Origin of the sequence: Bifidobacterium aquikefiri (assembly GCF_002259795.1) — a bacterium.
Classification (GTDB): domain Bacteria; phylum Actinomycetota; class Actinomycetes; order Actinomycetales; family Bifidobacteriaceae; genus Bombiscardovia; species Bombiscardovia aquikefiri.
Genome location: NZ_MWXA01000005.1, coordinates 173,015 through 230,685, shown reverse-complemented (window position 1 = coordinate 230,685; position 57,671 = coordinate 173,015). Strand labels below are relative to the sequence as shown.

The 57,671-nt window shown below is 51.1% G+C and carries 44 protein-coding genes, 2 tRNA genes and 3 pseudogenes (2 of these 49 running past the window's edge); 28 read left to right on the top strand and 21 right to left on the bottom strand.

The genetic code is table 11. The features are described from left to right. From BAQU_RS04870 to BAQU_RS04860, 3 genes are all read right to left on the bottom strand, one after another. Positions 1-245, bottom strand: partial view of an NADPH-dependent FMN reductase gene (locus BAQU_RS04870; RefSeq protein ID WP_094693256.1) — the start only. Its footprint begins 304 nt before the window's first position; the window shows 245 of its 549 coding nt (coding positions 1-245); the start codon lies at positions 243-245; its stop codon lies off the left edge, out of view. Between the two features lie 437 nt (positions 246-682). Further along, positions 683-871, bottom strand: coding sequence for a hypothetical protein (locus BAQU_RS10435; protein ID WP_158215645.1), 189 nt, complete (start codon positions 869-871; stop codon positions 683-685). Positions 872-1,182: 311 nt separating this feature from the next. Further along, a tRNA-Arg gene (locus BAQU_RS04860) sits at positions 1,183-1,256 on the bottom strand. 216 nt (positions 1,257-1,472) lie between these two features. On the opposite strand from BAQU_RS04860, the gene BAQU_RS04855 reads away from it, so the two are divergent. Next, positions 1,473-2,651, top strand: a complete 1,179-nt coding sequence (locus tag BAQU_RS04855; protein ID WP_094693252.1) for a MalY/PatB family protein — start codon at positions 1,473-1,475, stop codon at positions 2,649-2,651. A 173-nt stretch (positions 2,652-2,824) separates the two neighbouring features. After that, entirely contained in the window at positions 2,825-3,661 is an 837-nt protein-coding gene (locus BAQU_RS04850) for an LOG family protein (RefSeq protein ID WP_094693250.1), read from the top strand. Positions 3,662-3,706: 45 nt separating this feature from the next. On the opposite strand, the gene BAQU_RS04845 is transcribed toward BAQU_RS04850, so the two are convergent. Then, positions 3,707-4,384 carry an O-methyltransferase gene (locus BAQU_RS04845; RefSeq protein WP_094693248.1) on the bottom strand — a complete coding sequence of 226 codons (678 nt, stop codon included), beginning with the start codon at positions 4,382-4,384 and terminating at the stop codon, positions 3,707-3,709. A 104-nt stretch (positions 4,385-4,488) separates the two neighbouring features. On the opposite strand from BAQU_RS04845, the gene BAQU_RS04840 reads away from it, so the two are divergent. Further along, positions 4,489-4,839 carry an MGMT family protein gene (locus BAQU_RS04840; RefSeq protein WP_094693246.1) on the top strand — a complete coding sequence of 117 codons (351 nt, stop codon included), beginning with the start codon at positions 4,489-4,491 and terminating at the stop codon, positions 4,837-4,839. A gap of 51 nt (positions 4,840-4,890) precedes the next feature. Here the strand turns inward: BAQU_RS04840 and BAQU_RS04835 are convergent, their stop codons facing one another. The 4 genes from BAQU_RS04835 to BAQU_RS04820 form a co-directional block, all read right to left on the bottom strand. Continuing rightward, positions 4,891-6,489 (bottom strand): DNA-processing protein DprA, encoded by a 1,599-nt coding sequence (locus BAQU_RS04835; RefSeq protein WP_244568434.1) that lies wholly within the window; start codon positions 6,487-6,489, stop codon positions 4,891-4,893. 86 nt (positions 6,490-6,575) lie between these two features. Further along, on the bottom strand, positions 6,576-8,168 hold the full coding sequence (locus tag BAQU_RS04830; protein WP_094693244.1) for a YifB family Mg chelatase-like AAA ATPase: 1,593 nt from the start codon (positions 8,166-8,168) through the stop codon (positions 6,576-6,578). Continuing rightward, on the bottom strand, positions 8,165-8,599 hold the full coding sequence (locus BAQU_RS04825) for a YraN family protein (protein WP_094693952.1): 435 nt from the start codon (positions 8,597-8,599) through the stop codon (positions 8,165-8,167). Before BAQU_RS04825 ends, BAQU_RS04830 begins: the two co-directional genes overlap by 4 nt. 279 nt (positions 8,600-8,878) lie before the next feature. Then, entirely contained in the window at positions 8,879-9,757 is an 879-nt protein-coding gene (locus BAQU_RS04820) for a pyridoxamine kinase (RefSeq protein WP_094693242.1), read from the bottom strand. A gap of 298 nt (positions 9,758-10,055) precedes the next feature. On the opposite strand from BAQU_RS04820, the gene BAQU_RS04815 reads away from it, so the two are divergent. Further along, the gene (locus BAQU_RS04815) at positions 10,056-11,366 is read left to right on the top strand and encodes an O-acetylhomoserine aminocarboxypropyltransferase/cysteine synthase family protein (protein ID WP_094693240.1); all 1,311 of its coding nucleotides are present in this window, start codon (positions 10,056-10,058) and stop codon (positions 11,364-11,366) included. A gap of 279 nt (positions 11,367-11,645) precedes the next feature. Here BAQU_RS04815 and BAQU_RS04810 read toward each other — a convergent pair whose 3' ends face one another. Next, positions 11,646-12,590: an aminodeoxychorismate lyase gene (locus BAQU_RS04810; RefSeq protein ID WP_094693238.1), complete on the bottom strand. Its 945-nt coding sequence runs from the start codon at positions 12,588-12,590 to the stop codon at positions 11,646-11,648. A gap of 303 nt (positions 12,591-12,893) precedes the next feature. On the opposite strand from BAQU_RS04810, the gene BAQU_RS04805 reads away from it, so the two are divergent. Next, complete coding sequence (locus tag BAQU_RS04805) at positions 12,894-13,679, top strand: ABC transporter ATP-binding protein (RefSeq protein ID WP_094693950.1); 786 nt, start codon at positions 12,894-12,896, stop codon at positions 13,677-13,679. Between the two features lie 99 nt (positions 13,680-13,778). After that, entirely contained in the window at positions 13,779-16,376 is a 2,598-nt protein-coding gene (locus BAQU_RS04800; protein WP_158215644.1) for an ABC transporter permease, read from the top strand. A 155-nt stretch (positions 16,377-16,531) separates the two neighbouring features. On the opposite strand, the pseudogene BAQU_RS10770 reads toward BAQU_RS04800, so the two are convergent. From BAQU_RS10770 to BAQU_RS10675, 3 genes and pseudogenes are all read right to left on the bottom strand, one after another. Continuing rightward, positions 16,532-16,747, bottom strand: a pseudogene (locus tag BAQU_RS10770) (response regulator transcription factor); the annotation flags it as partial. 101 nt (positions 16,748-16,848) lie between these two features. After that, a pseudogene (locus BAQU_RS10765) lies at positions 16,849-17,299 on the bottom strand (response regulator); the annotation flags it as partial. Between the two features lie 3 nt (positions 17,300-17,302). Further along, on the bottom strand, positions 17,303-20,053 hold the full coding sequence (locus BAQU_RS10675) for a sensor histidine kinase (RefSeq protein WP_094693233.1): 2,751 nt from the start codon (positions 20,051-20,053) through the stop codon (positions 17,303-17,305). Positions 20,054-20,239: 186 nt separating this feature from the next. Here BAQU_RS10675 and proC point away from each other — a divergent pair, with 186 nt between their 5' ends. The 4 genes from proC to pdxT all read left to right on the top strand — a co-directional run bounded on the left by proC (position 20,240) and on the right by pdxT (position 23,944). Next, on the top strand, positions 20,240-21,040 hold the full coding sequence (gene proC, locus BAQU_RS04785; protein ID WP_094693231.1) for a pyrroline-5-carboxylate reductase: 801 nt from the start codon (positions 20,240-20,242) through the stop codon (positions 21,038-21,040). A 102-nt stretch (positions 21,041-21,142) separates the two neighbouring features. Next, positions 21,143-22,228, top strand: a complete 1,086-nt coding sequence (ychF, locus tag BAQU_RS04780; protein WP_094693229.1) for a redox-regulated ATPase YchF — start codon at positions 21,143-21,145, stop codon at positions 22,226-22,228. 136 nt (positions 22,229-22,364) lie between these two features. Continuing rightward, positions 22,365-23,240: a pyridoxal 5'-phosphate synthase lyase subunit PdxS gene (gene pdxS / locus BAQU_RS04775; protein WP_094693948.1), complete on the top strand. Its 876-nt coding sequence runs from the start codon at positions 22,365-22,367 to the stop codon at positions 23,238-23,240. A 113-nt stretch (positions 23,241-23,353) separates the two neighbouring features. Then, entirely contained in the window at positions 23,354-23,944 is a 591-nt protein-coding gene (gene pdxT, locus BAQU_RS04770; protein WP_275542236.1) for a pyridoxal 5'-phosphate synthase glutaminase subunit PdxT, read from the top strand. On the opposite strand, the gene BAQU_RS04765 is transcribed toward pdxT, so the two are convergent. Further along, a complete protein-coding gene (locus BAQU_RS04765; protein ID WP_158215643.1) occupies positions 23,915-25,006 on the bottom strand; it encodes a CPBP family intramembrane glutamic endopeptidase in 1,092 nt (363 codons plus the stop codon). The genes pdxT and BAQU_RS04765 overlap by 30 nt on opposite strands. A gap of 391 nt (positions 25,007-25,397) precedes the next feature. On the opposite strand from BAQU_RS04765, the gene BAQU_RS04760 reads away from it, so the two are divergent. The 3 genes from BAQU_RS04760 (at position 25,398) to BAQU_RS10430 (ending at position 27,598) form a co-directional block, all read left to right on the top strand. Beyond that, complete coding sequence (locus tag BAQU_RS04760) at positions 25,398-25,871, top strand: glutathione peroxidase (protein ID WP_094693225.1); 474 nt, start codon at positions 25,398-25,400, stop codon at positions 25,869-25,871. 105 nt (positions 25,872-25,976) lie between these two features. Continuing rightward, positions 25,977-27,011: a bile acid:sodium symporter family protein gene (locus BAQU_RS04755; protein ID WP_094693223.1), complete on the top strand. Its 1,035-nt coding sequence runs from the start codon at positions 25,977-25,979 to the stop codon at positions 27,009-27,011. Between the two features lie 416 nt (positions 27,012-27,427). Continuing rightward, positions 27,428-27,598 (top strand): hypothetical protein, encoded by a 171-nt coding sequence (locus tag BAQU_RS10430; protein WP_158215642.1) that lies wholly within the window; start codon positions 27,428-27,430, stop codon positions 27,596-27,598. A gap of 314 nt (positions 27,599-27,912) precedes the next feature. Here BAQU_RS10430 and BAQU_RS04750 read toward each other — a convergent pair whose 3' ends face one another. Beyond that, on the bottom strand, positions 27,913-28,995 hold the full coding sequence (locus BAQU_RS04750) for a YdcF family protein (protein ID WP_244568433.1): 1,083 nt from the start codon (positions 28,993-28,995) through the stop codon (positions 27,913-27,915). A gap of 128 nt (positions 28,996-29,123) precedes the next feature. Here BAQU_RS04750 and BAQU_RS04745 point away from each other — a divergent pair, with 128 nt between their 5' ends. Then, positions 29,124-30,284: a glycosyltransferase family 4 protein gene (locus BAQU_RS04745; protein WP_094693942.1), complete on the top strand. Its 1,161-nt coding sequence runs from the start codon at positions 29,124-29,126 to the stop codon at positions 30,282-30,284. A gap of 37 nt (positions 30,285-30,321) precedes the next feature. Here BAQU_RS04745 and BAQU_RS04740 read toward each other — a convergent pair whose 3' ends face one another. After that, positions 30,322-31,605 (bottom strand): glycoside hydrolase family 3 N-terminal domain-containing protein, encoded by a 1,284-nt coding sequence (locus tag BAQU_RS04740; protein WP_244568432.1) that lies wholly within the window; start codon positions 31,603-31,605, stop codon positions 30,322-30,324. A 42-nt stretch (positions 31,606-31,647) separates the two neighbouring features. Here BAQU_RS04740 and BAQU_RS04735 point away from each other — a divergent pair, with 42 nt between their 5' ends. The 6 genes from BAQU_RS04735 to BAQU_RS04710 all read left to right on the top strand — a co-directional run bounded on the left by BAQU_RS04735 (position 31,648) and on the right by BAQU_RS04710 (position 42,248). Further along, positions 31,648-34,812 carry a UPF0182 family membrane protein gene (locus BAQU_RS04735; protein WP_094693221.1) on the top strand — a complete coding sequence of 1,055 codons (3,165 nt, stop codon included), beginning with the start codon at positions 31,648-31,650 and terminating at the stop codon, positions 34,810-34,812. 190 nt (positions 34,813-35,002) lie between these two features. Then, positions 35,003-35,602 (top strand): aminoacyl-tRNA hydrolase, encoded by a 600-nt coding sequence (gene pth, locus BAQU_RS04730; protein WP_094693219.1) that lies wholly within the window; start codon positions 35,003-35,005, stop codon positions 35,600-35,602. Positions 35,603-35,672: 70 nt separating this feature from the next. After that, complete coding sequence (gene mfd, locus BAQU_RS04725; protein ID WP_415447702.1) at positions 35,673-39,191, top strand: transcription-repair coupling factor; 3,519 nt, start codon at positions 35,673-35,675, stop codon at positions 39,189-39,191. Positions 39,192-39,354: 163 nt separating this feature from the next. Next, positions 39,355-40,650 carry a phosphopyruvate hydratase gene (gene eno, locus BAQU_RS04720; RefSeq protein ID WP_094693215.1) on the top strand — a complete coding sequence of 432 codons (1,296 nt, stop codon included), beginning with the start codon at positions 39,355-39,357 and terminating at the stop codon, positions 40,648-40,650. A gap of 163 nt (positions 40,651-40,813) precedes the next feature. After that, positions 40,814-41,527, top strand: a complete 714-nt coding sequence (locus BAQU_RS04715; protein WP_094693213.1) for an FtsB family cell division protein — start codon at positions 40,814-40,816, stop codon at positions 41,525-41,527. Positions 41,528-41,675: 148 nt separating this feature from the next. Further along, positions 41,676-42,248, top strand: coding sequence for a DUF501 domain-containing protein (locus tag BAQU_RS04710; protein WP_094693938.1), 573 nt, complete (start codon positions 41,676-41,678; stop codon positions 42,246-42,248). 85 nt (positions 42,249-42,333) lie between these two features. On the opposite strand, the gene BAQU_RS04705 is transcribed toward BAQU_RS04710, so the two are convergent. Then, complete coding sequence (locus tag BAQU_RS04705) at positions 42,334-43,827, bottom strand: xylulokinase (RefSeq protein ID WP_094693211.1); 1,494 nt, start codon at positions 43,825-43,827, stop codon at positions 42,334-42,336. Positions 43,828-44,180: 353 nt separating this feature from the next. Between BAQU_RS04705 and BAQU_RS04700 the strand changes: the two genes are divergently transcribed. From BAQU_RS04700 to BAQU_RS04680, 5 genes are all read left to right on the top strand, one after another. Continuing rightward, entirely contained in the window at positions 44,181-45,191 is a 1,011-nt protein-coding gene (locus BAQU_RS04700; RefSeq protein WP_094693209.1) for a Ppx/GppA phosphatase family protein, read from the top strand. A gap of 82 nt (positions 45,192-45,273) precedes the next feature. Further along, positions 45,274-45,354, top strand: a tRNA-Leu gene (locus BAQU_RS04695). 74 nt (positions 45,355-45,428) lie between these two features. Then, entirely contained in the window at positions 45,429-46,007 is a 579-nt protein-coding gene (locus tag BAQU_RS04690; protein WP_094693207.1) for a hypothetical protein, read from the top strand. 128 nt (positions 46,008-46,135) lie between these two features. Further along, the gene (locus BAQU_RS04685; RefSeq protein WP_094693205.1) at positions 46,136-46,543 is read left to right on the top strand and encodes an FKBP-type peptidyl-prolyl cis-trans isomerase; all 408 of its coding nucleotides are present in this window, start codon (positions 46,136-46,138) and stop codon (positions 46,541-46,543) included. Between the two features lie 167 nt (positions 46,544-46,710). Beyond that, a complete protein-coding gene (locus tag BAQU_RS04680; protein ID WP_094693203.1) occupies positions 46,711-47,190 on the top strand; it encodes a GreA/GreB family elongation factor in 480 nt (159 codons plus the stop codon). 129 nt (positions 47,191-47,319) lie between these two features. Here BAQU_RS04680 and trhA read toward each other — a convergent pair. Continuing rightward, positions 47,320-48,012 (bottom strand): annotated as a pseudogene (trhA, locus tag BAQU_RS04675) (PAQR family membrane homeostasis protein TrhA); the annotation flags it as partial. Between the two features lie 144 nt (positions 48,013-48,156). Between trhA and BAQU_RS04670 the strand changes: the two are divergent. Continuing rightward, positions 48,157-49,659, top strand: coding sequence for a sensor histidine kinase (locus tag BAQU_RS04670; RefSeq protein WP_094693936.1), 1,503 nt, complete (start codon positions 48,157-48,159; stop codon positions 49,657-49,659). Positions 49,660-49,836: 177 nt separating this feature from the next. On the opposite strand, the gene BAQU_RS04665 is transcribed toward BAQU_RS04670, so the two are convergent. From BAQU_RS04665 to BAQU_RS04650, 4 genes are all read right to left on the bottom strand, one after another. Next, positions 49,837-50,115 carry a WhiB family transcriptional regulator gene (locus BAQU_RS04665; protein ID WP_094693199.1) on the bottom strand — a complete coding sequence of 93 codons (279 nt, stop codon included), beginning with the start codon at positions 50,113-50,115 and terminating at the stop codon, positions 49,837-49,839. A gap of 82 nt (positions 50,116-50,197) precedes the next feature. Next, positions 50,198-52,093 (bottom strand): FtsK/SpoIIIE domain-containing protein, encoded by a 1,896-nt coding sequence (locus BAQU_RS04660; protein ID WP_094693197.1) that lies wholly within the window; start codon positions 52,091-52,093, stop codon positions 50,198-50,200. A gap of 122 nt (positions 52,094-52,215) precedes the next feature. Next, a complete protein-coding gene (locus BAQU_RS04655; RefSeq protein WP_094693195.1) occupies positions 52,216-53,535 on the bottom strand; it encodes an LCP family protein in 1,320 nt (439 codons plus the stop codon). 63 nt (positions 53,536-53,598) lie between these two features. Further along, complete coding sequence (locus BAQU_RS04650; RefSeq protein WP_094693193.1) at positions 53,599-54,996, bottom strand: LCP family protein; 1,398 nt, start codon at positions 54,994-54,996, stop codon at positions 53,599-53,601. A gap of 324 nt (positions 54,997-55,320) precedes the next feature. Between BAQU_RS04650 and BAQU_RS04645 the strand changes: the two genes are divergently transcribed. Together BAQU_RS04645 and BAQU_RS04640 are read left to right on the top strand one after the other, a co-directional pair. Beyond that, on the top strand, positions 55,321-55,617 hold the full coding sequence (locus tag BAQU_RS04645) for a WhiB family transcriptional regulator (protein ID WP_094693191.1): 297 nt from the start codon (positions 55,321-55,323) through the stop codon (positions 55,615-55,617). Positions 55,618-55,687: 70 nt separating this feature from the next. Then, a protein-coding gene (locus BAQU_RS04640) for a glycosyltransferase family 2 protein (RefSeq protein ID WP_094693189.1) crosses the window boundary here: on the top strand, positions 55,688-57,671 show its 5' portion. Its footprint extends 1,169 nt past the window's final position; the window shows 1,984 of its 3,153 coding nt (coding positions 1-1,984); the start codon lies at positions 55,688-55,690; its stop codon lies beyond the right edge, outside the window.

The window sequence follows — 57,671 nt, the reverse complement described above, 5'->3', positions numbered from 1 at the left end:
TGGGCAGACAGGAGAATAAAACCGTCATATTGAGAAACGATTTCACTCCAGCGTTTCGTGCTTTCATTGCGGTAGAGGTGCAGTGACGGCTGTTCGGGTTCGTTGAGGAATGGTAAATCAACCTGTATCAAATCGATGATTTCGACATCGAGGCCATGACCTCTCAAAGCATCGGCGATCCATGTCCCCAGTGTTGGACTGATGCGGGTAGGTCTGGTGCTGCCCAAGATGATTGCGATTTTCATGGTGTCCCCTTGCCAAACAGCATATGGTTGAATGCGTAGCCGCGATTTTAATTTTTATGATACTGCACCATACTGGGGATTGAAAGCATGCCTATCCCGTGATGTGAGACGCAATGTCTTGCATAACGGGATAGGCGAACGCATGGTGCGCATGGTGCATAGGTTGTGCTTTTGCAGTCAGTTTTCACTTGAGTTTGCTCGAGAAACGACTTCCAAAGCACAACCTACGCAACATGCGCGGGTTATCGGCACTGAAGTGTGGGTTTATGCCTTTGTTGGCGTGCTGGCGTGTAATTCGTTCCAGTCGATGTCATGCTCCTCTCCTGTCATCCCGAGCGAGCGCAGCGGGTCGGTCGTATGAACTTGACAAAGCTGTATGTTCCATCGTCATCCCGAGCGAGCGCAGCGAGTCGGCCGTATGAACGACAACACCATTGTCATCCCGAGCGAGCGGAGCGAGTCGAGGGATCTTGGCTGTTGATGCTTGCAAGGGTGAGATCTCTCGACTCGCTGCGCTCGTTCGAGATGACAAGAGAGGCGGATTCGGTTGGGATGACAGGGGAGGCGGATTCGGTCGAGATGACAAGAGAGGTAGGGGTGACAAGAGAGGTGGGGATGGCGGGCATCGACATCGGGTTGTTCCTGCTCTCGTGGTTATGTTGCGATGCATGATGGTGCCGCAATACGGGCACAGGGTTGCTTTCATGCCTCCCCAAGGTCAAACAGGATTATCAATCAGTCCAAACCCCTAGTCAGGAGAACGTCTCACGGCCTGTTTCACACACACTTCGTGCCTATAGCCCACATGCGCAGCAGTCAGCGGGTAACGATTGGACATACTTTTTTGCCTATATAACCCGGCAATGGGACTGTAAATTTGTGGGGATCGAGAAGAAACAAACCCCTCCAAGCCTTACGGCGGAGGGGTTTGAGCTTGTGCGCCAGACAGGATTCGAACCTGCAACCTGCTGATCCGTAGTCAGCTGCTCTAATCCATTGGGCTACTGGCGCATATTGCTTGAATCACTTGATTTAGGCAACTCAATTAGGATAACCCGGGATTCTATTTTTGGCAAACTAGTGTGTCTCGCGGCATGTCGTCTCACTCCACAGTTATGGTATGAAAATTGTTATCATTTAGATGTAGGATATGTGGGTTCATACCCAGACTGCGGTTCTCCCGGGGTCGTAAGTCTGAGATTCAAAAAGGGGCATGAGATAACTACTATGGTTGATTTTGATACGTTGGTGGATCGCCGCAAGGATACATCCGAAAAATGGCAAATCATACAGGATGAGATGGGTGATGGCTGCGAGGATGTTTTGGCTTTGTCGATTGCAGACATGGAATTTCCTACCTGCCCCGCGGTAACTGACGCGATTGTAGACTCTGCCAAGCATGACATTCTCGGCTATGACCATATTCCCACCGAATATTATGATGCGCTTGGCTCATGGATGAGCAGACACCACCATCTTGAAGTCAAGCCTGAATATGTCACTACCACCGCAGCGGTAATGCCCGCTGTGCTCGCGGCACTTCGAGCAACTACACGCCCCGGAGACAAGGTCATTCTGCAACGTCCGGTGTATTATCCTTTCACCTATGCTGCTGAACATACAGGGTTAACCATTCTCGATAATGAACTGGTTCGCGATTCAAGCGGATACTATTCGATGGACTTCGAAGATCTTGAAAGCAAGGCCGCAGATCCTCGCTGCAAGGCGATGCTCGTCTGCAATCCGCATAATCCCGTGGGCCGTGTGTGGACCAAGGACGAGCTGACGAAGCTCGCCGATATTTGTTTGAGAAATGGTGTCACCATTCTTGCTGATGAGATTCATGCCGATTTTACCTATCAAGGTCATGAAGTCACGATGATGTCAAACTTGAGTGATGAAGTTGCACAGCATTGCATGGAATTTACCGCTCCGACAAAGACCTTCAATTTGGCAGGCCTTGCCTGTTCGAATGTCATCATCAAGAATTCTGCACTGAAACGGGACTTCGACATTGCGGTTGCAAATGTTGGAGGACTCACTGTCAATCACTTCGGATATGTGGCTTGTCAGGCTGCGTATGAGCACGGAGAGCAATGGTTGGATGATTTGCGAAAGTATTTGGCAAAAAATCTGAACATTGTCAGAGATTTTGCCAACTCACAGCATGATATTTCATTGATTGAGCCGGAAGGAACCTATCTCGCGTGGCTCGATTGCAATGGTCTGGGTATGAACAATGAAGAATTGAAGAACTTCATGCGGACGAAGGCAAGAGTCTTTATGGATGAAGGTATTTTGTTTGGCAATTCGGGGAGTGGATTCGAGCGCGTGAATATGGCATGCCCGGCATCGTTCCTCACCGAGGCCATGGAACGTATTGCCACTGCCGTTGCAAGACGCTGAACAGTCGGTGCTTCGGGCATAACCGTGCGATTACGTGCCACGATCCTTGGAGCTCGCAAAGTAGTACACTCAGCCCCTTGGCTATGAGCTAGGTTGTTTTCTGAGCACAATCGTCTTCATTGACGATAGGATTGCTGTGGTAAGGCTCGTTTCTACATGGTGAAGGGTCCGGTATGGTGAAAAAAGTCAGTAATTCAGGAAAAATGCAAAACAACGAAGCATCGACGAAGCAAGAATCCCAATCCAATGACTCTGGTGGTGATTTGAACCCCTCTGTGCTTGGTGAAACGTACTATCGTGGTCCTGTTATGATGCGCGGGCCGATGATTCCGAAGGATAACACGACTGGGAATCTTCTCGCACCTGGTTTTTCCACAGACTGGCTACACATGGATCCTTGGCGAGTCCTCAGGATCCAGGCCGAATTCGTTGATGGATTTGGTGCATTGGCTGAAATCGGTCCAGCTGTTTCCATTTTTGGTTCTGCGCGCACACCAAAAACTGATCCTGCATATAAGGCGGCTGAAACGATGGGTGCGGAAGTTGCGAAGCGAGGTCTTGCAGTGATCACCGGTGGTGGTCCTGGAGTAATGGAGGCAGCCAACAAAGGTGCATCCACTGTCGGGGGAACTTCGATAGGACTTGGGATAGAGCTTCCGCATGAACAGGGTTTGAATGAATGGATCAACCTTGGTATGAGTTTCCGCTACTTCTTCGTTCGCAAAACCATGTTTGTCAAATACTCATCGGGCGTTATTATCTGCCCTGGCGGATTCGGCACGCTTGACGAAATGTTTGAATTGCTCACTCTGGTGCAGACACATAAAGTGACGACGATTCCCGTTGTCCTCTTCGACACTGAATATTGGAAAGGTTTGTTCGAGTGGGTGACGACCACATTGAAGGATCGAGGAATGATTTCCAATCTCGATCCAGATCTGGTGGTGATGACCGACGACACTGACGAGGCTGTAAAAGTTGCTACAAGTGCCGTAAGGCCTCGACACTGAAAGATTCACATGCTGCTCGTGCAATGTCTGGACGTTTGCTGACGATCATCGTTGGTTGAGGGTGATGATGAGCAGCCCTGTACCTATCGGGAGCAACGTCTGATCCAGGGATTCATTGTGGTTGATGGAATCAAGCAGCTCGCGCAAACGCACGGTTCGCTCGGAACGATCGACAGGGTTGAGCATACCTCCGTTGGAATTGTCAGCTGAGAATCCAAACATGTCAGTGAAAATGAGCAAGCCTTGGGGTTTCAGCAATCTTGGAGCTTCTTTCAGACTTGCCTCATAGTTGCCGATGTCACCATTGACGACAATGAGATCGTAGTCGTCCGCGTTCAGTCTCGGAAGGAAAATCTCAGCCGGGGCATTCACCGCTCGCAGTGTGGTATCGGTAACTTCATCAAGTGCATTGAAGATTTTCTTGATGAGTTTGCCACCCTGCAGCGATGAATCAACCTCCGTCAACAGGCCTGAACCATTGAGACCGGAAACAAGCTCACAGCTTTCCACCACGGCACCAGTACCCGCAACGATGATCGAAGATGAGCCTGTCAGTTGTACGAGCAATTTTAAAAAACGAGCCTGAGTGGCTGAACCTTGTGGAAAGCCGGCCTGCTCGGCATCTTTCCGGGCCTCAACAAGTATGGAATCCTGTTGCGAAAAAGCAACGTCCTCGGCAAATTCCCATGCTTTGGCGAGATTCGTATATGATGTCTTATTCATAAGTCACCACTGTAGCGTTCATGGCGGAATTTCAAGCGGATTCACTGACGGATATCGACTTGCGCTGCAGGCTTCTTGTCGATTAGTGAGCTCAGAATGAATGCATGACAGAGTTGAATTTTTCTGAGCGAGTCTATGAGCAGGTGTGTCGAATTCCGCGAGGTTCGGTTGCCACGTATGGCCAGATAGCTGCCTTGGCGGGTAATCCTCGTAATGCAAGAGTCGTTGGCTACGCTCTACACAGCAATCCGAAGCCAGGGATCATACCTTGCCATCGTGTGGTTTTTCGTGACGGATCTCTCGCTCCCGGCTTCGCCTTTGGTGGGCCAGAAAGGCAGCGGGAGCTGTTGGAAGCCGAGGGGATTAGCTTTATTCCTCCCAAGGATAACGAGTCAAAGCCTGCGGGCGCGGATGGCTGGTTGGTTGATTTGGCTCGCTGCCAGTGGAAGGCATAGTGACTCTGGCTTGGATCCATGACCTGTGAATATCCCGCAAGCGGGCGTTATCTATGCATCTCTGATTCTCAGGCTTCCTGAAATGTTTTGCTCAATGAGTCCCACAATTTCCAGTGATCCAAGGATTCTTGCAATGTCTGCTGGCGTGAGTCTGACAGCACGTCCTCTTGAATTGAGCTGATTGAGTAGGTTATCTGCCGTAGCAACTTTCGATTCAAGCATATGGCACCGGATGAAGTCCAACACGTGCCGTTGTTCCTCGTTCAATGTTGAGGGCATCGGATTCGTTTTGGCCAGTAGCTTTCGATCAGAAGCTTCTGATGAGTCCCTGCGCGAATGGCTCGGGACCACTCTCGCGCTTCTTGCTTTCTTGTCTGTGGTTCCCTTCTTTGCGAGACTGCCAGTCAAGGAAGCTTGAGCGCGATCAATGCCCTTACTGCTGCGTGATTCGATTGAATGTAGCGTTGATGCTTCCAAGGACTCTGTTTCTGCAACTGTTGTAGACATATGGGGTTTAGGACAGATCTGGGCTATGTCTTCCATCGAGGTCACTATGCTTGCCTTGGCATCACGAATGAGTGCGTTACAGCCAGCATTGTTTGGGTGTTCAATATCTCCTGGAATGGCATATACCTCACGTAAAAGGTTCGCTCCCCAATTTGCAGTGTTCAGGGCTCCTGACCTCGTTCTGGCCTGGGTAACGATTATCTGCTGCGACATCGCCGCAATGATTCTATTCCGCAGCAGAAATCTTCGTGCCTCAGGAATTGAGTCGGGACTAAGTTCACTGATCAGAGCGCCGTGATTTGCCTTGATACGCTCGAACAGACGTTGATTGGATGAGGGTCCAATATGATTCAGTCCTCCTGCGAACACGGCAATGGTACTCCCAGGTTCAATCTCGGATCCACTGAAGGATTCATTCGATTCCTGATATTGAACGGCACCCCAGTGGGCGAAGGCATCGGCACCAAGAGCTCCGCCAGATATGACGGTATGTCCAAGGGAAGAGACCAGTCTTCCGACCTGCATCGCCATGTGTCGGCCATAGTCATCGATCTGACGTGAACCTACAATGGCAACCGGATGAGCGCAACGAGTCATTGCTTCCGTTGAACCTTGTCCCCACAGGCACATTGGAGAAGACCATCCAATGGTGTTGGGCAAGTCATGCAGCTGATAAGGCCAACTGGGATGACCTGGAGCAATGACCCACATAGAGTGCTGAGCCGTCACCCAATCCTGAACTGTGTCGGATTGTAAATCGAGAGTGGCATCAAATCCGAGCATCTCTTTGCGACTTTCCCAGCGAACGAGGGCATCGTAGAGACGCTGTACGGAAGGCTTGGTCTGACATTGATTCTTCATTTCCATTCCCTTGATGAATGCATGATGTATTGTTCTCGGCAAGGAGTGAGATGTGTGATTGCTCTGTACTACTCGTGCGCCATACTCGGCCAAGAGTGACCACAGGACGATCGCCTGTATGCCACCCAACAGCAGTGCATGCATGACTGGGTCAGGTCCATCGCAGCAATACGAGAGCAGTGCCCTAGCTACTGTGTCTTCGCCGATCGTGCTTTCGTCAGTGGCGTTTTCATGAACAGGGTGTTCAGCAACGGTGCTTACGCCTTCATTGCTTTGTTCCATGCTGCCTTCCTTTGCTACGCTCGCTCCAACAGTTGCTCTGGGAATTTCGTCTGGCGATGGGGAGGAGTCACTCTTCGTTGAGTTGTTCATGAGAGCCTCGTTCTGAGTTGAATGCTTGACTCGATATCGGACATATTCGGACTGGTGTGGCCATTCAGATCTGCGAGTGTCCAACATAAACGAATCGATCGATCAGCACCGCGCATGCTTAGTCCGCCCTTACCCAATACCGTGTTGACCACGGAAAGTGCCCTCTTTGATGTATGCTTTCGCAACCATTCGCCGCTCGCATCGGCATTGCAATTCCAACCAAAGCTGTGGAAGCGCTCCTTCGCACAATTCCGAGCTGTCAGCACTACATTGCGTATGGTTTCACTGGAAGACACGGTGGAAGATGGCAATTCAATCATCTCCGATACTTCGCAAATTTGTGACTGTATATCGATTCGGTCCAAAATTGGCCCCGATAGGCGATTCCAATATCGCGTTCGCTCTTTCACCGAGCATGTGCAGCGTTCACCATTGCCAAAGTCAAAACCACAAGGGCAGGGGTTCGCTGCCATGATCAGCTGAAATCTGGCTGGAAAGAATGCTGTGCCTTTGGCGCGGGACAGTGCAATCAAGCCAGTTTCCAACGGCTCTCGTAATGTCTGTAAGGTGCGCGGAGAGAATTCAGGCGCTTCATCCATGAACAGCACACCCCGGTGAGCTCTCGTTATGGCACCAGGCAAGGCAATGCCACTGCCGCCACCAACCAGTGAAGCGGTTGAAGCCGTGTGATGTGGTGCAACGAAAGGTGGAATGTCTGTTATTCCAAACTGATGAAGATTTCCACAGAGGGAACGTATCGATGCCACTTCCAGCTGTTCATCCTCGCTGAGTGGAGGAAGTATTGTTGGCAGGCGTGAAGCCAGCATGCTCTTGCCTGAACCCGGGGGTCCTGTCATGATCATGTGATGGCCACCTGCCGCGGCAACGGTCAATGCCCATTTTGCCTGCTCCTGACCAAGGACCTGGCTCATGTCAAGCTTCGTATAATCATGCGATGAGTGATCGGGCAATGTCGCTGAATCGGATGTGTTGGATGAATCACGAGACTCACCCGCCAATACTCTCTCGGAGCCAAACGGTGTCGTTCTTGGTTGATTCTGTACGCGATATATCGCTTTACCGCCTCGCATCTCAACAAGTTCACCAAGATGCCTGACACCAGTTATTTCCATGTTTGGAACTATGGAAGCCTCGGCTTCATTGGTATATGGAACGAACACCTTGCGAATGCCTCGAGCCTTGGCATGCAATATCATGGGCAGCACACCATTGACATGGAGCACGCTGCCATCGAGGTTCAATTCTCCGATAGCAAGTTCGTCTTCAACGGCTTCAGGTGGAATGAATGAGCCGGCAGACAAGATGCTCAGAGCAATTGCCAAATCATATGACGATCCTTTCTTTGGTATGGATGCGGGAGATAGGTTGACGGTGATTCGTGTCTCAGGCCATGAAAATCCGACTGATGAACAGGCTGATTTCACCCGTTCGCGTGCTTCGGAAACTGAGGTGTCTGGCAAACCGATGATGGAAAAGTAGGGTAGTCCAGGCGAGATAAACGATTGAATCGCTATGGGGCATGCCTTCAAGCCGACCAAGCCAATGGAGAGTGAAGTTCCGATTCTCATGCGAATGCGTTCCGAACATGATTCACATACACGGTTTTGCCAAGCACTGAGATTGCAATCACGTCAAAGCGCACGCCAGTATGAATAATGCGGTGCGATTTGTCGAAAAGCCATTGTGATCCTGCACGTCGAAGACTTCGTTGTTTTTTATACTCGACGGCCTCCTGAGGATTGCCGAACCTTCGGTTACGGCGTGTTTTCACCTCCACAAAGACAATCACTCCATCGGTGTCGAGGGCGATTATGTCGAGCTCTCCATATCGTGAGTGCCAGTTCCTGCCGAGAATACGCCAGCTTCGGCAGGTCAACCAATGCTCGGCGTAACTTTCTCCGAGAATTCCCAGAGATCTTGGACTCAAGCCCGGTTCCAGCAATTCATCCGGCGAAGGACTTGAAGTCAGGTGTGTGCTTTCTGCAAGTTGTATGTTCATGCATCCCAGTTGACCATGTGAAAGATGTTTGTAGAGAATGAATCTTGTGAATGTGGTCGAATGTGGATTCGCGCAATATGATGGTGGATGCATTCGGAGTATTCCATACAATATCCACATTCTTGGCTTGGCTAATCTGCAGGGGAGTCACAATACAAAGAACCCATGTCTGCGCATGCATGATTCTCAGCATAATTTCAGCGAGAATCCAATGCATGCGCGACATGGGTGGTGAAAACAAGTGGGCAAGGTCAACGACTTTCCGTTGCCCCCAATGCATTACTGAACCAATGATGTCAATTCGGCGAGATTAAGTTCAAAGCTGACGCCACGTTCTTGGTAATGCGGCTGATTGCGTGTGCTTATCATTGCCGAACGAACGAATTCACCGGCAATGCGAGCGCTTTCGGCGAGATTCTTCCCTGCCATGATTGCGCCACAGAGTGAGGATGCGAAAGCGTCTCCTGTTCCGTGAATCATGAATGGCAGTTTCTCGTGTTCAAGCTCGACCATATGGCTGGCATCGCCGAGTCTGGCGGATGCCACATAGTTACGAATTGAACCATCATTTCTGTCGATGCCTTTCAGCACAACGTTCTTTGCGCCAAGATCAAGCAAAGCCTGCACCCATGAGGTGACTTCCCTATCCCCGATATTCTGACCGGGGTAGTCACGACCGGTCAGAATGCTGGCTTCAGTGAGATTCGGCATCAGAATGTCAGCACCGTTGGCAAGCCTTCCCATAGCATCGCACAGCTCTTTGGTATAGGTAGGATACATCTTGCCCGCATCGCCCATCACCGGATCAACAAGGCGTAGGGACTGTGGGTATTCAGTGTAGAGACGCTGAATGATACTTACCTGGTCCGCGCTTCCGAGAAACCCGCTGTATACGGCATCGAGCTCGACATCTTCCTTTCGCCATGCATCCAGATAGCCCGGCAGTATGTCAGTCGTGTCATGGAAAGTGAAGTCTTTGTACATGGTGTGGGCGCTGAACAAAGCTGTTGGTACTGGGCAAACGTCGCATCCTGCGGCAGAAAGAATCGGAATGGCAGCGGTCAGTGAGCATTTGCCATAGCCACACATGTCGTGTACAGCCGCGACGCGTGGAATGTATTTCGGGTCGCGATTAAAAAGAGTTACATCGTTAGTCATCGGTATCTTTGTATCCTTGTTGCTTGTGAGTAGGATCTGTTTAAGTATCCGCCTTCACACAGCAACAATAGCGCAGTTTGTGTGCTTTCATGTTTCTCTGGTGTTGGTGTAAGGGAAGGGCGTTAACCCTTGTGCTGAGCGAAACTTCCATACGTTATAAAGAATTGCAATAACCGATACGCGTTTCTGGCTTGCGCTTGGCTTTGCAACCACATAATCTCACATTTGACACGACTTCCAGTGATGGTTGTCGATATTGAATATGTGAGTATGTATTGAAACCATGCAAGGAGCAGCAATGGCAGATAAGAAGTACCGTTTTGAGACACTCCAACTTCACGTTGGACAGGAAGAGGCAGACCCGGCGACCGATTCACGCGCAGTCCCGATCTATGCAACGACAAGCTATGTCTTCCATAATTTCGACCACGCCGAGGCTCGCTTTGGACTTCAGGATCCAGGCAACATCTACGGTCGTCTGACGAACTCCACTCAAGGAGTGTTCGAGGACAGAATCACAGCGCTTGAAGGCGGCACGGCAGGTCTCGCCGTGGCATCGGGTGCAGCTGCGGTCGAATATTCGGTTCGCAACATCACGCAGTCCGGCGACCATATCGTATCCAGCAAGAACATCTATGGTGGCACCTTCAACCTGTTCAAGCACACGCTGATTCGCGACGGCATCTCAACGACCTTCGTTGACCCCGAAGACCCTCAGAATTTCGAGAATGCGATTCAAGACAACACGAAGCTCGTATATTTCGAGACCTTTGGCAATCCGAACGCCGACCTGCCTGATTTTGAAGCGATCAGCGCCATCGCACACAAGCATCATCTTCCTGTGATCGTCGACAACACCTTTGCGACGCCATACCTGTTCCGCCCACTCGAGCATGGAGCGGATGTCGTCGTCGAGTCGGCGACGAAGTTCATCGGCGGGCACGGAACCACACTTGGCGGTGTGGTCGTCGAGGGCGGCACGTTCAACTGGAACGAAGTTCCCGGCAAGTTCCCGACGCTGACCGAGGCCGACCCGAGCTATCACGGACTGAACTTCTTCGAGGCGCTTGGCCCTGCAGCCTACGTGACGCGCATTCGTGCGATTCTGCTGCGTGACACCGGTTCGACCTTGTCTCCATTCGCTGCGTTCCTGCTGCTGCAAGGCACAGAGACCCTGTCGCTTCGCGTCGAACGTCATGTTGAAAATGCGTTGAAGGTCGTTGAATATCTGCAGACCGTTCCTGAAGTCGAGGCGGTACGACATCCCTCGATTCCTGGACGGCGCGACCATGAACTCTATCAGCGCTATTTCCCCAAGGGCGCCGGCTCGATCTTCACCTTCGACGTGAAGGGAGGCAAGGATGCGGCGCGTGTCTTCATTGACAATCTGCACCTCTTCTCGCTGCTCGCGAACGTGGCTGATGTCAAGTCGCTCGTCATTCACCCTGCATCCACCACACACTCGCAGGAGACTCCCGAGGAACTGGAGGATCAGGGCATCCATGCCGGAACGATTCGTCTGTCTATTGGCACGGAAAACATCGATGACATCTTCGACGATCTGAAGGGCGGTTTCGCTGCTCTGAAGGAGTCCGGTCTGGCCGAGTAAACTATACGCAGTTTCATCAATGGGGTGTTTTCTGAGCTTAGTGAGGTCATAGGCTCCGCAAGCACTCCATTTTTGCATTATTTTTCCGCTTTTTCAGCGAAGAGATTTATTTTGTTGCCTATGTTTTCAATCATGGCTCAAAAACGTTGAAACTACGGTCGTGGAAAACCCAAAATCGATGATTTTCCGGAACATAGGCAACAAAATAATAAATTAGCGGTTCATGCTAGCGAATTCAGGGTTGAATTCTGTGTGATCTGCCATTTTACAGAGAAAATATCAATGGTTTGGGTTTATGCGCAGCGCCTCAGCCTCTGTACGCCCAGAATGGATTGCATCATTCGCATTCTGGACGAACCCGGGGTCAACGGAATATGTGCGATCATCAATGCTGGATACTGGTATGACCCAGCCTCCGTGGGTCATGAAAATATGATCCGCCTCCTGCAAACGGGCATAGGGGAGTTTCGCATATTCCCAGCTTCCACCTTCCTGCTGATTGAATGAAAACAGTTCACGCTGGCTGGTCCCATGAAGAATGCCGATATTCGGATTCGGCGTTACAAGACGATTGCCATACTGGGCAACGATTGAAGAATTTGGGCATTCCAAAACAAAGCCATCCTCGGTAACCGTCACGGCATCATCGACATGGCGCCGGGCACATTCCCGGTGCATCGCCATATTGACTGCATAGCTCAGAGTCTTTGCGCCATTGAGAAGCCAGGGGGCACGTAAGGTGATGTCAGAGGAATATCCACGGTTCAGGGCGGTCAATGTGATTGGATCGGTTTCATGCAACGCTCCCTGGGCATCAAGAAACATCCAGACATGGGGCAGACCATTGCCGGCACGACCAACACCTGTGTCCGCATCCAAGCCGCGCGAGATCAGAATGCGTAGAATTGGACCAGGTTCAGGATCATCATAGTGGGAGATCACCTCATCAACCGCTCGAGAAAACTCGACAATATTCGGTTTCGGTAATTCCATCAAAGCAGCAGAATGTGCAAGTCTACGCAGATGGGCCTGCAAGGAAATCGCCGTTCCGCGCCACACTGTGGTCGCCTCAAAAATTCCATCGCCGCGCGTCACCGCATAGTCAAAAGGACTTACCACGCGCTCATGCGCGCCAACAATCGTAACCAGCGGCTTCGTTGAATCCTGAACGTTCTCCCCAAACAATCGTGTCGGATCAGCAATCCCGAGAACAATGCTCGCCATGTACAACCTCTCAATCCCTCAGAGTATGTGAACGCTCATCCTACACGCTACGCATTTCGCGCGCGACCCACCCTCTGTTGGTGGGCATTTCATCCTTAAGTATGAGAAAAGTACGCAAGAATCCTGAAAACTCCACTATTTCGCCTGCAATATCAGTCTTTTGCCCGATATTGATATGACCTGATATTTCATATCCTTGGCTTATGCAAGCGCAGATTGAGCGTTATACACAAGAGGAGAATGAAGATGAGCACTGTGAATCCAACATATGCTAAGAATTCTTTAGCGAATCCTAGCAATGGAATGCACCGCGATACCGCGATTGAAACGATTGATGTAGTCAAGGATTATGGAAGCGGAGAGAATACCGTGCATGCGCTTCGCGGAGTAAATGTCGCATTTGAACGTGGCAAGTTCACGGCAATCATGGGACCTTCCGGTTCGGGAAAATCAACACTGATGCACACACTCGCAGGATTGGATTCAGTTTCGCATGGCAAAATCGTCTTCTCGGGGTTCGACATCACATCGATGAACGACACTGATCTGACCATGCTTCGCAGACATCGAATCGGTTTTATTTTCCAAAGTTTCAATCTTCTTCCTATGTTCACGGCCAAACAGAACATTCTTATGCCCTTGACCCTTTCGGGTGGCAAAGTCGACAAGCAATGGTTTCGTATGCTCACTGAAACACTGGGTTTGAAAGATCGCTTGAGTCACAGGCCAAATGAACTCTCTGGCGGTCAGCAGCAGCGTGTGGCCATTGCCCGTGCCCTGATAACCAAACCTGACGTAGTTTTTGCCGACGAACCGACCGGCAATCTCGACTCCGTTTCGAGTGCAGAGGTTCTGGGCTTTCTGAAAAAGTCCGTGACTGACTTTGGTCAGACCATCATCATGGTGACGCATGATGCCGTCGCTGCCTCATATGCAGATCGTGCCATCGTTTTCGCCGATGGAAACATCGTTGCCGACGAGACGAACCCCAATCCTGACCGCATGAACGATCTCTTGATGCAGGAACGCCGCCGTTCACTCGCCCAACAAACCGTTACATCCCAAGTCAATTCGGCACTGATTCGCTGACTACTGACCATCATCGTTGCGAGGCATCTTTTCGCACCATTACGTCGTATACAAGAGTAATATAAGGACACCATTATGTGGTCAGTAACCATGCAATTAATGAAACGAAATCTGACAATGCTCATTCCCGCCGGCATTGCCATTCTGGTCGGCTCCATGTTTATTTCATGTACCTTCCTATTCAGTAACACCTTAAACTATTCGCTGCGAAAGCAGGTTTCCGCCAATTTCGGCGAGGCAAACTATGGGGTGATTCAGAAGGACTCATCTGCTAACGACAGTGGAGCTTTGTCTACTGTTGCAGATTTCCGACTTAACGAACTCAAGAATCTCAAAGGGGTCGAAGGTGTAAGAACTGATGTTTCTACACCCTTGGAAATTAATGCAAAGCTTGGGCGAGAAGGACTTAAGCACGCTTCCAGCGTTGCCATTGCATCTGCGAATCCTTCGTCGATGGTGCCTCTGCAGCTTACCTCAGGAGTGTGGCCAAAGGTCTCTGGACAGATCGCAATTGCGGATAGCGTCGCCAAGCAGCTCAAGCTTTCAATAGGTTCAACGGTGAGCGCCAGCACTTCTGCCGAAACCAGCTTGTACGGCACGAGTGGATCCCTTTCTAACATGAAAGTGGTTGGCATTACTCGTGATGATGCCGGAGCGTTCTCCTATTATCGAGGTGCATGTGTGCTGAGCGAATCTGATATATCAACGGTCCAGGGCATCTCGACTGGATTCGATGATCTCTATACATCTGAAATCTTTCTCAAGATACATCCCTCTGCCGGTACGGCCGAATCACAAGTGATTAACAATGTCAAGAGCGTTCTACCACAAGGCTTCGCAGTGCAGTCAAAGCAAGCTTTGCAGGATCAGCAAATCAAACAGCTCGGGGATGGGGGAACCAACATCATCACAACCTTCGTGCTCGTTTTTGGTATTCTTGCTATGTTCGTTGCCAGTCTGGTGATTGGCAACACCTTCCAGGTAATGGTTGCGCAAAGGCGCAGAACCCTGGCACTGCTCAGAACAATCGGTGCCAAAAAAGGTCAGCTCTATCGGTCTGTCCTTCTTGAATCGTTGGTTCTTGGATTTGCTGGATCGGTGCTTGGTGTTGTATGTGCCATCGGGCTTATGTCCATGCTTGGGCTTGCTGGAGCAAAGCTCGGCGGTCTTTCCTTTGCACTGATTCCAAGCTGGCAGGTTGTCATAATCCCCATCGTCTTCGCTCTGATTGCAACGACCATCGCGTCCATGAGTTCAGCTCGAATGGCAACCAAGGTAACGCCCCTTGAAGCTCTGCAGCCTCTTGAAGCTTCCGAGAACAAACGTTCGAACAAGACGAGGATTATCTTTGGACTCTTGCTGTTACTTGCTGGCGTTGCGCTAAGCTGCTTCGCAATCTACCGGACCTATGCTTCCACACATGGCTCGCAAATTTCGGATAATGACTCTGAAACCCTTGTACTCGTTGCTATAGCAGGTGTGATTTTCTGTTTCATCAGTATGCTGCTTACTTCACGCATATGGATTCCTGCAGTGCTCAGAGCAGTCGGAGCAATTATCTCTCACATAGGTGCGGCTTCCACTCTTGCCAGTGCGAATATTCAGAAGAATCCTCGTCGTGTTGCTGCAACCGGTTCAGCCTTGCTCATAGGTGTGACCCTGGTTTCTTGCCTTGGGATTGGAGCTGCAAGTGCAAAGGCGACGATGGGTACTGTGCTGGATTCGCATTACAGTGTCGACATTCAGGCTGTTGGCCAATCTTTGGATACTTCCGCCTTACACAAGGTTGAAAAGGCAGAAGGAGTTGGCAAGGCAGAATTGGTCAGTAGCGCAACCGCAACTATCGCCAGCGGAAAATATAAGAGCGCGTCGATTGATATCTATGGTGTGAACCCGAGCACCATTACCGATGTAATGCATGGCATGATCAATGCCCAGGAGTTGGACAATGGCAATCTGATATTGTCATCAACTTCCGCAAAAAGCGATGCGACATTGGCGAAGCAACGCTCGCTCCCCATCTCCTCGGGTAATTCCAGTTCGAGGGAGATTCCTCTGAAACTTGGGGAATATCGTGGCATTGATAGCACCCATGGTCTCTATGGTGTCGTATCGGAACACACGTTTGACTCGATGAAACTCAATCATGTCAGCAATCAGATTTGGGTGAAGAGCGATGGTACTGCAAGTACTGCCAACCTAGTCGACAATGTGAAGAATGCATTGTCTTCCTACGCAAGCGTAAACGTGATTGGGTCGATTGCCGAGCGTGCACTTTGGGAAAAGATGGTGAATTCGGTGTTGATGATTCTCGTTGCCTTGCTGGCCGTTGCCGTGGTCATCGCCTTGATAGGGGTGACGAATACTTTGAGTCTGTCGGTCATTGAGCGTCAGAAGGAGTCGGCAACCTTGCGAGCGATCGGCATGACAAAAGCTCAACTGCGGCGTTCACTGGCAGTTGAAGCGATTCTCATCTCGCTTGGCAGTGGCGTAAGCGGAATCATCGCAGGGACCTTATTTGGATGGTTGGGATCATACGTTGTCTTTGCTTCCTTCGGCACGGTAGCATTCCCATTCGATTGGCGCATGGCCTGCACGATTGTGATTATCGCGTTGGCAGCTGCGTTGTTATCCAGCATCATCCCCGCCCGACGCGCGACCAAAGTTTCGCCAGTGAGTGCACTCGCTGAGGCTTAACCTGCAGGGCTGAAAGTGAAAAAACAACCGAGGTTTCGAGTTTTGTTGCCTTTTGGGAAGCATCACAGGCTTTTCCCGTGAAATAATGAATGAATATAGCCGATATTCGTCTGGTACATGGGAAAAGGCAACAAAACTCGAAATCTCGCATGATGCTATGAAATCAGGTGGTTTTCGTAGGCAAAAACGACTGCCTGAACGCGGTCACGGGCATGAATCTTCTGCAGAATATGTGCGACGTGCGTTTTCACGGTCGGCAGGCTGATGAATAGTTGCTCAGCAATCTCCTGATTGCTGAGACCATGGGAAATTTCAACAAGAACCTCGCGCTCGCGCTCGGTAAGCTCTGAAAGTTCTGGATCTTGATATGTCTCCACCAGCGACGATGAAAGTGAAGATGAATTGGAGTCCAGCGCCTGCGAGCCTGTTCTTTTGGATGCGACGTCATTGCCAGTATTCCAAGAATCCTCGGTGAAACCCGTTTCCATCATGTGCTCGACCAGACGTTTGGTTGCACTTGGAGCAATGATTGCGTTGCCTTGATACACGGTTCGAATTGAAGACAGCAGGGTCTCGGGTTCGGTATCCTTCAGCAAAAATCCAGAAGCTCCAGCTTTAATTGCAGACATGACATATTCATCCAGATCGAAAGTCGTAAGAATGATTACGTGCGTATCGCCGTGCTCTGCATATGCGGTTATCCGTTCTGTGGCAGATATGCCGTCAAGACCAGGCATGCGAACGTCCATCAACACCACATCTGGATGAAGTTGATTACACTGGTCAACTATCTGGTTTCCGTCGTCAGCCTGGCTTACGACTTGCATGTCAGGTTGAGAATTGATGACCATGGCGAAACCGGCTCGAACCAATTCCTGATCGTCTGCAACGCTGACCGTGATTATTTCGTCACCTTTGTACATGATTCATCGCTTCCTTAGGTTTCGCTTTTCGATTGCGCTTCCCGCAGTGTCATGATGGTTGATGTGCTTCGTTTCTTGTAGCTGTGACTCACGAAGTTGTGATTCGCGAAGCTGTGCATCGAGTGAGGCCGCGGGTTTCAACTCTGAACTGGGCAGGCTGCCATTGGCAACATCCAACTTCTTGCCTGAATCTGTATCGCTGAATCCGGTTGTGCGAAGTATGCCCAATAATGTTCTCATATGTGCCAACGCGGTGCGTCCTTGACGACCAATCGCGCCGAACGCCTCATCAAGGAGACCTTCGTTGGCATGACCATCATGCGCCTCAACACAGTCACCACCGGTATCTTGCTGCGGCAAGGCATCAATAGTTCGCAAGCCACGCTCGGCTTGATTGACAACAGACATCAAAGTGTTCGTAACCTCCTGCTGAACGATTGATGCAATGCGATTACGCTCATTGTCGGCGCTCAATACCATTTGACGCTGCTGCTCAAGTAGGATCGCATCCTCGCGCTCCTGCAGAACAAGCACATTATTACCTCGCGCGCGTGCCCACAGTGCACAAGCTGCAGACCCTCCACACAGCAGCAGCATGGAGATGACGGTGACTATCCCACTGCGAATCGAATGCATGTTCGCATCAATGCTGAGTCCAAGTATTGCGTCATGCGCAATGTCAAACAAACTCCTGCCGATATCTGCGGTTGCAAAATATGCCTGCAGGCCAAGCAACACTGAGTCGAAACCGGCAATACCCAATACTTTCACCATATCCGATCTCTTCCCATACATGATTGCAGATGAGAGATATACGGCAGCATATATGTTTACGGCAAAAACACCGGGAACGAACAGGAGTTGAACCGTGCAGCAGACAGACACGAATGCTGCGGTGATGAAAGGAAAACGTCTACGCGTGCAGAGCGGCAAGGTCATGACACTGGTAATCAGCGTGAGAACCTTGCTGGAGGGAAGCGCAGAAGAAGACGAATAGAACAGATACGTCTTGTTGGAAAGCTGAACCGCTAGGAAAAATACCCACATGACAACGGCGCCAACCGTATCGACCAAGACATAATGACGCTGAGTCCACTGTGAGAATCGCTCGATCAGATTCGGTTTGCGCGAAGGGTTGATGTCATGAACATGCAGAGGCTGTGAACGGAACAGATCGATAACCAACTGAGCCTGATGTATGAAGGTCTGGATGCCAGAGGATTCTTGAACACCAATTCGAACGAGTGGAAGAGATACGACTATTTCAAAGCCTCCCGAAGAAATCGCTCCCGCGCGGAATGAGCCGTTGCAAGCCTCCACGCGTTCCCTCATGCCACGCAATCCAAAGCCAGGCGTATGACCGTCTGCGCTCGCATGCTTGCCACGTCCATCGTCACGAATGCTGAGATGTATCTCATTATCCGACCATTGTTCATCGATTATCACGTTCACCACGGAACCCGCATGCTTGCGGACATTGCTCAGCGCTTCCTCAACGATGCGGAAGAGCGTTTCCTGGCAGTCAGTCGCAAGTAAATCTGGGCATGCTTTGCCGCTGATCCTCCGGCTCACGTGAGATTGTGGACTGATGGCATTTGCATGTGATATGAGCATGGGAATGTCGGCATATGTGGTTGAAATGAGATTTGTCTCTGCCACCGTGATGGCGGTTTCGTGTCTCAACCCGGCATAAGTGTCAGAGGACTGCCTGGCAGCGTCATGGGAATGTGATTCAAAGGCAGCCGGTTGTCGACTATTGTCATGCTTCGGTCCAGCGGAGTGACCAACAGTCTGGGAAGCATCTGCGGAGCCTGACACAGTATTGCTCGCTTCATGGTGAACAGCAGCGTGGGTAATGACTCCCAGCAGCGATTGCATACCAGAGAGCGCAGAACGCGCTTCATGCTCTATATTGTGCATGGTTGTTCTTGCAACGTCTACATCGTGCTTTCCCGCATATCTTCCGGCATCTGACTGTACGATTATCGATGAGAGTGTGTGCGCTACTACATCGTGCATGTCTCTCGCAATGCGAGCGCGTTCTGCGAGTACGGCAATCTGCCGTTCCTCATCCTGACGAGACAGTAACGCCTGATTGCGTTCTTGTAGAAGCTCAATGGAATGTCTCCGTGCACGTTGCCAGTATGCCAAGAAGATGACGCTTATCAATGATATGGAGATGGTAATCGTGAGGAGCAGCGCCATCCTTTTCAGTGAATCCTGACAGCCTGAGTCAAGGAATGCTTTATTCGGCAATGCGCATGCATACGTTTCAGTTTTCGTTGATTCCGTGAGCTGAGGAGCCAGTAGCGGACCGAATGATTCGGCTGTGGCTCCCTCGATTATCGTGAGCAAACCCATAACCGCTGCGAGAGAAAGAAATTTGTGAGTATGTTTTGGATCGCCATAGACAATCACGCTATAGAGCAGCACCAAGGAAGCCATATCTGAAGGTACGGCACTTGGACCAATGATAAGGTGGATGAAGACGAATGCAACGAATATCAGGGCCGCAGTCTGTGGGTATGTGCGTCGAATCCCCAAAGGAGCGCCAAGCGCAATCGCCCAGGGAATCATTGCCCATTCTGGGAATTCAAACAGCAGTCCTTCTGAGCCGCCGGTATCGCTGACCATCAATATGAACAGCACCGTGAGCAGGATGCCTGTAATGATGTCCTGAACAAGATGGCTGCCGAGCGCAGACCGAAAACGCTGAATGAAAGAGTGCACGTTACCAAGCTTAGTGGTCTGCATGAATCGTATGAAAGTATGAACGGCCCCGACCGTTACATGCTGTATTAACGAATTCTTCTACTGGTCGTTCACATTGATTATCGTTGGCTAGTGACAGTAATTGTGCAAGATGAATATCTGGGTTGACCTGCAACTTCACGGGATATCGTGTGCAGAAATATTCAGAACAGTGCAGAAAGGCGACTTATGGATTTGAGCTCACTTACCATCGGTTTTATTGGCTATGGCAATATGGCGCAGGCAATGGCTGAAGGTTTTGTCGATCAGGGTGTGGTGACAGGCGGCCAGATAGTAGCTTGTGCAGGTCATTTTGATAAACTTGAAAAGACTACGGCACGGATTGGTGCTCGTCCCTTGCACTCTGCGACCGAGGTTGCAATTTCTGCGGACATTGTGATTATTGCGGTGAAGCCATATGTCGTTGAATCCGTTATTGATTCCATCAAAACTGAGGTGGCGCATGATGACAAGTTCATCATTTCCATCGCCTCAGGCTGGACGCTTGAGCAATATCAGTCACTGTTCCTGCCGGAGACTCATGTAATCTGCACGATTCCAAACACACCTATCGCAGTCGGCCAAGGCGTCGTCATCGCAGAAGGCAAAGACTCTCTCAATGATGGTCAGAAGCTGACTGTGGAGGCCATGTTCAAGCCTGTCGCACTGTTCGAGCGCGTAGAGACGGCACAGATGTCAGTTGGCAGTGTAGTTGCGGGTTGTGGTCCTGCCTATGCGGCCATGTTCATCGAAGCTCTGGCAGATGCAGGCGTGAAATATGGCTTGCCGCGTCAGACTGCATATCGTCTAGCCGGAAAGATGGTGCAGGGCACTGGTGCATTGCAAATTGCCACGGGTCAGATTCCTGCTGCTATCAAGGATGCCGTATGCTCTCCGGGTGGCACCACCATCAAGGGTGTGTCTGCACTGGAACAGAACGGTTTCAGAGGATCAATCTTCTCGGCTGTCGATGCCGTTGTCGGAAAATAGCCACCACGATATAAAGGTACACATAAGGCAAGGGGAGGGGCACAGACGAATTGTGGCGCACTTGGTCGCCACTTCGTCCGCCTTCGCCTTAGACTGGAAGCCATGTCATTAACCATAGGAATCGTCGGACTGCCAAACGTCGGCAAGTCCACCTTATTCAACGCTTTGACCAGAAATAATGTTCTGGCTGAAAATTATCCATTTGCAACGATTGAGCCGAACACCGGCATCGTTCCGTTGCCAGACAAGCGTCTGCCAATTCTGGCGAAGCTGGTGGGCACCGAAAAGATCATTCCCGCGACTGTCACATTCGTCGATATTGCAGGCATCGTCAAGGGTGCGTCACAGGGCGAAGGCTTGGGCAATCAGTTCCTTGCCAACATTCGTGAGGCAGACGCCATATGTGAGGTTGTTCGTGCATTCGAAGATGACGACATCGTGCATGTCAATGGCAAGGTCGATCCGGCAGACGATGTCGATACAATCAACACCGAGCTGATTCTTGCTGACTTGCAGACCATTGAGAATGCGCTGCCGAAGATGGAGAAGGATCTTCGTGGCAACAAGATCGACAAGTCCGTGATGGAAGCGGTGTTGAAGGCCAAGGAAATCCTCGCCGGAGGCGAGACCATCGATCATGCAGCGAATGACAAGCGCATTGACAAAGCAGACATCGCTGACTTGCATCTCATGACAGCCAAGCCTTTCATCTATGTATTCAACGTTGACGATGATGAGTTGCAGAATGATGCATTGAAGGAAAAGCTTGCCGCTTCGGTTACCCCTGCACCTTCCATATTCCTGAATGCACAGTTTGAGTCTGATCTGACTGAACTCGATGAGGCCGATGCCGAGGAAATGCTGCACGACGCTGGGTTGACCGAATCTGGTCTCGATCAGCTGGCACGCGTCGGATTTGACATTCTCGGACTCCAAACATACTTGACCGCCGGTGTGAAAGAGGTTCGTGCCTGGCAGATTCATAAGGGTTGGACTGCTCCGCAGGCCGCAGGAGTCATTCACTCCGACTTTGAAAAAGGCTTCATCAAGGCAGAAATCGTCTCATACGATGATTTGGTTGCATCTGGTTCCTATGCCAAGGTGAAAGATGAGGGAAAGATGCGTCTTGAGGGCAAGGATTATGTGATGCAGCCGGGAGATATTGTCGAATTCAAATTCAATGTGTGAACTGCGGCGCATGTTTCATGGCTGCTCATGAGTGATGAAGCTTTCCCAAGGATCCATTTCAAGCCTCAGGTGCATGCACCTGAGGCTTTTTGATATGTTTCTTGCTTGAAACTCGATGATGGGTATTCTTATTTTCATGACAAATGATAGATATGAATTGAACAAGAATCTTGCCCAGATGCTCAAGGGTGGGGTCATCATGGATGTAACCACGCCAGAGCAAGCCGTTATCGCTCAGGATGCTGGTGCTTGCGCTGTTATGGCATTGGAACGAATCCCTGCGGACATCCGTGCTGCCGGTGGCGTGTCGCGCATGAGCGATCCGAAGATGATACATGGAATTCAGAAGGCTGTGTCAATTCCAGTGATGGCAAAGGTGCGCATCGGCCACTTTGTGGAGGCACAGATTCTTCAGGCAATCGATATCGATTACATCGATGAATCCGAAGTGCTGACACCGGCGGATGATGCATATCACATCGATAAAACATCATTCAGTGTTCCTTTCGTATGCGGTGCAAAGAATCTGGGAGAGGCATTGCGCAGAATCGCCGAAGGTGCTTCGATGATACGTACGAAGGGCGAGCCTGGAACGGGTGATGTGGTGCAGGCCGTTCGCCATATGCGTGAGATGAACAGTCAGATTCGCGAGGTTGCCGGATTGCGCGACGATGAACTCTTCGAGAAGGCGAAGCAGCTTGAGGTTCCTGTGGAATTGCTTCGTTCCGTGCATGATAATGGTCGACTTCCTGTGGTGAACTTTGCCGCAGGTGGCGTTGCAACGCCTGCTGATGCGTCGTTGATGATGCAGCTTGGTGCCGAAGGGGTGTTTGTCGGTTCAGGAATCTTCAAGTCGGGAGACCCTGCTCAGCGTGCTTCTGCAATCGTTCAGGCGACGACGAACTATAACGATTTTGACTTGGTAGCCCGTGTTTCCGAAGGTCTCGGTCAAGCGATGGTCGGTATCAACGAGAACGAAATTGCGCTGCTGATGGCGGAGCGTGGCAAGTGAGTGATACTAAGGCACACTTGCCGCTGGTAGATGCTGCAGGGGATGATGCAGGTAGCGAATCTCACGATGTTGGCGACACTGTTGGGCACGATTCTGGCGACTCGTCACGTGTAATCGGAGTGCTCGCTCTGCAGGGTGCGTTCATCGAGCATGAAAAAATGTTGGGCAAGTTGGGCATTCGTACAGTTGAAATTCAACAGCGGGGAGATCTCGAACAGCACTTCACTGGCTTGGTTCTGCCAGGCGGTGAATCAACCGTGCAGGGAAAACTGCTGCGTGACCTGAACATGTTGGAACCATTGCGTCAGCTTGTCGCCGGTGGACTGCCGACATTCGGCACCTGCGCCGGACTTCTGCTGCTAGCCAAGCATGTTGAGGATGGCGACACCCATCTTGCGCTGATGGACATTACAGCGAAGCGCAATGCCTACGGTCGTCAGCTCGGCTCCTTCTTCACTCATGCCGAGATGACTGGCATCGGAACCATTCCGATGACCTTCATACGTGCGCCCTACATCGAAAGTGTGGGGAAGAACGTGCAGATCCTCTCCGAGGTCAACGGGCACATTGTGGCGGCACAGCAAGGCAACATGCTGGTCACTTCGTTCCATCCCGAACTGAACGACGATCTTTCGGTACATCGTTATTTCGTGAACATGACTGAGAGCGGTCATTCACTCGATCAAGCGGCCGACATCCTCTGAGGTGGCTTTCATCGCGTCTGTGCGGTCATTTCCGACCAGCTCGACGTTGGAAGGTTCTGTGCTTACATGTTCGGTTCCAAGCTGCCCAGGAGGCAGCTGCAGGCGTTTTTTGCGTTGCCAAGATGGAAGAATTACCATGCCCTGGCGCTTGATTGCAAGGAGAATCAGCATCGACAGCGTTCCCAGCAGCACGACAGGGATGATGCTGGCTTCAATGCCAAAGGATCCGCCAGTGAATATCTCAGGTCCCGACCACTGTGGAATGAACCAGGATCGTTGCTCGCCGCTGCCGGATACTATCGATCCGAATACGGGACCTTCAAGGACGTTCCAAGCCATGTGCAGACCAATGCACCACCACAGGGAACGAGTGATCATGTAGATGGCTCCAAAGAGAAGGCCAGCCTCGATCGCTATGGCTATGCCTCCCCAAAGACTGCCATCTTGGTTGACCCAGTGCGCCAGTCCGAAGAGCAATGCCGAAATGCCGAGCGCATACCATGAACCAAGCCATTCCTCCAGAAGACGCAGGACCATTCCGCGCATGATGAGCTCTTCGGCAATGCCTGCGCCCAATCCCAGAGTGAGCATGTCCAGCAAAGGATTGTATGCAGCATCGAATGCCATGATCCTATAGAATCCGCACGCTGCAAGGATTGCCATGGTAAGACCAGTGCACAATGCGGCAACGGCCATGCCTTTGAACAGGTCAGCGACCCTGCGGGGGTCAAGTTCAGATGGAATCCATCTGCGTTCCATGAGAGCTGCCTCCAACGCGTATGCGATGACGGCGCCGAACAGTTGGGCCGTGAAACCGATGAGCATGCGATGCTCAGTGGAAACGACAATGTCCAATGCTGAGCAGATGGCAGACAATCCTAGGGCTGTTCCAACTGTTATCGCGATGAGAATGCCAAAAAACGCAAGAAGGCGCATAAAGGGGCGTAAACGCACTGGAACTTTCCCTGGATTGTCGAATCGAGGATGATCATCGCTCAGAAGATCACTGTGTCGAATGACTGAACTGGGACGAAACACTCGAATGATGAGGCTGAACGGCATGCATGCTCCAGATGTAGGAAATTTCTGAGTTAGCGAAGAAAAGAGAGTCGGCGGATTCGGTTCTAGTTCGATTCGAAATAATACACCATGTACAAGATTGTATGGTTGTGCTTCGTGTACGGCTTCCCCTCGAATGAGCCTCACGATCGTAGGACGCCCCTGCGTGAATGTGGTTCCTGTCGAGCCGTCTGGGAAACACGCGAGGTCGATGGATGGCATGTCTGCATGATGGTGCATGGGCAGATTCATGTTATCGGCTGAAAATGATGAGGATGGGGGTGAGTGCAGGAATAATGAAGGAAAGCACAGTCGGTTGTGGCATCGGTTGTGAACGGGGCACAGCAACGGCGACTTGTGGTGCAGAACGCTGGACGAGCAGTAAGGAGCAAACATGAATGTCTATGATTTCACAGTGAAGGATCCGAAGGGCAATGATGTAAGTCTCGACGATTACAAGGGCAAGGTATTGCTCATTGTGAACACGGCGACACAATGCGGGTTTACCCCACAGTATGAAGGACTCGAGAAGTTGTATCACGAGTACAAGGAGAAGGGCTTGGAGATCCTTGATTTTCCGTGTAATCAGTTCAATGGTCAGGCACCTGGAACAGATGAAGAGATAGGATCCTTTTGCCGTGTGAAATACGGCACCGAGTTCCCACGCTTTGCAAAGATTGACGTCAATGGTGACCATGCAGATCCACTCTATGAGTGGCTCAAGGAACAGAAGTCTGGCATTGGGATGAAAAGCATCAAATGGAATTTCACGAAATTCTTGATTGATAAGCATGGCAATGTGGTGAATCGTTACGCTCCGACAACCACTCCTGAGAGCATCGAAAAGGACATAGTCGCTCAACTCTAGACTAATATTTATTTATTAACTTTGTTCACATAGCGGTCATCCACCTCCCTTGGTCTGAGAAACAGCGTACGTTTCCGGTTTTAAGAAGGGAAGGTGGATAATACAATGGCAAAAGTCCAGCAATTTAGCTCATGGCTGACAAAGTGGTTCACACTTGTAGTCGTGCTTTGGGCGATACTCAACTTCTTCGAGCCGCAGACCAGTCTGTGGGCGAAGAGCTACGTTAATTATTTTCTCAGCATCATTCTTTTTGGAATGGGAATGACGCTGAGTATTGAGGATTTCAAGCGAATTATCCGCATGCCACTGATGGTGATTGTCGGCACGGTTGCACACTATTTGATCATGCCACTGCTGGCGGTCCTTCTGTGCTGGATATTCCGCTTGAACGGAATGCTTGCAGTAGGTGTGATCCTTGTGGGCTGCTGCCCATCGGGGACATCCTCAAACGTGATGTCGTTCCTTTCCAAGGGAGATGTCGCCTTGGACGTTTCCATTGGTCTGCTCTCGACTTTGTGTGCACCGTTCATGGTTCCGTTGCTTATGAGTGCATTGGCCAGCTCATATGTTCAGATTCCAGTCGAGAAGCTGTTCCTCACCTCGGTGCAGGTCGTGCTGATTCCTGTCGCACTGGGCGTCATCGTCCATACGATCTTCGGCAAGCACGTTCAGAAAGTGACGGTTGCGTTGCCAGCCGTCTCACAGGTGGCAATTCTGATCATCATTGGCGTTGTCGTCGCGGCCAACAATGCGAAGCTCTTCAGCGCTGAGACGGCACTGCTGCTTCCCGTCGTGATGCTGCATAACCTGAGTGGTTATACGCTTGGATTCCTGTTCAGCAAGCTGATGTACAAGATTTATCCAAAAGGTTTCCGTTATGCGCAACAGAAGGCAATTACCTTCGAAGTTGGCATGCAGGATTCCGCATTGGGTGCGACCCTTGCCCTTCAGGCATTCGCCACCAATCCAATCGTTGCAATTCCCTCTACGTTCTTCAGTGTATGGCACAACATCTCAGGATCGGTGCTATCGACATGGTGGGTTCGTCATGATGCAAAACATGGCATCGAGGCAGACTCAGATACTGGGACAATTCATCGGGGAACCAAGCAGGTAAAGTTGGGAGCGGTACAGGCTTAGCCTGAAAATCATCGAAATTGCGCATTGTGCGGCATTGCATTGAGTATAGGATTCTGATATTCGTTGGATTGGAATCCATACGGTGCAAACAATTCGATCTGATACTTTCAGATTGCTGCACAATGCGTAATTTCATGAGTGACGTAATTTCAGGGCTATTGGCACAGAGGTGTGTGGGAAATCGTTTCCTAGTTCTTGTGGGAGTGGGTGTTGCTCCTGTTTTATAATTTTTACGCTGGTATAACGGCACGGCATGAAAGTGTGTGAAACATGCCGTGAGACGTTCTCCCAACTGGGGTTTGGGCTGGTTGATAATCCTGAGTGACTTGGGAAGATATGAAAGCAACCCCATACCCGCATTGCGGCACCATCATGTATCGCAACGGGACCAGGAGAGCAGGAACAATCCAATGTCGATGCCCGCCATCCCAACCATCCCAACCATCCCAACCATCCCCGCGTCCCTCGTCACCCCGACCGAATCCACTTCCCTTGTCATCTCGAGCGAGCGCAGCGAGTCGAGAGATCTCACCCTTGCAAGCATCGACAGCCAAGATCCCTCGACTCGCTGCGCTCGCTCGGGATGACGGCCCTTGGGCTATCAGCAGGTCGGCTATCTGATCGACTCGCTCCGCTCGCTCGGAATGACGGGAGCGGAGCATGGCATCGACTGGAACGAATTACACGCCAGCACGCCAGCGAAGGCATAAACCCATACTTCTGAGCCTATAACCCCAATTTCATGAGTTGATTGGCTGCACTCGTACTGTCTGCAGAAACGGTAAAAGAGTATCAGATCGTGCCTCGATAGCCGGATATGCCATCGTGTAATGGGCGTATACATGTTTTACCATGCGAGGACAGGTGTGAAGTGCATGATGCATGGTGCTCCATGATGAAATCAGTGGATGAATTGCGGCAATACCGGTCCAAAGGTCTGAATCATCAATGAAATGAGCCAGAGGCATGCAATGACGATGTATGGCCATCGATGATTGATTGAAATCGCAACGAATTCACGTATAAAGGCAGTGGGCCAGTAGTAGCCTTTGGTATGGCTGCCAACTCCATCGGCTTTGAGATGCAGACGATGTGCATATTCAGCTGCGCGAAATACATGGTAATCGCTCGTGACCAAGGCGCAACGATAGTTGTTGTTGTCTGAGAGTTCGGTGATCAGGGATCTGGAAAAGACGAGATTTTCCATTGTTGTGGTTGATCGATTCTCGAGCAGGATATTTTCAGCAGGCACACCGCATTCTTGTCGCATATATCGACTCATTGCCTCTGCTTCAGAGATTTGCTCGTCCGCACCCTGGCCTCCTGAAGCTATGAGCTTGCCGTATCCCTGCTGCCGTTTCCAGAGTTGCACTGCCTTGTCGATTCTTCCCCTGAGAAGGGGAGTTGGTTCCGTGCCTTGAAGACCTGCACCATGAATGATGATGTAGTCATAGCGTCTGCGTTTTGGCAGCATTCGATATATCCACGAGTAGGCGAGGAGCGCGGTGAAGGTGAAAAAGAACCATATCCCTTCGAGCACCATCAGCCCTGCAATGCTGACCAAGGTCTGTGGAGCATGAATAGCAGTGAGCACAGGGAAAGCGATAAAGAACAGAATCATTGCGAATGCGAGTAGACCTGGAAGGATCGTGGTCTTCGATAATCCCTCATGCCGTGCGACCACGATTGAATTGATGCCAAGAAATACGATTACGATGATCGGACACATCGTTATGGCAACCAGTATTGGCAGCACCATCCATTCCTGACCGAATCCCATCAGGAGATTGGTTGCGAGGCAGATAATGAAAAGACTGAGGTATATGGAATTTCGAAATTGACGCGGCTCCCTCCAAAAGGAGACAATAAAGAGTCCTCCAAAGAGCAACACAGGTATATAGAGCAGTACTATGCCAATCGTCGGATTCATAGGAGCCTTTCGCAACCAATCAGAAATCAATGCCTTCTTAGCAATGCTAGTCAATTGTCGGTCTGAAGAGTCGGTGAGTCGCACATCCAAGTCTGGCACGGGATAGGCATTCCGCCCTGACTATGCGCGAGACTTGGCTCATTCTCGGTTCTCTTTCGAAGCGTGGTACTACCATCGAACGCATGACGTTGCGAATCGGCTTTGTTTTTGATGACACACTTGATGTTTTGGACGGCGTTCAGGCACACATACTTACTCTTGGCAAGGAGTTGGCCAGACGAGGCAATGAAGTCCATTATCTTGTCGGTCAGACTGAGGATAGGCCTGTCGAGCACATTCATCCGTTGGCTCGCAATATGATGGTGGCGTTCAACGGGAATAGAATGAGAATCCCTATTATTTCAAAGTCTTCGTCAATTCTGCAGGTATTGGATGACTGCCGATTTGATGTGCTTCATGTTCAGGCACCCTACAGTCCTCTTTTTGCGGGAAGGGTCCTGACTCGTGCCGAGGATTCGATAGCCGTTGTGGCAACCTATCACATTGCGCCTGCCGGCATGCTTTCATATATCGGTGGAAAGATTCTCGGGACAATCAATGCACGTACGCATCGACGAATTGACGAGGTCATTGCTGTTTCCAAGGTTGCAGCGGATTATGCACATCTCACGGCGCATGTCGATAGTTGTGTCATACCCAACCCTGTCGATGTGAAGGATCTGAGGCAACGCAAGGCACAGGCCGGGCAGCGATCCATCGATGCGTTCCATGGCAATGGTCCACATGTGGTGTTCCTTGGTCGTTTCGTTGAGCGTAAGGGTGCCGGGGTGTTGATTGAAGCATTGCATTGGGGTGAGAGTCATCATCTTTTTCCAGAAGGTATGCATGTCACCTTTGCAGGCAAGGGACCACTGCTGGAAGAATCGAAAAAACAGGCGAGTGACCTTCGGTTGCATTGCAGTTTTATTGGGTTCATCGAGGAGCATGACAAGCCGTCATTGCTGGCAAGTGCCGATGTGGCAGTCTTCCCGTCAACGGGTGGAGAATCGTTCGGCATCGTGTTGCTGGAGGCCATAGCCTCAGGTTCGAAGGTGGTGCTTGCCGGTGACAATCCAGGCTATAGAAGTACCTTGATGAACCAGGAGAATGCGCTGTTCCCGGTTAAGGGAGAAGGCCGAGCCCAGGCACTTGCAGAGAGCATGGCCAAGGCACTTACGGATCATACATGGTCCGAACACGTGCATGACGAAGAGCAGGCTCTACTGACCTCATATGATGTTGCAACCGTAGCCGATCAGGTCGAAGAGGTTTATCATCAGGCGATCGGCATCAGAAAGCACTGAGAGCCACGAGATATGGCATGAGTGGTGGGTCGGAGAATTATTGGACCAGGTTTTTCTCATATTTGAGGGTGAGTACGCGAGTGGCAGATGCCTTGACCTGCTCGGCGAAGTCCGTATTTCTCTGTGCCCTATCAATGATCCCATCCAGGATTGTATCGATGTATCCAGGTGCGTCTGCGCAAACAAGATCGCCACCTGCCTGAATGAACCGAACTCCGAGTTCGTTCACTGCAATGTTTGACAAAGCCTGAGCTGACAGAGAGTCTGAAACGATGATGCCCTGAAAGTGCTTCTCGTCTCTAAGATGGCGCTGCATGATGATGGACGAGAATGCGGCGGGATTGTCGGGGTCGATCTTCGAATATGTCGCAAGCGACATCATGACCATAGCGGGATTTGCCGTAAGCGTCGCATCGAATGCGGAAATTTCTTGGCCATCCAGCGTAGTCGTGGAATCGGTGATTCCTGAATTGGTGAAATCAGTATTGCCAGCAACCGCTCCAAGTCCAGGGTAGTGCTTAATCGCAGTCGACACTTCAGCATCGGCCATTCCCTGAATAAAGGCGGAGGCGTGTGAGGAATTGCCGTTTGCATCGAGACCGAAATCTCGATTGAGGGCTCCAATTGCAGCATTGTTCGAACGTGGCTGAGTCTGTACGGTGTCAACAGATGGAGCAAAATCAACATTCACTCCCGCGGATTGCAGTGATGCGCCCCACGATCTCGCATTGATTCGCAAGGTTTGAGTATCCATCTGACCTTGAGTGACGGCGCTGGGCATCTGAGCGAATCCAGGGCCTTTGAGGTGCTGGACAGCGCCACCCTCCTGGTCAGTTGCGATGAGCAGCCCATCGCCATTGGACGCATAGGACTGCAGTGTTTGTGTTTCAGCATGGACCGCAGCAACGCCAGCTGTGCTGTTTCCAAAGAGAAGGACTGACCCTATATGTCTGTTCTGAATGTCATCTTGAACCGTATTGGCCGCTGTGCCAGCTTGGAGTGGAATCATTACCAATTGCGCTGCCTGATCCTGCACCGACATGGAGGAAACTCGCTTGCTGGCCTGTAACGCTGCCTTCTGCTGATCGTTAAGGTGTGGTGCCGGAACTCCTTGTTTCTTGACATCGAGATGGATGCTCGTTGATGTGCCTTGACTCGTCAGCGATGGAGTTGGTTCCCGCTGTTCGGTCGAGCAAGCACTGAAAACGATGGTGATCATCGTAGCGATGATGAATGCGATGAAGCGTCTCAGGATCGAATGTCCGAGCCGTGCTTTCAGAACAGACACAGCATAGATTTGTCCATTTTTCAGCTTTTCCATAGTGTTCCATGCTATCTGGAGGGGTTCATGTAATCTTGAGTTATGTCATTTTTTGGTAGTTTTTCGCATATGTTCGAAGATCCCTCAGACGGGCGTGGGTCCCGGCGGGGAAGCAATGATGAGGCGCATGTCGATGATATTCGTACAGATGGAGACGATAATCGTGCATCAGGCAGTGCGCGGCGGAGCAAGAAAGCCTTCCGCATAACTGCGCATCGGTCCAGTGCATTTGGCAATTCGCTTGGAGCAAAAATCCTTATCGGTCTGGTTCTTGCTGTGGTTATTGTGCTTGCAATCGTTGCATTGCTGGCGCATTTCATCACTGAGGTCATGTGGTTCACCCAGGTTGGATTTGCATCGGTGATTTGGATACAGCTCGCTATAAAGGTCGGTCTGTGGTTGGCATATGCAATCGTTATGGCTTTGATTACCTATGGTTCGGCAACCATGGCGATTCGGAACCGTCCTGCCGACCCCGATGGCTCAACCATACGAGTCAAGGGTGATGTCATCGAGCTGGGTAAATCGGTGAGTTCAACGGTGGCTCGTCGTACCGCTGTCATCATTTCGCTGATAGTCGGCCTTGTCTTTGGTTCTCGTCTGAATACGAACTGGGCACAGCTGGTGATGATGTTCCACGCACAGTCGTTTGGCACGAAGGATCCGCAGTTCGGTCTTGATGATGGCTTCTTCGTCTTCATACTTCCAGGCTTGCAGCTTTGCATGAGCGCCCTCGCCATGTTGCTCTTGGCGGGATTGGTCTTCTCTGTGATCACGCACTTCCTTATGAGTGGTATTCGTCTCACCATGCCTATTCGTGGTCACAGCATCATCAGTATGACCAAGCATGCACGTCACCAGGTTGGTGCTTGGGTCATTATCAATATGGTGGTCTGGTCGGTGCGGATTCTCCTTGGCATCTTCAATACCGTGACCGAGGAAAGCGACCGCATCACGGGCGCTGGCTATACGTCGGTTCATATCACCATTCCCGCAAATATCATCATGTCGGTGCTCACCTTGGTGCTCGGCGTGATTGTGGGTATCTGGATCATGAATGCGAAGAGTCTTCGTGAGAACGCCTCGCCGAATGTCACCATATCCTCAGTGCTGAAGGAATGGAAGGTTCCTGCAATTGCGATAGCCACCGTTGTGGTGGTGAGCATCATGCTGACCGGCGTGGCTCCGATGATCATTCAACGATTCAAGGTGAATCCCAATGAGCAAGAGACGGAATCCACGTATATCCAGAGAAATATAACGGCAACGACCGCCGCCTTTGGACTCAATAAGTTGAAGGTTGAGAATTACCAGGCAACGACAACCGGTAAGTCTGGCGCATTGGCCGAGGATGCCGAGACAACGGCGCAGATTCGTCTGCTTGATCCACAGGTGGTTTCTCCCACGTTCCGGCAGCTTCAGCAATCCAAACAGTATTACAATTTCGAGGATACGCTTGCAGTCGATAAATACGACATTGATGGCAGGAGTCAGGATACTCTGATCGGTGCGCGTGAATTGAATCTTGCGGGCAATGACAATCGAAACTGGGTCAATGATCATACGGTATATACGCATGGCTATGGCGTCGTGGCTGCCTATGGCAACAAGGTGACCGCGGACGGTCAGCCTGAGTTCTTCGAATCTGGAGTTCCAACGCAGGGAAAGCTCACCGATTCCGAGCATTATGAGCCAAGGATCTATTTCTCGCCGAATGCTCCCGACTATTCGATCGTGGGTTCGCCAAAGGGCACACAATCTTGGGAATTCGATTATCCCAAGGGTTCCGAGGGTGCAACCAACACCTTCACCGGCAATGGTGGTCCCAGTGTCGGCAACCTTTTCTCGCGTCTCATGTATGCGATTCGTTTTGGTTCTGACCAGATTCTGTTTTCAGACCGTGTTACTCCGAATTCTCAGATTCTGTACGACCGCAATCCAAAGGAACGCGTTGCCAAAGTTGCGCCTTACCTCACCCTGGACGGTCGCGTATATCCAGCAGTCGTCGACGGGCGAGTGAAGTGGATCATTGATGGATATACAACCTCTGCGAATTATCCATATTCGCAAACCGTCGATCTTGGTGCCGCAACCAAGGACTCCACAACGCAGACTTCGTCTACCGTCAAGGGACTGGGATCACAGAATGCCAACTACATCCGTAATTCCGTAAAGGCAACCGTCGATGCTTACGATGGTTCGGTGAATCTGTACGCATGGGACCCTCAAGACCCTGTGCTGAAGGCGTGGGAAAAGGTGTTTCCCGGGCAATACAAGCCAATCTCAAGCATTTCTGGCGACTTGATGAGTCACTTACGTTATCCGGAGAGTCTGTTCAAGGTGCAGCGACAGCTGCTCGCAAAATACCATGTGGATACTGCAAATCAATTCTTCTCAGGAGAAGACTTCTGGCAGACGCCGATCGACCCGGTTGAATCCAAGCTGAATCAAGAAGACAATGTGTTGCAGCCGCCGTACTATTTGACGATGAAAACGCCGGGAACCGCTAAACCATTATTCTCGTTAACGTCGACCTATATCCCTGCGGGTAGCTCCACGAGAGAAATTCTCACCGGATTCCTTTCCGTTGATTCCGATGCCGGCAGCACTGCCGGAAAAGTTGGTTCAAACTATGGAACCATCAGACTTCTTGAACTTCCGAAGGATGCGAATGTTCCAGGACCAGGGCAGGCACAGAATAACTTCAATGCGAATGCGGATGTTTCCAAGGAACTGAATCTTCTTGAATCAGGAAGCACGTCGGTCAAGCGTGGCAATCTGCTCACGCTTCCCATTGGCGGTGGTCTGGTGTATGTCGAGCCGGTGTATGTTCAATCCAGCGGCAACACCAGCTTCCCATTGCTGAAGAAAGTACTTGTCGCCTTTGGCGATCAGGTGGGCTTTGCCAATACCTTGGATGAAGCTCTGAATCAGGTGTTCGGCGGCAATTCTGGCGCATCAGCAGGTGATGCCGAGAATGCGACAGGTCAGCAGTCCGATTCCACTTCGGAAGGAACCGAGTCAAGTGGTTCGAAGAGCGGAGAATCTTCAACGAAAGATAACGCTGAGCTGAAGAAAGCTCTTGACGCGGCAAATCAGGCGATGGAAGATTCCGAAAATGCCCTGAAGAAGGGCGATTTCAATGCATATGGTCAGGCCCAGGATCAGTTGAAGCAGGCCATCAAGGACGCGGTAAACGCAGAATAAATTGAAATTTCGAGTTTTGTGGCAATTGCCAAGGACACAGTCGCGAAAACGTTGAAAATCCTTCCTGTTTAAGCCAAAATCTGGCTTTGATACTTGGCGATTGCCACAAAACTCAATTCCTCAAGCGCAATGCGTCATGCCAGTTGGTACAATCTGAGAGGTTTTGTGCGAGAAAGATTGGTTTTGAGGCATGTCGTCTGATTTTTGGTTGATTGCAGGTTTGGGAAATCCCGGTTCACGCTATGAGGGGACCCGACACAATATGGGTTTCATGTGTGCTGATATCCTGGCCGAGCGTTGGAACGTGTCACTTTCCGATCACAAGGGGCTTGCCTTGCTTGGCAAAGGCATAATGAGGCTTTCTGGTGCTCCACTCAAGTTTTTCCTGACCAAGCCGCTCACATTCATGAACGACTCAGGCAACGCCGTCGCTTCCATCTGTTCGTATTACGACATTGCACCGGAACATGTCATTGCGATACACGACGACATGGATTTGGAATTCGGACGCATCAAGGTCAAGGCTGGCGGTTCAGCCGGTGGGCACAATGGAATCAAATCCATTGACCGTTCACTCGGGACGAATGCATATTCTCGAGTGAGGCTTGGCGTTGGGCATGCAGCGCGTCAAGGAGACGCACACGCCAAGACCGTGAATTGGGTTCTTGGTGGCTTTAGCTCCAGTCAGAAATCACAGTTGTGTGACTTTCTCAGCGATGGCGCCGACGCAGTGGAAACAATCATGAACGAAGGTCTTGGACAGGCTCAGGAGAAATTCAATGGTCGATAAAGTGACACAGCAGGCACTTTCGCATACCACCGGTTTCAGAACAGGGCGCACTGCCTTGCCAAGTGCCCGCATTGAGGGATCGTTGTCTTATCTACTCGAGGACTTGCAGCGCGATTCCATCTTCCAGGAAGTGGTGACTGGTGAGACCGATATTTCGGAATCGAAGACAAATCCATCAACTACCCTGGGCATTCCCGAAGGGCTGAGACCCGCTCTCATTGCTGCAACTGCGGCGAGAAAGACCGTTATCGTCATAACTGCTTCCGGCCGAGATGCCGAGGAAATGGCAGGAGCAATCCGGTCTTGGTATCCAGGAGATCCACAGGAGATTGCACTGTTGGATGCATGGGAAACCTTGCCGCATGAGCGACTTTCACCGCGCGCCGACACAGTTGCAAGCAGAATGGCCGTCTTCCGCCGCTTGAAGCATCCAGTGGCGAATAGCAGCATGTTTGGCCCTATCCGCATCCTTATCATGCCAGTCCGGTCACTGATTCAGCCAGTCGTTGCTGGTCTTGGTGACGTGGAACCGTTGGTCTTTGAGACCGGCAGGGAGATCGCTCTGGATGAAGCGGCACGATTGCTGGTCAGAAATTCATACTCTCGCGTCGATTTGGTCATGGATCGAGGGGAATTTGCAGTTCGTGGCGGAATCCTGGATGTATTTCCACCCACTGCAGCGCATCCCGTACGTATCGAATTCTTTGGTGATGAAGTCGATGGCATTCATGAATTCAACGCCTCGGATCAACGCACCTATGGAGATTCGATTCCGAGCATCTGGGCAACTGCATGTCGGGAATTGCAGCTTACTCCAAAAGTGTGTAAGCGTGCCGCATCCCTCATTGGTCAGATTCCCAATGCAGAGGATATGCTCGAATCAATCTCCAAGGCCATACCGGTCGAAGGTATGGAATCACTGTTGCCAGCATTGGTTGATCATCTTGAGCAGGTGCCGAACCTGTTGCCAGATGACGCCATTGTCATGTTGGATGACCCGGAGCGTTTGCGCAGATCTTCGGATGATCTGGCAAAGACCGCCAATGAATTCCTGGCTGCAAGCTGGCACGTTGCCGCATCAGGTCATGGTTCGGGCGCTCCGATAGCCTTTGATGAGGCGAGTTTTCTCGATTTTGACGAAACCTTGTCCGCCATGGAGTTTGGTCACAAAGAAGTCATTCGACTCACCGGTTTCGGAGTGGATTCACATGTTCATGGTCATTATCAGCTCGATGCCCAGAACCCAGAGAGTTTCAGGGGAGAGGAGGACAAGGCAAGTTCGGGAATCAGCGGACTGATAAGGCAGGGTTTCACCGTTATCCTTACTGCAGCGGCGCAGGGAACGTTGTCGCGCCTCAAGCGCGCCATCAATGAAACAGGCATCACAACGTTTACTCCGATTCGTTCGCTTACTCCGAATGGCTTTGTCGACTCTGCGGCAAGGCTGGCAGTCCTTACCGAGCGCGATCTGACCGGGAGAACAAGTGCATCGGGCCAGTTGAAGACACCGAAACGTCGTCGCAAAAGCATCGATCTCATGGAGCTTAAACCCGGGGATTTCGTTGTGCATGAACAACATGGAGTCGGTTGTTTCATCGGTATGAAGCAACGTAGCGTTGGCAAGGGTGCTCAGCGTGCACAGCGAGAATACCTGGTCATCGAATATGCGCCGAGCAAGCGCAATGCTCCATCCGACAAGCTGTATGTACCAACTGACCAACTCGATCAGATCAGCAAATACATTGGTGCCGAAGCTCCAAAGCTCAACAAGCTCGGTGGAGGAGATTGGGCGGCGACCAAGGCCAAGGCTCGTAAGCATGTGCGCGAGATTGCCGCTGACCTGGTCAAGCTCTATTCGGCACGTCAGCGTACCAAAGGCTTCGCTTTCAGTCCTGACACACCATGGCAGAAGGAACTGGAAGACGCCTTCCCATTTCAGGAGACTCCGGATCAGCTCACCACCATTGACGAGGTAAAGCACGATATGGAACAGCCCATGCCCATGGACCGTCTGATCTGCGGAGATGTGGGCTTCGGCAAGACAGAGATAGCGGTCCGTGCAGCATTCAAGGCGGTGCAGGACTCCAAGCAGGTTGTCGTGCTTGTGCCAACAACACTTCTCGTGCAGCAGCATCAGGAGACGTTCAATGAGCGGTTCGAGGGGTTCCCCATTAATGTAGCGGCCATGAGCCGGTTCCAAACGCCTAAGGAGATCAAAGCCGCTACCCAAGGTCTTGCCGATGGAACCGTGGATGTGGTAATCGGTACGCATAAATTGCTGAACCCCAAGATAAAATTCAAGGATCTGGGTCTTGTCATCATTGATGAGGAGCAGCGCTTCGGGGTTGAACACAAGGAAACGCTCAAGGCATTGCGAACCAATGTGGATATATTGAGCCTTTCTGCCACGCCAATTCCGAGAACCTTGGAAATGGCAGTAACAGGCATCCGTGAAATGTCGACTCTGGATACACCTCCTGAGGATCGTCTGCCTGTTCTGACCTATGTTGGTGCGAGTGAAGATTCGCAGCTTACGGCAGCGATAAAACGGGAGTTGTTGCGTGGAGGTCAGGTTTTCTACGTGCACAATCGTGTCGAGGATATCGACAGCGTGGCATCTCATATCGCGCAACTGGTTCCGGAGGCGAATATAGGCATCGCCAACGGCAAGATGGGTGAACGTCAACTTGACCACGTCATCCGAGATTTCTGGCATAGAGACATTGATGTACTGGTTTGCACGACAATCATCGAAACGGGGTTGGATATTTCGAATGCGAATACCCTGATTGTCGATCATGCCGACCGTTTTGGCTTGAGCCAGCTGCATCAGCTCAGAGGCCGTGTGGGACGAGGCAGGGAACGTGCCTATGCCTACTTCCTCTATGATCCGAGCAAACCCATGACCCAGACAGCTCATGATCGACTTGCAACGATTGCTCAGAACACTGCATTGGGTTCCGGCTACGAGGTCGCCATGAAGGATCTCGAGCTGCGCGGAACAGGCAATCTTCTCGGAGATGAACAGTCAGGTCATATTGAAGGAGTTGGATTCGACCTCTACGTGCGTATGGTGTCTGAGGCTGTGGAGCACTACAAGGAGCCTGATGCGCAGGAAGAGCAGGCAGTGTCCATCGATCTGCCTATCGAAGCATCAATTCCTGTGGAGTATATCGATTCGGACAAACTGCGCTTGGAAGCATATCGAAAGCTTGCAGCAGCAAAGAACGAGGTGGACCTCGAAGATCTCAGAGAGGAACTCACTGACCGCTATGGAACGCCTCCGCAGGATTTTGAAGCCTTATTCGACGTGGCAAGGCTTCGTTTCAAGGCACAGAAGCTTGGCATTACAGAGATTGGCGGCCAAGGGAAAAATGTTCGCATTGCAAGGATCGATCCCCAGGAATCGGTGCTCATGCGCATTCAGCGAATCTATCGAGGCTCTCAGTATCGGCCAGTCACCCATACCTTGCTCGTTCCCGCTCCATTTGCCGGTTCGCTTGGTCAGCAAGCCATGGATTCTGAGCAGATCATGGTCTGGACAGCTCAGCTCATTGATGACCTGGCGTGGCATCCTCACCAGCATTGAGCGCTGAGGACGTTTGTTTCCCGGGGACGCATGCCGGAAAGAAGAGTCGCGTCGCCATAAAATGTGAGCGCTAACATTAATTTATATGCAACACGCGTTGCTCGTCCATAAAAAGCACTACGCTGGGGGATGTCAGAACAACACAATGTCTTAAGGAGAAGTTGTGGCAGCAATCGAAAGCGTATACGCACGCGAAATCCTTGATTCCCGCGGAAACCCAACAGTAGAGGTAGTTCTTGAGACCGAAGACGGAGCTCAGGGCCTCGGACTCGTTCCTTCCGGTGCATCAACCGGTGAAGCAGAAGCTTGGGAGCGTCGCGACGGTGACAAGAATCGTTATCAGGGCAAGGGTGTTCTTGGTGCTGTCAAGGCCGTGAATGACACCATTGCACCAGCTGTTATTGGTATGGATGCAACAGATCAGCGCGCCATTGACGACACCATGATCGAGCTCGACGGAACACCCAACAAGGGCAAGCTCGGTGCAAACGCCATCCTCGGCGTTTCACTCGCAGCGATGTATGCAGCAGCAGAGTCGGCTGAACTCCCTCTGTACCGTTATCTTGGTGGAACCAACGGACACATTCTTCCTGTGCCAAACATGAACATCATGAACGGTGGAGCTCACGCAGATTCCAACGTTGACATTCAGGAATTCATGGTTTCCCCATATGGATTCGATTCATACAAGGAAGCCCTTCGCGCGGGCGTCGAGGTCTATCACACACTCAAGGGTGTGGTGAAGGCACGTGGCTTGAGCACCGGTCTCGGCGACGAGGGTGGCTTCGCACCAAACCTGGATTCAAACGCAGAGGCCCTTGACCTCATCGTTGAATCCATCGAAAAGGCTGGATACAAGCCAGGTGAGCAGATTGGTCTCTCACTTGACGTCGCATCTTCCGAGTTCTACGACAAGAAGACTGGCAAGTATCTCTTCGAAGGCGAGCTGCGTGACGATGACTGGCTGCTGAACTATTACAAGGGCCTTGTCGAGAAGTATCCACTGGTTTCCATCGAGGACCCATTCCAAGAGGAAGATTGGTCAGCATGGACCAAGATCACAGCCGAGATGGGCGACCAGCTCCAGTTCGTCGGTGATGATCTTCTCGTCACTAACCCGGTTCGTCTGCAGAAGGGCATTGACCTGAAGGCTGCAAACTCATTGCTCGTCAAGCTTAACCAGATCGGTTCAGTCACCGAGACGCTCGATGCCATCGAACTCGCAACTGCCAATGGCTTTACCTCCATGGTTTCTCACCGTTCCGGTGAAACTCCAGACACCACCATTGCTGACCTGGCCGTTGCAAAGAACACGCGTCAGATCAAGACCGGCGCTCCTGCACGTGGTGAGCGCATTGCCAAGTACAACCGTCTTCTCGAGATTGAAGAAGAGCTCGGTTCAACCGCACAGTATGCCGGCTACAGCGCATTCAAGGCTTGCAAGAAGTACATCAAGTAGTTTTTGCATTGGGGCTTGGAACAACCTCAAAACTTGAAACCAGAGAATACCCGTCACTTTCCCAGTCGAGTGTGATGGGTATTTTCATTTGGCAAGCACATCGGGCAAGGTGCACTGCAGGTGAACGTATAATGGCAGCATTGAAAGAAGCTGGGGATTTATCATGAGCAAGACATCCAAGGGCGGTGGACGGATTTCCACTGGTACGGCCGGACGTCAGCATCGTGCTTCGAACTCGGATGACTCCAAGGTATACTCACATCAGTTCTCCGCCACATCGAAGAAAAGCGAGCGGCATCATACGTTGCGTTCATCACAGCGTTCATCTACGCGCACTCTCGGCAATTCCGGACCGATCTCTTTCTTCATTGCAATGATCATCATCCTTTTGGGTACGGTAGAACTGGTCTCGACCTTCCATACATATGCAATCAATCTTTCAGAGCTTAATGGTCTGCGCAAGCAGGAAGCCAGTCTTGTTGCGCAAAAGAAGGATTTGGAAAATCAAATCTCGCGCTGGAACGACAAGGCCTATGTGACCGCTCAGGCAAGAGAACGGCTGGGTTTTGTGTTCCCCGGAGAGGAAGCAGTCAGAGTGCTTCATCCCGAGGATGTTACCGGGACCAAGACGAACAAGAACGCTAAGCAAGAGGACTCTTCTTCAGATGCAGCAACGCTTCCGTGGTATAGCGAGCTTGCATATGCCTTCAACAAAGCCGATAAACAGGCTGGAAAATCTTCGGGCGATACATCATCGTCCTCTCAATCTTCAACTGAACCTTCCACTGGCTCCTCCAAGGGAGCATCTTCGACGAGTTCTGCAGAATCGAGTTCCAGTTCGACGCAATCGTCTCCATCTTCGTCTTCATCAGACTGAGCTCGTTCATCCTCGACGCGAGTCTTCAATATAAATGCGATAAGGTACAATTCAATCGATTATGAAGCATTACGGTAATTCTGCAAACGGTGCTGAGCTGCACGGAACACGAGCATCGGAACAATGCAAGGCTGATGAGCATGGGACTATGCTTGGTGAACCATTGCAGTCCAGAGTGAGAGTTCGACTGAATGAGTTACTGAACTCACCTGCGACAGGCGCAGAGATAGCGCTTGTTGAACGGCAATTGACGCGCTATCCACGAGGCATGATTGCCGTTGGTGCGCGGTGCCGATGTGGAAGGCCTTTGGCCGTGGTGACTCGACCATTGCTCAATGGCTCCATTCCATTTCCTACCACTTTTTATCTTACAAGTCCTGAAGCAGTGAAGGCCGTATCCAGCCTTGAGGCTGACGGTACGATGAGGCAATTATCGGAGCGTGTCTGTCAGGATCAGCAGTTGAAAGAAGCGTACGAGCAGGCTCATCAGGCTTACCTGCTCTTCAGATCCCAGCTCGCCGAGTTGCTCGGTGATGACGATAGCCATATCAGGGGGATCAGTGCAGGCGGCATGCCAGTTCGTGTGAAATGTCTTCATGCCTTGGTGGGGCAGAGCCTATGCATGGGTGCTGGAGTCAATCCGATTGGTGATATCGCTCTGAACATGGTCGCTGCAGCGGGTCGATTCGATAGCAATTTGTGCCGGTGCAGCATTCTCTAATCTCTATACTGGCATAGGTTCAAGGCAATGCCGCAAGGGTTACAGCTCAGTTGTGGAAGCTGCAACCCTTGCTGTTGCTCAACTATCAGCCACGATAGCTTGCGTATTGCTGGAATACGTCGTTGTTTGGTTCCCCGGATAATGTCTCGTCAATCGCAACTGGCCACTCTGGTGCCTGATCTGAACCATCAAGAACCCATGCTGCCTGGCGTGCCGCACCAATGGCCACATATTCATCAGGATGGGGGAGTGCAACGGCAGAACCAAGAATCGAAGGAAGCAATTCGCGCACTGCTGGTGTTTTCGATCCGCCGCCAATTAGCAGTATGCGTTTAACATTCACACCGAGATCCTCGATTAATTCAAGACAATCCCGCTGTGTGCACAGCAATGATTCGACAAAGGCGCGAGCGATGTTTTCGGGCTTGACATTGTTCATGGTCATGCCGTGCAGGGTGCCTTTGGCCTCTGGTCGATTCGGTGTGCGCTCACCGTCGAAATATGGAATCAAAGTGATGCCCTCCGCTCCAGGCCGTGATTTCAGGGCAAGATCCGAAAGCTCCTGATAATCCACATTGAGCATTGATCTGCCTGCATCAATGATTCGCGATCCATTGATGGTACAAGCGAGCGGCAGCCAGTGATCGGTGCAGTCGGCAAATCCTGTGACGGATGCACTCATGTCATATACCGGATCAGGCGCGATGGCTGCTGCAACACCAGAAGTACCCAAGGAGATAGAGACATCACCGATCTTCATGTTCAACCCCAGTGATGCCATGGCATTGTCACCACCACCTGGAGCGATGATGCAACCACCCTCAACATCTTTTCCTGCAATGGATGGGTCTGCCATGGCCGCAACGTCATGTGACTGGACCAATCGCGGAAGTCTGACGTTGTCTCTCTTGAATGCCATCTTGAACAAATCCATGCGATATGAGTTGCTCACAGCATCAAAATACCCCGTTCCTGAAGCATCGGAACGATCGGTAAACAGATCATCAAAGTCGGCTGTCTTGCCTTCTTCAACTGGACCGTGGCCCGCGATTCTCCAACTCAGCCAATCGTGGGGAAGACATACAGCGGCAACGCGATCCGCATGCTCAGGCTCGTGCTCTGCAACCCAGGCTATCTTGGTTATTGTCAATGAAGCGACAAGAGATGAGCCCACTGCCTTTACCCAGCGTTGACGCCCACGCATCATGGGATCATCGGCAAGATCGCTTTCATCGGCAGTTTTTTCGGATTCTCCAAGTTCTTCAATAAGCCGTTCGGCATCAGGTGCAGAACGTGTGTCGTTCCACAGCAATGCGTCCCTTACCACTCTGCCACGAGCATCAAGAAGTACCATGCCATGTTGCTGACCGCCGACTGCCAATGCACTGACATCATCGAGTCCTCCAGCCTGTTGCGCTGCTTCAAGGAACGCGTCCCACCAGAACTGTGGATTCACGCTGGTGCCATGTGGATGCTTGGCCTGTCCGAATCTCACCATTCGTCCGGTGTTGGCATCAGTAACTCGCACCTTCACCGATTGCGTTGATGTGTCAATACCTGCAACAAGTACCTGTGTCATGAATCTTCCCCTTTGATGTGCTGCCAGAATGGGAAATAGGACTGCAATGCAACCGTAATTCCCCGAATTCCTGAACCATTTCATTATATTCGGCTATATGCCAAGAAGGTTCATGAAAACATGCATATTGCAAGATTCACAGGCCTACTGGGGTGTTCTGTCTTCATGATGGAATAGATAACACATTCATGGTAAATGCAACACTGATGTGTGGCCATAACGCGTTGTGACCATAACGCAGTGTCGTCACAATCCAGTGTCGCCACATTGAGGATGAATATGACTATGCTGAAGGATGCTGAACAATATTAGACTTGGTTCATGCATGAACAGCATTGTTGGAGGAGAAACTGATGGATTCAGTGACCATAGCCGGAGTTGACTGCGGTACCAATTCGATACGACTGATGATTGCTGAGGTCGATGAGCATGGACTGCATGTGGTAACGCCGCGGATCCTGCGAATCATCAGACTCGGCCAAGGTGTCGATAAAAACCGCAGATTCGCCGATGATGCTCTGCAGCGTGCATATGCAGCAGTCAAGGAATTTGCAGATGTATTGAGTAGGCATCACGTTGATGATCTGCGTTTCGTGGCTACTTCGGCAACTCGCGATGCCGCAAATCGCAATGATTTTGAAGATGAAGTCGAATCAATTCTGGGTGTTAGACCAGAGGTGATTCCAGGATCTGAAGAGGCTGCGTTGAGTTTCCTGGGAGCTACGGCAACCTTGCATTCGACGCAGGATCAGACGCGGCCCCAACCACCATATATGGTGGTTGATTTGGGTGGTGGCTCGACCGAGCTTGTCGTGGGGGGTGACGGCAATGCCGTTCCTGCCCACAATGTTCGCTCAGGTTTCTCAATGAATATCGGTTCGGTGCGCATGAGCGAACGGCATCTTCTCGCTGACCCTCCAACCGAAGAACAAATCGAAGAGGCAACCGCAGACATCGATGCACATATCGATGAGGCATTCACCCATATTCCAGCGCAGGATGTCTCAACCATCATCGGTGTCTCCGGCACGGTCACAACCATGAGCGCAATCGCCATGGGCTGTCAAAGCTATGATCGCCATGCAGTTGATGGTGCAAGAATCAACTTCGATGATGCCTTCGAGGCAGATGATCGTATCCTTCGCATGAGTCGAGAAGAACGTGGCAGGGTGGGGGCGATACATCCAGGGCGAATCGATGTTGTTGGTGGTGGAGCCTTGATCTGGACTCGTGTGCTTACCAGGGTTGCATCGGCGGCTGCAACTCGAGGGAGACATATCGATTCGTTTCTGGCCAGTGAGCATGGTCTTCTGGATGGTATTGTTCTCGATCGTGGTCGAAAGATGCTTGCGGGTCTCATCTGATTTCATGGTATTGTGACGTATTGTCCGTTGCCTGTACGCTAGCAAGTTGGCTTGTCTGCGCCCTATTCGGATAAACGGACATGCCCCAGTGGCGAAATGGTATACGCATCGGACTTAAAATCCGACGTTGCGAGACATGTGGGTTCGATTCCCACCTGGGGCACTCATCATTGATTTTAAAAGCGATTGCAGATGCTAAGCTTCAATGCAAAGCGTCACTTTTGAGATGAGGTTCATGTGTCCAAGTCACTAGACAGAGAAAAAGCTCGCAAGGTTCCAGAAATATTGGCACAGGTAATCTGTGCTGCTGCGGTGCTGTGCATTGGGGAAATCGTCTGCGCGCCGTTCATCCTTGCTATGGCGAGCAACACTGGAATTGCGCTTGTGCCTTGGAGCTGCATTGCGAGTATGTTGGCTGTGTTCTTCTGCTATACGGTCGGATTCGCGCTGTTCTGGGCGATTGATTATGTTTCCGTGCAAATCAGAAAGTCGCTGCGTGCTCGTTTGGCACCAGTGATTTTTGGACTCGGTGGATTCATAGCGTATGCAGCATGGGGTTATTTCGTCATACCTGCAATCTTTAATTCCTTGCTTGCTGGTATTGATGCAGAGCCCCTATCCATTTCGCAGCGCCTTGCCGTCGGATTCAACTGCGCTGTGCTTGGTTTCATAGCCTGGTTCGTTGCCAAGATCGTCGCTCCACGATTCTCTGAGCGCCTTGCTCTGGTCATCGTGACTGGCGTCATAACGCTGATTCTTGCAGCACTTGGGGTATTTTATATGGTTATGATGTTCACCTACATTGCGCACGCTTGAGTTGGCAGTGCCACACTTTCTCGTGCATCTTGGATTACGATACGTTGATTGCTCAACACTGATGGAACTTGTGGTATTCGCTAAAAGGTAATACCGTAGAGCTTTGTATTTTAAGGCAAGGAGAACTTATGTCAGACGCGAATATGCCCAAGGTTGTTGAAGACTTTGGTCAACGACCAACCATCGAGTTTGATGGCGATGCTCCCAGCGGTCTGAAATCCGTTGAGCTGGTTGAAGGCACTGGTCCGGTAGTTCGCAAAGGCGACACCGTAACCGTGAACTATCATGGTGTCACGTGGGGCTCCGAAAAGCCGTTTGATTCAAGTTTCGACCGTCATCAGCCTGCCAGCTTCCCCATTGGCGTTGGACGCGTTATCAAGGGGTGGGATCAAACGGTTCTTGGTCACAATGTTGGTTCTCGTCTTTTGATAAGCATCCCGCCTGAGTATGGATACGGAACTCAGGGCGTGCCACAGGCTGGAATCGGCGGAACGGATACATTGGTATTCGTCGTTGACATTATTTCAACACGCTGAGCACTGGAACAGGGGGACGTCGGCTGTCGTCGGCGTCTTTTTTGTTATGGGGGTTCAGTGTGCATGCATCTGTGATGATCATGCAGACCAATATTTCACGCATTTTTGATACATTCTGTCGAAAACCGTAATACACTTACTGCTCAATACACAATTAAGGAGGAATCATGGCAGAGGAAAAGACCATCTTGCTGACACAAGAGGCGTATGACAAGCTCAAGGAAGAGCTTGAGCATCGGCAGGGCGAATACCGTGAAGAGATCACGGAGCGTATTGCAACAGCCCGTGCCGAGGGAGATTTAAGCGAGAACGGTGGCTATCAGGCGGCTCGCGAGGAGCAAGGTAAAAATGAGGGGCGTATTAACGAGCTTATCGTGAAGCTGCGTAATACCAAGATCCTCAAGGCGCCCAAGGCAGGTCTCGTGGGCAATGGTTCTATCGTTACGCTTGATCTCGCGGGCAACAAGGTAACCTATGTCCTTGGTTCCCGAGACATTGCAGTTGCGACGGATTATGACGTCATCAGTCCTGAGTCACCGATTGGTGCAGCGATCATGGACGCGAAGCAGGGTGATGAAGTGACCTATAAGGCGCCCAACGGGCGCGATATCAGGGTCAATATCATCGACTCCAAGCCGTTGAAGTAACGTGTTTCTGAGAGATTGAGTTTTGTTGCCTTTTTTGAGTATCAGAGTTCATTAAGCGCATGATTTCACTGTGAATTATGAGTTTTTTCGTGTTTCTACTGAGAAAAAGCAACAAAACTCGATGAACCGTCACATCAGACGGCAAATTACAAGATAAATGGCAACCATGTGGCATGCGTAACCCGCAATTGTTCCGCAATGGAATATTTCATGGAAGCCGAAAACCTTTGGCCAAGGATCCGGCCATCTCATGGCGTACACGATGGCACCTAGGATGTAGCAAATCCCTCCTGAAATGATGAGCCAGACAACTGAAGGTCCTGCCACTGGTGAATTCCAGAAAAGACCGAGGAATGCAACGCCAGACACGCCAAAGATGATATATACCGCAGTGTATAGCCATCGGGGCGCATTGATCCAAATGACATGAATGATGATGGCAATGGCGGTGCTGATCCACATGCCAGCGAGAATGATATTTCTCCAAAATGGTGTGAGCGCAAACGATGAAGGCGTATAGGTACCGGCAATCAAGAGGAATATATTGACATGATCGAGTCGACGCAGCAATACGGTTACCTTCGGTGACCAATTACCCAAGTGATATAGAGCGGAATTAGCAAAGAGAATCAATGAGCAAGTCATGAAGATGGCACATGCCCATTTCAATGGTGCCGTCGGACTGAGGCATATGAGGACAATGCCTGCTGCCAATGCCAAAGGTGTTGCCCCTGCATGAATCCATCCGCGCAATAGGGGTTTTTCCCGGCCATGCACATCCAATCGGGGCTTACGAGTCTTTTCCACGTGAGATGGCTCGATATGAGATTGCGTTGCCATGATTTACCTCCAGAACTTACGATAGCGTAACCTACGATACCGTAAGTTAGCGCAGAATGGGAATCGGCTTCACTGTCCGCGTTTCCAAGAAGCGCGAAGTTAGCAATCATCATTATGATGGAGGTCATGGCTGATTTTACCCACATCCTTGCGACCCGTCCTGACTTTGCCGACGACGATAGAGAATGGCTTCATCATCTTGTTGCGGACTGGCAAGTGATATCTGATCTTACATTCGCAGATCTACTCTTGCTGCTCCAAACAGGGGATGGGCATTACGTCGTTGCCGAACAATGCAGACCATCGACTGTAATGTCTCTCAGATCGGAGGATGTAGTCGGCAATCAGATTCCTGATAACCTCACCAGCGAGCTTGATGTGGCGATGAAGCTCGATGCGCCACTGCGTTCAAAGCGAGTGCGAACCATAGGACGTTCCACGGTTTGCGATGTCTATGCGCAGGTGAAGCATAACGGCAAAACCCTGGGTCTGGTTGTCAGGGAAACAAACCTGGCAACGCGTGAATCAAACGGCCGTTATGAGAACGAAAGCATCGAATCGGGAAAGATGCTTTTCAACATGATTCCACGTGGAGAATTCCCTTATGTAGATGCCGTGATCAATCAACGGCATATTGCCCGTGTCGCAGATGGATTCATCATTATTACTGCGGAAGGAATCGTCCGCTATGCATCGCCCAACGCCACGAGCTGCTTTAGAAGGCTGGGTTCGGTAAAGACCATGCAAGGTCGATACCTCAGTGAAATCGGAACCTCACTGCTTCACAAAAACGATCCTGTTCCTGAGAGCTTACCGCTGGTCCTGAGTGGGAAGGCTGCCATCGATTCCGAGCTTGCAGCCAACCGTTCGGCAGTATCCATTCGCTCCTTGCCGTTACTTGATGAGAACGGGCGTTCTGGCGCCGTGATTCTATGCCGAGATGTCACTGAACTGCGTCGCCGTGAGCAGGAATTGCAAACGAAGGATGCAACAATCTCCGAGATTCATCATCGAGTGAAAAACAATCTTCAGGCAGTTTCAGCACTATTGCGCCTCCAGGCTCGCCGAACAAAGCTTCCCGAGGTGAAGAAGGAGTTGGAAGAAGCGCAGCGTCGCGTGCAGACCATAGCTGTTGTCCATGAGGGATTGAGCCAGACGGCCGATGAAATCGTTGACTTTGATAAGGTCATTTCAAATCTACTCAAGCTGAGTGTGGATCTGGCCACATCTGAGGATCAGAAGATTTCAATATCCTTCCTCGGAAAATTCGGTATGATGCCAGCTCAGGACGCGACTCCGCTATCCCTGGTGCTTACAGAACTCATCAATAATGCCGTAGAACATGGTTTTGAAGGCCGCAAAGAGGGGCACATTACTATTTCAGTGGGTAGAGGTGGCAACGCTCTCAACGTTGTTGTAGAAGACGATGGTAATGGATATCGCAGCGAGTCAAAGGAGGGCATGGCAAAATCAACTGGCTCAGGCTTGGGAACTCAGATAATCAATACCTTCGTGACCAATGATTTTGGCGGATCGGTGAAATGGGGTCCCCGTCGGGATGGCGGCACACGCGTGTCACTGTCCATGAAGCTCAGAGCTGCTCAGGAGACGCAGAACGATAGGGATTAGTGCTGCATTGAAAGCCATGCACAGAAAAGGTCTTGTTGAATGTTTCCATTCAACAAGACCTTTTTATACCACTCCATTGCGCCATCGCTCATAGTTACAATCTTCACAAAAGCGGATTCCATTCTTCAATTGTCCGTGGTTGTAATTCACGAACGATTGAAGAGAATCTTATGCGCGTCACGCCTGCATTTGAATAGCCTGAGAACGTCTTGCCCTCATGGCTCTGCGCTTGAGTGCTCTGCGCTCGTCTTCACTCAAGCCGCCCCAAACGCCATAATCCTGATTGGTGTCCAGCGCACATCTCAGACATGCATCAATGACCTTGCATGTTCTGCAGACACTCTTGGCCTCTTCGATCTGCTGGTACGCAGCCCCCGTGTTGCCAACGGGGAAGAATAGTTCCGGGTCCTTGTCTCTGCACGCGGCTTTGGCTCGCCAGTCGAAAGCACTACTCATTGTCGCCTCTTTCAAGTCTGTTGCCCGGTTTATCCGAGCCTGTAACTAGGTAAGCACGAAAACGGAAACTTTTCAAGATTTTTTAGTATTTATAGGCAGTTGAACATTGTATCGTGTGTTCAATTCCTGGTGCGATCACAACGGCTCGACCGACTCGTGTCAAGTCATCTGGCGCGAAGCTTTTTACAGTAGTTGGCGAGATTCCCGACAAAATATCTAGACTCATCTCTCCGGAAGGGAAAATGATGCGTGTTGGACAATACTCATGCAGACGAAAATGATTGGGGGAGTCCACTGCAAATATCACGTATAGATCTGGATTGCGAATTGCCTGGTTGAACTCTTCGTTAAGAGGAAGCATGGTACTCGGGTTGCAGAGTTCATCGGCATCATCGACGAGCCAGACCTGCTTCGATCCAGGAGTCACTGAGGGCAGGGTTGCACAATCCGCAGTGATGAAGGTGCAGTTGACGGTTGGCTTTTGCGCCAGAGCATGCTGGATGTTTCGCAATATCGTGGTCTTGCCTCTGCCTGGTGAACCGATGATTGCAACGTTGCCCGATAAGCGCAACGAGCAGATTCGATACCTTACACCGTCATCTTCCAATCCGATCACTGCCGTATACGGTTTGGAACTCGCCGATCTTGCATTCGTTGAATGTTCTTCAGAATTTTGCGATTCAGACGTACGTGTGTCTGCGTCATTGCCGGCGGCTTCGGCCTGTTTCTGTGTATTGCACATCGGTGGCAGGGGGCTGGTGAATAGCGCTTTCTGGGTGGCATGGTTGAGGAACGAGGCAGCATACCTGACATTGGTGATCAGGTGGTTGCAATCCTTGGTATATGCACTTCGAAACAGCGTAATGGATGCACCATCGTTGAATAGGCCCATTCCGGGCGTGGTCGGGCTGATGTGAGCCGCGGTTGGCCTGCCGATCATCTCAAGAGCCTGCGAGGGATCCTGAACGCGCAGACATATCCGAAGTGCCATATTCGCCTTTATTTCTGTGCTCAGCTGGCTTGCTGGGTTCTGGGTGCACATGATGAGATTCATCCCCAGAGATCTACCGAGCGATGCAACACGCGACAATCGCTTCATGGCCTCGGGTATCTGCTGGCATAGTGCGTTTGCCTCGTCAATCACGATTATCAGGCGCGGCGGCGGAACATCAATGTCCATGACATCAGCCACCCCATATTGCGAGACCAACAATTCGCGGTTACGAAGTTCTCGTTCCAAGCCGAGCAGTGCCCGCTGAGCGTGCTGCAGTTGCAGATCGCTGACGCATCCGACCGTATGAGGCAGCCCCTGCAATACGTCAAGTCCGGCACCACCCTTGAAATCCAAGAGCACAAGATTGAGTTGGTCCGGTGGTGAGCGCATTGCCAGGGCAAGGCACCAACTTTGCAACATGGCAGATTTTCCGGAACCTGTGGTCCCAGCCATCAGGGCATGCGGACCCTGAGATACGAGATCGACATGGAATAGTTGGTTTTCGCCAATCGTTCCCAGCGGCACACGTGTTGTATGGGCGCACGTATCTCTACCATCATCTTTGAGCCAAGAATGAACGATCGTCTGCCACAGCAGCTTGGTTTCTCTGGACTTAGGGTGAGTCATTGCAAGTGAAGACTGGTGGGAATCGTTCTGTGACCACATAATGTCCATTAAGTTGCAGCATGGAGGATGTGGCGCATCAAGTACATCCGTTTCGGCTGTGATGCGAGCATTGTTTCCAATTATCGATGAGTCCGTTATCGCACAGCCATTCCGCTGCCCGTGTCCGGAAGATTCACCGAAACGTTCATGGGTAACATGCTGTGACAGATTCATCCAGATGTAAGAGACTATCCCGGTGAAACTGACAAGAGCAGCAACCCATTGTCGTTGCATGAGCATGATGGACCCCAACATAGCCTGCGGCAGAAGAACCGGCAAGAGGGCAAGGACTCGTTGCATGCGTGAGCGATTATCCATTGCCACAGTATCTCAACCTCATGCAACGCTCGGCTATGGCATCAGGCGTTGTGGTCGAATATGAGCCAGATATGTTCAGACTTTGTCAATTCAATCTTTGCCCGCAGATCAGGTATCGCAGATCAGACTTGCCCGCCCACAGTGCCTTTTGCATGGGTTCCATTCCCGAGCGAGGTGAACAGTGCCTTGTTCTTCGAAGCATCGAGAAGCACAGTCGAACCAACGTTACCGCCTGGATAGTAATCGGGATTTGACCAATAGACGCTTCCCGTCACACCGCTCGTACCAGATGCGGCTTTGAAGGCCAATGCCATCTTCAACAGAGTATAGGGATTTGTCTTATTGTCGACCACTATCGAAGCCAGCGATGCCTTGGCAACCTTCTGCATGGTCGAAGGGCTGCTGGTAATGGTGGAACTTGAGGCTTTCTTCACGATTGCCGCGATCGCCTGACGCTGTCTCTTCGCGCGACCAAAGTCACCTTCAGGATCGGAGTATCGCATTCTTGAGAAGGCCAATGCCGTGGTGCCGTTGGCGACATGGCACCCTGCCGTCCAATTGAGGCCCGAGTTCGCATCGTTGACCGTGCTGCTATAACACAGTTCGACGCCACCAAGCGCATTCACAACCTTTTCCAATCCACCAAACTTGATCATGGCTACATGATCGATCTTCTCTCCGGTGATATTCTCGACCTGCCCGGTCAACGCCGAGTAGCCGCCACTCTCGGCTACTGCGTTGATTTTCATGTATGTGCCGTTCAGCTGTACCAAGGAATCACGGGGAATTGAAATGAGCGAGCTGCTTCCGCTCTTTGGTTTGGTGAGCACCAGCAAGGTATCTGTTCTAAATCCCGGCGCGTCAGCTTCCGTTCCCGTTCCAGGCGTGCCATCGCGCTGATCGGAACCTAGGATGAGCCATGTCTGCGCCGATGAGTCAGCCGCAGACGTGAGCATATCCTTTTTGCTGAGTTGACCATTGACCCAATTCCACATGCCGATGCCAAATATTGCGAGAAGCAGCAGAATCACGATGATGATGACCGCGATAATGCGTCTGAAGTTGAACTTCAGGCGAGTGGTGCCTCCCTTGCCGCCCTGGCGCGACGGCCTGGCGGAGAAAGATTGAGCTTGCGGGCGGCGAATGTTCGAGGAGGATGACTGATATTGTCTTCGACTGCTGGGAGCGTTCTGGGACGCGTTGGGCTTGCGCTGTGAATAGCGTGAACCTGAAGAACGTGGCATCGAGCCGTACGGTCTACCGGTCGAAACCGATGGATGTGAACCTCGATTTGAACTTCTTCTCGGAGCAAAGCTGGGTAGATCTTCAGAACTGCCGCCACTGGCATGCGAAGATGGTTGACTCGACGGGTTCGCATGGTGGGTCGGAATGAAACTTGGCGGAGTGTCGCCAGATGTCGCATCTTCAGATTCTCGAGCCATGTATCCTCCGAACTTGTCTTTCTGGACACAGCTTTAACACAGAAAGAGGTGCACAGGGGAGTTTCAGTCCCAATCCTGCGCAGTAATCCCACATACCGTGAAGTTAATGTATTTGGCTGCCATGCCAATGTATTGGCCAGTGTTTGGATCACGGATGGCTCCACTTTCAGGGTCAACTATGCCTCCCGTTTCCGGGTCGAGCAGCGTTCCATTGGTCTCGGTTATCAAGCCAGTGTTTGCATTTACCGTTGCGCTTGGTGTCGATGACGCGCTCGTGGAACTTGATGCGCTTGGAGTTGAGCTGGATGCGCTGCTGGAGCTGGATGAGCTGCTAGAGCTACTTGTGGAGCTAGAAGCACTTGCCGTTGACTGGGTGAGCGGCTGGCTATCCTTGAATTTTGCCCAGACACTGGATGCCGTACTCGCCCACACCACACGGTTGGAATCAGAAGGAGCGGTGGTAACAGGTACAGTCTGGGAATAGATACGTGAAGTTGTCAGGTTTTTCAGACTCATTGCGAGGCCAACCAGTCCTGTTGTGGTGGCAAGGTTCTCACTAAATTTCAGGGAACTCAAAGCAGACTTTGCAAGTTGATACATCTGTGAGGCATTGGTGAACAGGTTTTTGGAACGTGCTGTGGCCAGCAATGCCTTGACGAGATACTGCTGACGCGTTGTACGCATGATATCTGAGCCATCGGTTCCGGTTCCATGCCTCATGCGGGCATACTGCGTTGCCTGGGTGCCATTCAAGTGCTGCAGGCCCTTGGAAAGGGTGAGATTGGTGTAGGAATCCTTCGTGTCCTCTGGAATACAGACGCTAACCCCGCCAATGGCATCAATCATGTCTTTAAGACCTGCAAAATCTGCGACGATGAACGAAGAGATGTCCAAACCGGTCAAGGCGTTCACGGCGGTCATTGCGCAATTGGCAGCGGATGCGATATCTCCACCTTGGGAATATCCATATGCAAATATCGAGTTGAACATCACGTTATATCGAGCGGGGATGGTGCCCTTGGTTGTCTTGCAGCTTGGAGCATCGACAAGCGAGTCACGGGGAATCGAGACCAGATTGACATAGGAGCGGTCAGCCGAAATCTGCATGACCATCGCCGTGTCCGACTGATGATTCTCTTCGCCGTCATCGCCACCGATGGCAGCATTCTGAGAGCCGGAGCGTGTATCCTGCCCCAGGATCAGAATATTGAGCGTCTTGCCGGCGTATTGATCGAGTGTTGTGGGCGTGCTGGTTCCCTTGCTCGGCGAAAGGATAGGGACGGCGTTTGACTGCACGGTATTGTCGATATCGAGGAAGCTTGCGGCTGCGAAGGTGGCTGAGAACGCGAAGAACGCTACAATGGCTAGAGAAACGACAGTGAGAATATGGTGATGAGTTACGAAACTTATTCCGTGCTTAGGTGCAGTTACCATGAATCCACCGATATTCGGAGGATTCATACCTGTATGTTTCTTCAAAGCCACGCTTAAGCCTTCCTGTCGGAAATACAAGGATCGTACGTGATTCTCGCAATCGTGATACCGTTCTATCCCTCGTAAACTCTTAAATTGTAATTCATCGAAAGTGTCCTTCTCTGAAAGCCTGCTGAAAATTGTGAAATTAGTGTGCCCAAGACTCTGAAATTTCGATGCAAAACGCTTGAAATTGCAAGTTTATTGGTAAATTTTGTGTTTTCATTGACAAATGCTTTCTCACAAGTGTGTAATTTACACGAAGTCATATCATTCTCTGCATGTGCACACGATGCACCGAGGAGGTTAGCCATGTGGGATGGCATCGAAGGCAATTCTCCGTCAGCATCGGCGAACCAACTTTGGGGATTATTCGATTCCAGTGAAGATCTTTCCTGGCAGCATCGGGCCCTATGCGCGCAGACTGATCCGGAGGCGTTCTTCCCTGAAAAAGGTGGTTCGACCAGAGAGGCGAAAAGAATCTGCGCCCAATGTGAGGTGCGCGAGCTTTGTCTGGAATGGGCAATTGCACATGATGAGCGTTTCGGTATCTGGGGTGGCATGAGCGAACGTGAGAGACGGCGCTATCACAAGGAGCAGCAGGCATGAAGCGAGTGGATTGTGCAACGCACAGTCCACTCATCCCTTATCTTCTTGGACCTATGCTTACACTGGTTATATGAATTCAGTTGGTTTCACAGCTCCAGGCATACAACAGGTACTCGCTCAGACCATGTCCGAGCATGCTCAATCTCTTCGCTCGGATGTGGCGGAAGATGTGGCTGCGGTCATCACTGTCGAGGAGGATTTGCGTTTTTTCACGAAAACATTTGAAAGTGTCCTCCAACAGCGGGTGCTTCCCAGCTGCATTGTCATTGCTGACTGCAGTGGTGAAACATCTACACCTCTATATTCTTCATTTGAAGTGCTGGAGCCGAATACGCATTCTGGAGAAAGTTTTCCCCAAGTCCACACAGTTCAGGTTCAACTGGTTCGTGCAAAGGGCGCAGTTTCGTTCTCCCATGCGGTTTCTCAGGCATTGAGCTATGCCAGACTGCCAGAATCCGTTCGTGGTCTATGGCTGTTGCATGATGATTCGCGCCCAGAGAATCCGCAATGTCTGGATGCACTGCGTGAGGCTTGGCGCAATGCTCCCAAGGCTTCATTGATTGGTGCCAAGCACATCGGCTGGAACGATCATAATCTGCATAACGTCGGATACTATGCTGCCAAGCACCGTCTGGTCAGCCTTGTCGTTGATGGCGAACCTGACCAGGAGCAATATGATGCCCGTCAGGATGTTTTTGCAGTATCTCTCGCCGGTGCACTGATGCCACTATCAACACTCAACAGTTCGGGCGGCGTGGACTCATGGTTTGGAACTTTCGGTGAATCCGCTGAGATATCACGCCGTATCTGTCTTCATGCCGGTCGGGTAATCGTCGTTCCGCAGGCGGTCATCGCCCATCGTCGCGCGAGATATGAGGGAATTCGTACCAAGAATGGGCGTGCCGCTGAGGCACAGACAGTTCACAACCACTACTTGAGCGTGGCGGATGCGCGGTTGCGGTATCGCATCACTGATAGTCGCATGATTCTCTGGCCGTTCCTGTGGATCTGGCTCGTATTGCAGGGGATTGGGTCATTCGCGCAGCGACTCTTTAGAAAACAGCCATATGAGGCTTTGTGTGACTTGTGCATTCCTTGGCGCATGTTCCTTATTCTTCCAGGAGCGATTGCGGCTAGAAGAAGACTGGCCCATGGCAAGACGGTTACGCTTTCTTCGTTGAATATGCTGGTCGCCGGAAGAAATCAACTCAGGCAGTGGAAGGAACGCAATGAGGCCTTTGCCGAACAGGGCAGCGTCACACTGCTCAGTCCTCTGGCGGTAGCTCACCTTCACCGGCAGATGCGTATTCGACTGCTTTGGGTAGTTGCACTGCTTGTCATCACATCCACAGCAGTGGTTGCAGAGCAGCGCATGTTGATAACTGGTCTGTTCGCCGGTGAAGGAGCGGCATCGAACACGCTGCTTCCCTTCAATGCAAGTTGGAGTCAGCTATGGAGCAGTGCAACGAGCAATTGGTCGTTCGGTTCGGGTCTTGGCATCTTTGCCTCGCCAACGCCATTCCTCTTCATAATCGTCGTTGCGAACATCATTACCATCGGACACGCCAATACAGCCCTGCTCCTTATGATTGTGCTTGCGGCTCCGCTGTGTGCCGTATCATTCTGGGCACTTGCCGGAATTTTCACTCGCTCAAACATCATTCGTTTTGCTGCATCGCTGCTGTGGGCGGCATCGACATGGCTTCTTGGCATATATAGTGATGGATCCGTGGCATTGGCCGTCAGCATGATCTTCCTGCCCGTCTCCTTTGCCTTTATGTTGAGGGCAGTGGGAATGTATCGCACTGAAATGCCCGCTCGTCCTCATCCCTCGATTCAATCGGCAGCGCTGGCTTCGCTGTGCTTCATACCAGTGACGTTGTCAGAGCCGCAGATAGTGTTGCCTTTGATTGCCGTCTTTGCATCCTTCCTGGTGATTGTCCGTTCGCATCGCACCATGCTTTTGCTCATTCCAATTCCATCAGCATTGGCTTTGGCGCCCCTGCTTCTCAATGCAGTTGAGTTCTGGACTGCAGGGGATTGGAGACAACTCT

What these genes read in the sequence shown, in the direction of transcription:
- BAQU_RS04800 (WP_158215644.1), top strand. Translation starts at nt 13,779, where the DNA reads ATGAAACGAAATCTGACAATGCTCATTCCCGCCGGCATTGCCATTCTG.
- BAQU_RS10675 (WP_094693233.1), bottom strand. Translation starts at nt 20,053, where the DNA reads ATGCAGACCACTAAGCTTGGTAACGTGCACTCTTTCATTCAGCGTTTT.
- BAQU_RS04755 (WP_094693223.1), top strand. Translation starts at nt 25,977, where the DNA reads ATGGCAAAAGTCCAGCAATTTAGCTCATGGCTGACAAAGTGGTTCACA.
- BAQU_RS04855 (WP_094693252.1), top strand. Translation starts at nt 1,473, where the DNA reads ATGGTTGATTTTGATACGTTGGTGGATCGCCGCAAGGATACATCCGAA.
- pdxS (WP_094693948.1), top strand. Translation starts at nt 22,365, where the DNA reads ATGACAAATGATAGATATGAATTGAACAAGAATCTTGCCCAGATGCTC.
- BAQU_RS04805 (WP_094693950.1), top strand. Translation starts at nt 12,894, where the DNA reads ATGCACCGCGATACCGCGATTGAAACGATTGATGTAGTCAAGGATTAT.
- ychF (WP_094693229.1), top strand. Translation starts at nt 21,143, where the DNA reads ATGTCATTAACCATAGGAATCGTCGGACTGCCAAACGTCGGCAAGTCC.
- BAQU_RS04740 (WP_244568432.1), bottom strand. Translation starts at nt 31,605, where the DNA reads ATGGAAAAGCTGAAAAATGGACAAATCTATGCTGTGTCTGTTCTGAAA.
- BAQU_RS04650 (WP_094693193.1), bottom strand. Translation starts at nt 54,996, where the DNA reads ATGAATCCTCCGAATATCGGTGGATTCATGGTAACTGCACCTAAGCAC.
- BAQU_RS04705 (WP_094693211.1), bottom strand. Translation starts at nt 43,827, where the DNA reads ATGACACAGGTACTTGTTGCAGGTATTGACACATCAACGCAATCGGTG.
- BAQU_RS04815 (WP_094693240.1), top strand. Translation starts at nt 10,056, where the DNA reads ATGGCAGATAAGAAGTACCGTTTTGAGACACTCCAACTTCACGTTGGA.
- BAQU_RS04685 (WP_094693205.1), top strand. Translation starts at nt 46,136, where the DNA reads ATGTCAGACGCGAATATGCCCAAGGTTGTTGAAGACTTTGGTCAACGA.
- BAQU_RS04665 (WP_094693199.1), bottom strand. Translation starts at nt 50,115, where the DNA reads ATGAGTAGTGCTTTCGACTGGCGAGCCAAAGCCGCGTGCAGAGACAAG.
- BAQU_RS04655 (WP_094693195.1), bottom strand. Translation starts at nt 53,535, where the DNA reads ATGGCTCGAGAATCTGAAGATGCGACATCTGGCGACACTCCGCCAAGT.
- proC (WP_094693231.1), top strand. Translation starts at nt 20,240, where the DNA reads ATGGATTTGAGCTCACTTACCATCGGTTTTATTGGCTATGGCAATATG.
- BAQU_RS04850 (WP_094693250.1), top strand. Translation starts at nt 2,825, where the DNA reads ATGGTGAAAAAAGTCAGTAATTCAGGAAAAATGCAAAACAACGAAGCA.
- BAQU_RS04745 (WP_094693942.1), top strand. Translation starts at nt 29,124, where the DNA reads ATGACGTTGCGAATCGGCTTTGTTTTTGATGACACACTTGATGTTTTG.
- BAQU_RS04840 (WP_094693246.1), top strand. Translation starts at nt 4,489, where the DNA reads ATGACAGAGTTGAATTTTTCTGAGCGAGTCTATGAGCAGGTGTGTCGA.
- BAQU_RS10430 (WP_158215642.1), top strand. Translation starts at nt 27,428, where the DNA reads ATGCCCGCCATCCCAACCATCCCAACCATCCCAACCATCCCCGCGTCC.
- BAQU_RS04765 (WP_158215643.1), bottom strand. Translation starts at nt 25,006, where the DNA reads ATGCCGTTCAGCCTCATCATTCGAGTGTTTCGTCCCAGTTCAGTCATT.
- pth (WP_094693219.1), top strand. Translation starts at nt 35,003, where the DNA reads ATGTCGTCTGATTTTTGGTTGATTGCAGGTTTGGGAAATCCCGGTTCA.
- BAQU_RS04760 (WP_094693225.1), top strand. Translation starts at nt 25,398, where the DNA reads ATGAATGTCTATGATTTCACAGTGAAGGATCCGAAGGGCAATGATGTA.
- BAQU_RS04830 (WP_094693244.1), bottom strand. Translation starts at nt 8,168, where the DNA reads ATGAGAATCGGAACTTCACTCTCCATTGGCTTGGTCGGCTTGAAGGCA.
- BAQU_RS04660 (WP_094693197.1), bottom strand. Translation starts at nt 52,093, where the DNA reads ATGGATAATCGCTCACGCATGCAACGAGTCCTTGCCCTCTTGCCGGTT.
- BAQU_RS04810 (WP_094693238.1), bottom strand. Translation starts at nt 12,590, where the DNA reads ATGGCGAGCATTGTTCTCGGGATTGCTGATCCGACACGATTGTTTGGG.
- BAQU_RS10435 (WP_158215645.1), bottom strand. Translation starts at nt 871, where the DNA reads ATGCCCGCCATCCCCACCTCTCTTGTCACCCCTACCTCTCTTGTCATC.
- BAQU_RS04825 (WP_094693952.1), bottom strand. Translation starts at nt 8,599, where the DNA reads ATGAACATACAACTTGCAGAAAGCACACACCTGACTTCAAGTCCTTCG.
- BAQU_RS04700 (WP_094693209.1), top strand. Translation starts at nt 44,181, where the DNA reads ATGGATTCAGTGACCATAGCCGGAGTTGACTGCGGTACCAATTCGATA.
- BAQU_RS04715 (WP_094693213.1), top strand. Translation starts at nt 40,814, where the DNA reads ATGAGCAAGACATCCAAGGGCGGTGGACGGATTTCCACTGGTACGGCC.
- BAQU_RS04645 (WP_094693191.1), top strand. Translation starts at nt 55,321, where the DNA reads ATGTGGGATGGCATCGAAGGCAATTCTCCGTCAGCATCGGCGAACCAA.
- BAQU_RS04820 (WP_094693242.1), bottom strand. Translation starts at nt 9,757, where the DNA reads ATGACTAACGATGTAACTCTTTTTAATCGCGACCCGAAATACATTCCA.
- BAQU_RS04735 (WP_094693221.1), top strand. Translation starts at nt 31,648, where the DNA reads ATGTCATTTTTTGGTAGTTTTTCGCATATGTTCGAAGATCCCTCAGAC.
- BAQU_RS04845 (WP_094693248.1), bottom strand. Translation starts at nt 4,384, where the DNA reads ATGAATAAGACATCATATACGAATCTCGCCAAAGCATGGGAATTTGCC.
- BAQU_RS04680 (WP_094693203.1), top strand. Translation starts at nt 46,711, where the DNA reads ATGGCAGAGGAAAAGACCATCTTGCTGACACAAGAGGCGTATGACAAG.
- BAQU_RS04835 (WP_244568434.1), bottom strand. Translation starts at nt 6,489, where the DNA reads ATGGAACAAAGCAATGAAGGCGTAAGCACCGTTGCTGAACACCCTGTT.
- BAQU_RS04670 (WP_094693936.1), top strand. Translation starts at nt 48,157, where the DNA reads ATGGCTGATTTTACCCACATCCTTGCGACCCGTCCTGACTTTGCCGAC.
- BAQU_RS04710 (WP_094693938.1), top strand. Translation starts at nt 41,676, where the DNA reads ATGCTTGGTGAACCATTGCAGTCCAGAGTGAGAGTTCGACTGAATGAG.